The sequence below is a fragment of the Paenirhizobium daejeonense genome, from assembly GCF_014280875.1.
In the GTDB taxonomy this organism is placed as follows: domain Bacteria; phylum Pseudomonadota; class Alphaproteobacteria; order Rhizobiales; family Rhizobiaceae; genus Allorhizobium; species Allorhizobium daejeonense.
This window is the reverse complement of the sequence record NZ_JACLAL010000015.1, coordinates 1-57,378: the sequence shown is the minus strand read 5'-3', so window position 1 is coordinate 57,378 and position 57,378 is coordinate 1. Positions and strand designations below refer to the sequence as shown.

Genomic DNA, 57,378 nt, shown 5'->3' with positions numbered 1-57,378 from the left:
TGGTCTTACCGGAGCCGCCCTTGAAATTGGTGACCGCGATTGTCTGTAGATGGTCGCCATCCCGGCGGCCGGGAAGATAAGACGGCTTCGTGCGGCCGAGCACCTGGCGGATCGCATTGACTTCTTCGAGCGAGAACGTCCGGCGGCCACCCGGAGATTTTTCCGAGGTGACGGTCTCATCCTGCGTCGCGATGTGGCGGACATAACTGTCTGTCACTCCGAGAAGTTTTGCAGTCTCGCTGCTGCTGAACCGGCGCAACGATTTTTTCGACGTGGGCGAAAAAAGTCGTTCGAACAGCACCTGCAGCTGGGTGCTCAGCATTGCTGAATCAGAGGCAATCGTCTCTTCTATGGAAACGCGCTCGATTTTGCTCTTTTTTTCCGAAATCGCGGCCTTACTCGCCATTCACGCAAAATCCATATAATTGTTGATTTATGCGCGAATGATCGTCTAACCCCGCGTTTCGTCAAGGGTTTTTTGCTTAACGAGTTATTAACGCGATATCGGGTCAAAGATATGCAGCGATATCAATATCTTGGGATAATTGTCAGCTGACAACTTTTAGCGTTGACTCCCTCAACGACTCGCATTCGATCAAACCAACAAGAGAATCGCGCCCGAACCATGGCCCTGCGCCTCACTCTCAAGGAAGAGCTCGAGTCGCATTGCGCTGCCCAATCCCGCGGCAAACTTGCACGATGCACGGCTCCCTTCCTCGTAAACCAAAGCGGCTATCCGGCAATCGTGGCGCGCCAATCGGTCATCCCGTCTGCTGCAAATCGCAAGAGTGCCGGACCGTTTGGCAAGATCCTCCGCCAACCGAGAAGGATGTGATGGCTTCGGTAGCTGCCGCTGGTCCATGACCGCTACATGAATTGCCGGAACCGCCGTGCGAAACGAGGCACCTGCCGTGATGAGTATCGATTTCCCGGAGAGAGGCGCGTGCCGGGAAACCGGCTGCGCAAGATCCTTTCACAGTGGGGATCAAGAGAAGGCCGGGAATCGGAAGGGGCGGGGTCTTACTGGAACCTTTTTTGAGCGACGATACGCCGGTGAGCATGCCATAGGGACTGATAGTTTCTCAGGGAGCCGTGCAGAATGGTGGGCCATACCTTGTCTGCAAACGCTTGCCGCAACAGGTCCACCTCTCCTCTTGATCAAGAAAGGCGAGTGCGCGCGCCCAGACCAACCACATCTTATTCCCAACCCAGACCTCTGCGGCACTCCTCCCCGCCGACTAACCGGCACCGACTTCGCCGGCAGAGAAGAGCGACTGAAACAATGGTCGACGGGAAATGACCCTTGTGACGCCGTCACTACCGTCTTTTAGGACCCGCGCCCCATGATCGGGGATTTTTTCGCCTGTCCATCGGCTACGGCCAACCCTAGCCTAGCTTACACGCCCCCCCGGGCATTGCCGAACAGCGGAAGTCGCTGCGCCTGCGGAGCAGGTCAGCCCGGATGGACTTCTGCAGACTGCGAGAGGCCAATCCCGGTAGCCTGGATTTCATCGTGTTGCACAAGGTGTTCGCCCAGGTTCAGGCCGCTCATCCGCCCGATAAGGCCTGGCCCTAATGAGCGCCATCAGCATCGGTCCGAGCGAGAATTCGCCCCTTGTCGCCCTTCGGGACAGATAGCGCAGATATCCGCCGGCGGAATTGATACTCGTTGTCCTTTCCAGAATGCAGGCGATCACAGTCGCCGCGTTCTCCGCCCCCATGATCTCGCAGGCTTCCTGATAGGCCGAAGGACTGACGCCGAGCATCGATCGAACCAATACGGCAGCCGCTATCATTTCCCGCCAGTTCGAAATAAGTCCGCCTGGCCCATAATCCGCAAACTGGGGGCATGCCCTTAGGACCATCCGCAGGGGAAAGGTCGCGAGCGGTTCGGCCATCCGTTTCGGCGTAGTCTGCGGGATCACCTCCGGCTCCGGTTCGGGGCCAGGTTCAAGTTCATTGACGGATTCGGGATTTGAATTCTGTATGTGACGACCACTCTGGCCATCACTGCCGTCTGTTTTTCGTATCTTCGATTGAATTTCCAGCCGATTGACGATCTCCTCGCGCAGCATTTCCAGCTCTCCCAGCACTATCGCCATTTCATGGCGAGCCGGAGAGCGTCCGAGACGTGCCACCAAAGCGATATATTGTCCTTCGATCGCCTCCCAGTCGCCATCGGCCCCCTCTTCCACGGCCATCGAGATCAATTTCCTGACGTCGCGCCGGCAGATGGTGAGGCTTTCCTTTGTGAGCCTGAACAGCCTGCGCTCGTCCGCGACCTGCTGGGCCATGCGGGCGAATTCGGCCGCGTGCGCGATCAGTGGCTCAAGGCTGAAGCCGAACGCCTTCTCGATCGATCCGGTTTCGTCACGGTGGGCATAGCGCTTTCCGTTCGGGCTGTCCTGCCGGTGAACGATGCCCGCTTCAACGAGAGCCGCCAGATGACGGCGAAGCGTGGTTCCGGCAATGCCATGGGCACGCAGGGACAGCTGGGCATTGGAAGGAAAGACGACCAGGTTGCGCTCGCACGACAACTCAGGTTCCGGATAAAAGCTCAACAACGCGTCGAGCACGGCCAGAGTCCGATCGTGAAGCCGCAACGTCTCTCGCGCCTCGCAAATGTCGCGAAACACCCTCCACTTGCAGATCGGATGGCGGGCAGGGCAACCTTTCGTATCGAGCTGGCTTTTCACCAGGGCAAGTGACATTGGGCGCCGCCCGAAAGGCGTCGTTACGGTTTTCGTCTGCATCGTCCTTCATCCCTTTTCGGGCAAAAGGAGACCCACACCAGAAAGCCGGTGCTTTCTCAGTCACGAGATTCTTGACGATGATTCCGGGAAATGCGATGCTCCAGCTACCACACTGAGAGAAGGCTTCCGGAGTTCGTTTCGGGGCCTTTTTCTTTTGCCGGTTCAGTCTCCGTTTTTCCCTGCTGCTGCGTCCTGCGGGAAGGCCTTGAAAGGGGCCAGATTACCCGGCAGGTATTTTCCGAACGCGTTCACGTCCGTTGCCTTCACCGTCGGCACAAGGGTGAAGGATCTCCCCGCGATGGCACTCCGCATTCCTTCAGAAGGCGCCCGTCGACGAGCCTTTTAAGGACTGCCCCGTATCAATGCCTTCAACTTCTCCCGACCGGACCGATACGCGCACTCCCGCTGCTCGATGCCGGGGCAGGGGCAGGGGCAGGGGGCAACGAAATCGACTGCCCGACAGGAAATGCAGACCATCGCGTTGTCACATTCCTCCTGACTTGCGCGGCCGCACGGTTTTTCCCGTATCGAAACACCCGTGCCCGTCGAGAGACTGCCGGATTTCACTCATCTGTCGTGCGATGCCAGAAGGTTGTTTGCCGGAGGCGACAAAAGGCGCGCGACCTCTTGCCTCCCGATGGAGCCACTTGAGATTGTTCCACCCCGGCAAAGCACAGAGTTCAACTTCCGCCATGCACGGAGCGCGCAACAGTGCGGTCGCGTCGGGCATCATTATCTTCGTGCGCAGCCGATTGAACCTGCGGGATATCCCTGCGCCATATTGCAGGACCGTGTTAACAGACGCGCGCGATGTGAAGGCCTGCATACTGCCTGAATCCAGAGGGTGAGACGATAGCATCGAAAAGGCGGAGCCGAACTATGGTGCCAGTATGGGCGGCCGTCGATTTCTGGCAAGACGATTGACCCCTAACGAAAGGTTAACGGCATTTTCTGCAGCCTGGCCAGGCAACAGAGGCGTCCGGCTTTTCCCTTCCGTTTTCAATTCGTTGCACGTAACTCTGATCGCGCCAGCCCGGAAAGCCGACCCCACAGTTTTGCTAGTCGCCTCCCATCCGTCGGGGTCACAGGTGACGGCGAAATTACCTCGTTTCCAGCCGCTCGATTACTAGCACTTTTGCAACTGGATCCCATTTCCCAAACCGGCAAACCTGTCTGTGTTTCATTTCACAGGGGATTTGTCCGATGAACATCGTTGCAATCACCAGACCCGTCACGCCCGCCGAAACCGCCATCCTCAATGACATGTATCGTCTTCGCGCCAGGGTATTCCGGGGGCGTCTGTCCTGGGACGTTAGGTGCGTCGATGACATGGAGCGGGACCAGTTCGATGACCTTGACCCTACCTACATCCTGACACTCGGTGCTCGCGACGAGGTTCTCGGATGTGCACGCCTCCTGCCGGCAAGCGGCCGGACAATGCTGCAGGAGGTGTTTCCGCAGTTGATCCATGGCGGTCGCCTGAACGCCCATCACGGCATGATCGAAAGCTCGCGTTTCTGCGTTGACACAGCCCGGTGCGAAGGAAGGGGAGAGGGCTCGTTGCATTTCGGGACCATATCCCTGTTTGCCGGCATCGTAGAATGGTGCCTTGCCAACCGTTACCACGAGATCGCAACAGCCACCGATATTCGTTTCGAACGGATCCTGAAGCGCGCGGGCTGGCCGCTGAGCCGTCTCGGCCAGCCCGTTACAATCAACGAGACCGTCAGCGTCGCCGGTATCCTTCAGGCAGGCGAGGAGATCTTTCAACGGCTCCGTCCCTCGGGATACCGGGCAGACATCACTCGCTCGACCCTCCACGTCGCCTGAGTATGCGCGGATGGTTCATTCCCGATCTCACCCTCGATTGCTCAACAAGCTCCGGACCGCCCTTGGCGAGCGGCTCTGCCTGGCGCTCGACGAGCCCGCCGTTATCGAGATCATGCTGAACCCGGACGGCAGGCTCTTCATAGAGCGAACGGACCAAGGCACCACCTTGGCCGGTGAGATGGCGCCGTCCGACGCGGAAAGCGTAATCGGCGCTGTCGCGCACGCACTGCAGGCGACCGTCGATACTGAACAGCCTATCGTCTCCGGAGAATTGCCGATCGGCGGCCACCGCTTCGAGGGGCTCCTGCCCCCGATCGTGGCGTCTCCAACCTTCGCCATTCGCCGGCGCGCAACGCGGCTGTTTGCGCTCGACGAGTATGTGAAGGACAAGACCATGACCGCGGCCCAGGCCTCGGTCATTCGCCACGCCGTTGCCTCCCGCCTGAACATAGTGATCTGCGGCGGCACGGGTTCCGGCAAGACGACACTCGCCAATGCCGTGATCGCGGAGATTCTAAGTTCGGCTCCCGACGACCGCATCGTCATCCTGGAAGACACCGCCGAATTACGATGCACGGCCCAGAACGTCGTCGCCCTTCACACCAGCGAAACGATCGATATGGCGCGGCTCCTGAAAAGCACCATGCGTCTGCGTCCCGACAGGATCGTGGTGGGCGAGGTCCGCGACGGGGCGGCGTTAACGCTGCTGAAGAGCTGGAATACCGGCCACCCAGGCGGGATCTCCACCGTTCATTCGAACAGCGCCCTTTCGGCTCTCGCACGGCTCGAACAACTGACAGCGGAAGCGAGCCAGCAGCCGATGCAAGCCGTAATCGGCGAAGCGGTCGACCTGGTGGTTTTTGTCGAACGCGGGGCAGGGGGGAGGCGGGTGCGCGAGATCATTCGCGTCGAAGGCTTCAACGGCAACGGCTACCAGTTCACGCCCCAACCCCATGCAGATGAGGACAGCCATGAGGACTGACCGTTCCTTCCGTCCGGGATGGCAAGCTTTGCTGTTGCATCTTGCGCTCGCCACGCCGGCACTCGCCAGCTCGGGTGGCAGCCTTCCATGGGAGGGACCGCTCGAGCAGATCCAGCAATCGATCACCGGGCCGGTCGCGGGTTACATCGCCCTTGCGGCGGTTGCGATCGCCGGTGGCATGCTGATCTTCGGCGGAGAACTGACGGATTTCGCGCGGCGGCTGATCTATATCGTGCTCGTCGCCGGCATCCTGCTCGGTGCGACGTCGATTGTCGGGCTGTTCGGCTCGACCGGCGCGTCGATCGCCATGGCCGGCACATGCTCGACTGGGACCATCTGCCATGCCCCGAGTTTCGGGGGAGGGGAGTGGCCCCATGGCTGAAGCCCGTTCCTTCCTCCAGCGTAACCGCATTCATCGGGCGCTATCCCGTTCGAACCTCCTGCTGGGCGGCGATCGCGAACTCGTGCTTTTGACCGCGCTTGCCGCCGCCATCCTGATTTTCGTGGTATTGACCGTCTATTCGGCACTGCTCGGCATCTCGATCTGGATCGGCATCCTTGGCGCATTGCGCTGGATGGCCAAGGCCGACCCGCTGATGCGACAGGTCTACACGCGCCATATCAACTACCGACATCATTATGCGCCCACATCATCGCCCTGGCGGCGGCCTTGAGGAGACGCCGATGGTCCACCTCCGCAGCTTTCGAAAGAGCGGCCCATCCTTTGCCGATCTCGTTCCCTATGCCGGACTGGTCGATAACGGCATCATCCTTCTGAAGGACGGCAGTTTGCTGGCTGGCTGGTATTTTGCCGGACCGGACAGCGAGAGTGCGACCGATCTCGAGCGCAACGACCTGTCGCGCCAGATCAATGCGATCCTGTCGCGTCTTGGCTCAGGCTGGATGATCCATGCCGAAGCGATCCGCCTGCCGACCACGGCATATCCTTCCCCCGATCGAGCGCATTTTCCAGATCCGGTCAGCCGCATGATCGACGACGAACGGCGAAGGCATTTCGAACATGAGGGGACGCATTTCGAAAGCCGGCACGCGCTCATCCTGACCTATCGCCCCCCGGAACGCCGCCGATCAAGTCTGGCTCGCTACATCTATTCCGACCAGCCAAGCCGCAAAGCCGGTTATGCCGATACGGTACTGGAAACCTTCCGGGGATCGATACGCGAGATCGAGCAGTATCTCGGGACCGTGCTTTCCCTTCAACGGATGCGGACACGAGAGACATCAGAAAGGGGAGGGGCCAGGATTGCGCGGTATGACGAACTCTTCCAGTTCATCCGTTTCTGCATCACAGGAGAGAACCATCCCGTGCGGCTCCCCGAAATCCCGATGTATCTCGACTGGCTGGCGACGGCGGAACTCGATCACGGGCTGACACCGACCGTCGAGAACCGCTTCCTCGGCGTCGTCGCCATCGACGGCCTCCCGGCTGAAAGCTGGCCCGGAATCCTCAACGGCCTGGACCAGATGGCGATCACCTACCGCTGGTCTTCCCGCTTCATCTTCCTCGATGCGGAGGAGGCGAAGCTGAAATTGGAGCGGACACGTCGCAGGTGGCAGCAGAAAACCCGCCCCTTCCTTGACCAGTTGTTCCAGACCCGGTCCCGCTCGCTCGACCAGGACGCGATGAGCATGGTCGTCGAAACGGAAGACGCCATTGCCGAGGCGTCCTCCCAGTTGGTCGCCTATGGCTACTATACACCCGTGGTCATCCTGTTCGACGAGAGGAGCGAGAGCCTCCGGGACAAGGCGGAGGCCGTGCGACGGCTCATTCAGGCGGAGGGGTTTGGCGCAAGGATCGAGACGCTCAACGCGACGGACGCTTTCCTCGGCAGCCTGCCGGGCAACTGGTTCTGCAATATCCGCGAACCGCTGATCAACACCCGCAATCTCGCCGATCTCATTCCGCTCAATTCCATCTGGTCGGGTAGGCCGACCGCACCTTGCCCTTTCTATCCGCCACAGGCCCCCCCACTGTTGCAGGTGGCATCGGGCTCCACGCCTTTCCGCCTGAACCTGCATGTCGACGATGTCGGCCACACGCTGATCCTTGGTCCGACCGGCACCGGGAAATCGGCCCTGCTGGCGCTCATCGCGGCACAGTTCCGTCGTTATAAGGACGCGCAGGTCTTCGCGTTCGACAAGGGCAATTCGATGATGCCGCTGACGCTCGGCGTCGGGGGCGATCACTACGAGATCGGTGGTGGGGCAGGGGAGTGCTCCCGTCTCGCATTCTGCCCGCTCTCGGACCTCGTCACGGATGCGGACCGCGCCTGGGCTTGCGAGTGGATCGAAGCACTGGCGTCACTGCAGGGCCTCGCGATTACCCCTGAACACCGCAACGCCATCTCCCATCAGGTCGCCCTGATGGCAGAGGCGCCGGGGCGGTCGATCTCCGACTTTGTAAGTGGCGTGCAAATGCGCGACATAAAGGATGCGCTCCATCATTACACTATCGACGGTCCGATGGGGCAGCTTCTCGACGCGGAGGAAGACGGCCTGACACTTGGTCGCTTCCAATGCTTCGAAATCGAGGAACTGATGAACATGGGGGAGCGCAATCTCGTTCCCGTGCTCACCTATCTCTTCAGGCGGATAGAAAAACGCCTCGATGGCTCGCCAAGCCTCATCATTCTCGACGAAGCATGGCTGATGCTTGGACATCCGGTATTCCGTGAGAAGATCAGGACCTGGTTGAAGGTTCTGCGCAAGGCCAATTGCGCGGTTGTCCTGGCTACCCAGTCGATCTCGGATGCCGAACGCTCCGGCATCATCGACGTCCTGACCGAATCCTGCCTGACAAAGATCTGCCTGCCGAACAGTTCCGGACGGGAGTTCTATGAGCGCCTCGGCTTCAACGAACGACAGATCGAAATCATCGCAAATGCTATCCCGAAACGCGAGTATTACGTTACCTCCCCCGATGGCAGGCGCTTGTTCGAGATGGCACTCGGGCCGGTTACGCTCGCCTTTGTCGGAGCCTCGGGCAAGGCGGACCTTTCCCGCATCCGTGCGCTCGTTTCCCTCCACGGCAAGGATTGGCCACGTCAATGGCTGATCGAAAGAGGCGGCGATACCGATGCGTGAGCCGGTTCCATTTCGGTGGGGAAGGCGAGTGATCGCGGGCAGCACCGCCGTCCTGTACGTCACGGCCTCTCTACCATCCTTCGCGGGTGCCGCCACCGGCAACGCGACCGAATGGACGCAGCTCCTCAACAACAGCGAGCTGATTTCGCTGGTGGGCAAATCCGCCGAACAGATCGACAACCAGATCACCCAGATCACACTGCTTGCCGAGCAGATCCAGAACCAGCTGAACATCTACCGCAACATGCTGCAGAACACCGCGCGGTTGCCGAGCCACATCTGGGGCCAGGTGGAGAGCGACCTCAACCGGCTGCGCGATCTCGTCGACCAGGGCGAGGGCATTGCCTTCTCGATGAGCAATGCCGACGATCTGCTGAAGCAACGGTTCAAGTCCTATGCCGATCTTCAGTCAGCTGTCACAACCGGAAGCGATCTCGCGGCCAGCTATGCGAACTGGTCGGATACCAATCGCGGTACCATCGCGGGCACGCTGCGGGCAGCAAGCCTCACCGCCGAGCAGTTCGACACGGAAGAGGACACGATGGGCGAACTTCGTGCGATGTCGCAATCGGCCGACGGTCAGATGCAGGCTCTGCAGGTCGGTCACCAGATAGCGGCACAACAGGTCGCGCAGATGCAAAAGCTACGTGCGCTCGTCGCGCAGCAGATGACCATGACGGGGACATGGTTCCAGAGCGCACAGGCCGACAAGGATCTCGCCCAGGCGCGCAGGCAGCAGTTCTTTTCCTCAAACGCTCCCGCCACTTCGGGTGGCAAGAAGATGGAGATCGAATGGTGAGGCTGAAACACCTTCGCGCGAACCTTGTTGACGTCTTCATCGTCATCCTTGTCATGACACCGGCGGGACATGCCGCCGCTCAGGAAGGATCCGTGCTCACTGCGCTGCAGACACAGGTCAGCGACGCAGCCAAAGGCTGGGAAGCCACGGTGATGGACGCCGCCCGTTCGCTATTCTGGATCCTCGCAACCATAGAGATCGGCATTGCCGCGGCGTGGCTCGCCCTGCAGGCGGCTTCGCTTGACGGCTGGTTTGCCGAGATCGTTCGCCGCATCCTCTTTATCGGTTTCTTCGCCTTCGTACTCGAACAGGGACCTTCCTTCGCAAAGGCTATTGTCGACAGCCTGTTCTCGCTTGGAGCAAGCGGTGGTACGGCGTCACCGGCCGATGTCTTCAACGCCGGGCTGCTGGTTGCGTCGAAAATGTCCGAAAAGGTGCAGTTCGGCCTGTTCGAGGACAATGCGCTGGCGATCTCGGCCACCTTCGCCGTGGTCGTCACGGTCATCGCCTTCAGCCTGGTGGCGGCAATTTTCGTGTCGGTGATGGTGGAAATGTATGTCGGGCTGCTGGCCGGAATGATCATGCTCGGCCTTGGCGGCTCTTCATTCACCAAGGACTTCTCAGTGCGCTATCTCGTCTATGCCTTTTCGGTCGGCATGAAACTCATGGCGCTGGTGATGATTTCGAGGATCGGTTCCGAAGTGCTGATCGGACTGGCGGACGATACGGCAGTCGGCGACCAGTTCCAGACGGTCCTGGCCATTGCCGGTATCGCGGTGGTCGTGTTCGTCGTCGCGATCTACGTACCCAACATCATCCAGGGCGTCGTTCAAGGCACATCCGTGTCCGGCGGCATGGAGGCGATCCGCCATGGTGGCCAGGCCGCCTCGTTTGCAACCGGAGCCGGCTTTCTTGCGGCCGGGGCGACAGCAGCGGGTTACAGCGGAGCGCAGGTCGCCAGAGCCGGCGGGTCGTCCCTGGCCGGTGCGGCGCTGCGCGGTCTCGGTTCGGGAATTGGCCTCGCGGCAAGGGCAGCCGGGTCTGCCGTCAGGGAAAAGGCAATCGGCTCTCCCGGTGCCTATGCCGGTTCAACGCTCGGGCTTGCCAATGCCAAGCTCGATCAGGCCCGCGGCAAGGGATCGCCTGCCAACCCACCGCCTGAGCAGCGACATGGATCATGAGACATGGACGGGATCATCTAATGCCAGCACAACACGCCCCGGACAACCCTTACATTGCCGCCCGCCAGGAGTGGTCGGAGCGATACGGCTCCTATGTGAAGGCAGCCTCAGCCTGGCGGATGGTCGCAATCCTGAGCCTCGTGCTCGCGATCATCGGTTTCGGCTACGCGCTCTTCTTAAGCACGCGGGTCAAACTCGTTCCCTACCTCGTGGAGGTCGACAAGCTAGGAAATGCGGTCAGCGGCGGTTTCCCGCAACAGATCGAATATGCCGATCCCCGCGTCATTCGCGCCACGCTTGGAAGCTTCATAACAGCCTTCCGTTCGATCACCCCCGACGCCGTCGTCCAGAAACAATATCTCGATCGAACCTATGCGCTCTTGAGGGCGAACGATCCCTCGACACAGAAGATCAACGCCTGGTTCCGCGGCAATTCTCCCTTCGAGAAGGCGGTGAGTGCGACGGTGGCGATCGAGGTCAACAGCATCGTGGCGCTCTCGAGCCTGTCTTACCAGATCGACTGGACAGAATTCGAGCGCGACCGGAAGGGCAAAGAGATCGCCAGCCGCCGTTTTCGCGGTATCGCGACGCTGACGATCACCACGCCACAGGACGAAGCGACGATCAGGCTCAACCCGATCGGTATCTATCTCCTGGATTTTGACTGGACCGCACAGCTTTGAACATGGGGGTTTCCATGAGGATTGACATCAACCGCGCGGCCCGGGCCGGCGTGATCGTAATCGCTTCTTGCACTGCGGCGGCGGAGCTTGCCCGTGCACAGAGCCTGACGAGCAATGAGGCACGAGGGACCGGGCTTTCGGGCAAATGGCGCGGCGAAAGCGGACTGGTGACGCGGGGTGCCGACGGGAAAATTCTCTTCCTGTTCGGGGAAACCCAGCCTTCCGTGGTGTGTTCGCCGCTTCAGGTCTGCGATATCGAGCTTCAGGGCGGCGAGATCGTACGCGATGTCCTGGTGGGCGACACCGTACGCTGGAAGGTCGAACCGGCGACATCGGGCGCGGCCACCGACCAGGCCATCCATCTGGTCGTCAAACCATCAGAAGCCGGACTGGTCACCTCCATGGTGGTGACGACCTCGCGCCGGACCTATCACGTCCAGCTCAAGTCCCATGCGAACCAGTACATGGCGCGGGTCGGTTTCGAATATCCGGAGGATGCGGCAACCAAGCTCTCGGATATCAACGCCCGCATCCAGGCGATCGCGGGTGCGGGCGGTGGTGTGCCGCCGGAACAGCTTGCCTTCTCCTATTCGTTGGGCGGCAGTGCGCCGTGGAAACCGAAACGTGTCTATTCCGATGGTCGCAAGACCTACATCCAGTTCCCCAGGACGTTCTCAGGCCAGGATGCACCGGTTCTGTTCGTCACTTCTGGTGGCGAAAATCGCATCGTCAATTACCGGATACGAAACGACATGATGATCGTCGACTACAACATCGACAGGGCAGTACTGGTTTCCGGCGTCGGCTGGCGCCAGAAAAAGATCACCATCCGGCGCGGAGGCTGAACGATGCCCCTGCGCTACCATCCTTTCCCGCTGGTCTGCCTGCTCTTTGCCGGATGCCAGGCCAGTCCCGACAAGGCCATCAGAAGCGATCCTACCCAACCTGTCGCCGGCCTTGCCGCAAGCGCCATCGCCGCAGATATGGCCAGCCGCTTTGCCGAGCAGGCCGGGCTGGCCACCGCACCGATCAGCCTCGCCAGAGATAAGTCGGAATATTCGATCGCACTCAGGGGCGCTCTGAACGGGTGGGGCTACAAGGTGATCGACGATGGCCGCGTCAGCCACGGCAAAGACGCCGCGAAACCGGTCCACCTCGTCTTTTCGCTGATGAACATCAACGGACAGGTGCTGGCACGGCTTTCGACCGACACCCTTGTCCTTGGCCGCGCCTATAGCGTCAAGCCCGATGGCGCGACGCCGGCAAGCCCCTTGACGCTGATGACGCGCAATTGAGGAGAAGGGCATGCCCCAATCGCTGCAGCTCGGCAACCCGAACCGCTCCGCAGAAGACTATGGCATGAAGCGTCTCAACCGACTGCCGCTGTTCCTCGTCATCGGCATTGTCGTTGTCTTCCTCGTCGTACTGTTCTATGGCCTTTCGTCCCGTGGCCTGCGCCCCGGGGAACGGAGCTCTGGTCTGTCGGGATCGAATTTGCCGGCGGCCAGTTTCGCCGAGCAGATGAAGCGGGGCGTCAAGGACGGCATCATCGGTGAACGCGACCAGGAGCCTCGCTTCCAGCCAACACCCGTTCCACGCACCCGAAACGAGGAACGGCAAGTCGAGGAAGCGCGCAAGAGACAGCCACTAGACCAGCACGAGCAGGAAGTGGATGCTGACGAGGAATGGCGCACACGGCTCCAGCGCGAGCAACAGGAGCAGATGATCCGCGAACAGCAGCGCCAGCGCATGGCAAGCCTTCAGGCGCAAGGTGCGGCGCATGACGCACCCTTGAAGATCGATGTTGGCGAAGTCGATGCGAATGCCACCCAACCGGCATCCGCAGCGCGGCCTTCGAGCGCGTCATCGGCCAGCGGGCCAGATCTTTACGCTGCAGCGCTCGGGGGCGGGATCAATGGCCTGGAAACCGACCAGAATGGCCAGAGGTCGAAGGAGGGGTTCCTGAACGCCGATATCAGGGAGGCGGGCTATCTTCCGAACAGGGTGATCGGACAGCAGTCGCGTTTCGAGCTCAAGCGCGGCTCTGTCGTGCCGGCAACCATGCTGACCGGCATAAATTCCGATCTGCCGGGCAGCATCACCGCCCAGGTCAGCCAGAACGTCTATGACAGCGCGACGGGACACTATTTGCTGATCCCCCAGGGCACCAGATTGTTCGGCCGCTATGACAGCAAGGTTTCCTTCGGCCAGAACCGCGTCCTCGTCTTATGGACGGACTTGATCTTCCCGAACGGATCGACGCTGCAAATCGGCGGCATGGCCGGAACGGACCAGGAAGGATATGGCGGCTTCGCCGACAAGGTGGACAGGCACACCCTGCGCATCTTCGGCTCGGCAGCGCTTGTCGCCCTGATCGGCACCGGGATAGACATGGCCCTGCCGGAGAGCTCGACGCTTGCCACCCAGGATACGGCGTCAGACGCGGCACGGCGAAATTTCGCGGAGGTGTTTGGCCGGGTTGCCGAGCAGACGATTTCGAAGAACCTCAACGTGCAGCCGACCATCCGCATCCGGCCGGGATACCGATTCAACCTGCTGGTCGAGCAGGACATCGTATTTCCTGATCAATATGGCGGATAATCACCACCGAGCGAGGTATCGGGCCAAACATAACCTCCGTATCGCAGGTTTGCTCCAGCCTGGTTTCTGGATCGAGCTTGAGTAGTTGCTGGTTGAGTGATGTCAGGTTAACGAAGCGGAACTTCTCCGCAATCCCTTCCTTAGACATCGGTCGCGCGGGATCTCCGAGCGGGTCGACAAGACCTGTTTCGAAGCGCGAGCCATCGACCATGACGACCGCCACCCCTACTGGCGATCAACGGAAAGAAACACTGGCTGTGGCGTGCCGTCGATGCCAACGGCTACGTCCTTGATGCGCTGGTGCAAAGCCGAAGAAACAAGGGAGCAGCTCTGCGGCTGATGCGCAAGTTGCTCAGGGGCCAAGGGACCGCTCAGCACGTTCGGGTGACCGACAAGCTGCAGTCCTATTCGACCGTAAAGGCCGAACTGATGCCTGATGTCGAGCATCGCTCGCATAAAGGCCTGAACAAGCTGGCGGAAAATTCGCATTCCCGTGCGACGACGGGAACGACGCATGATGCGCTTCAAGTCAGCGCGACAATGTCAGCGTTTCGTCTCAACACATGGCCAGATCACCAATCTTGTTCTTCTTCACCGGAAATACCTGACCGCCGCAGATCATCGCCAGCTTCGCGCTCACGCCATCTCGACCTGTCGAGAAATCTCTTTGTCGAATGACGGGTGAAATTCAGGCCAAAGCTACTATCGCCTCTCGCACGCGGTTAAGGCGATGCCACCGCGTTGTCTCTATCAGCGCCCGTCAAGCCAGCACCAAGAGAAATCCTGAAACGGCAATCCGCCACGTTTTCCCCGCCTAGGTTTTGGCTAACCAGTTATCAGGAATTTCATATTTTATATTCCCCGGTGCGGGGCCTCTTATTCTCCCAACAGCAAGTCGCAAACTTCAATGTTGAGCATCGGCAGGCCTTTGCCGGAGCCGGGACGAAGTTTGTTCAGAACGACCAAGAGGAGAACCATGACGGCACCCGACGAGACGCACATCCGCATCGATCTGGCAGCCTGCTTCCGTATCGTTGCAAAGCTCGGCATGCACGAAGCCGTCGCGAACCATTTCGGCGCCGCCGTTTCTCCAGATGGCCGCAAGTTCCTGCTGAACCCGAAGTGGAAACACTTCTCGACCATTCGCGCGAGCGATCTCATCCTGCTCGATGCGGATGACGAGCACGCCAAGAGCCGACCGGACATCGATCCGACGGCGTGGTCCATCCATGGGCAACTCCATAAGCTTGCGCCGCACATTCGCGTCGCGCTCCACCTTCATCCGATTTATTCGACCACGATCGCCACGCTAAAGGACCCGACTGTCAAGCCGATCGACCAGAACACGGCGCGTTACCTCAATCGCATCGCCGTTGATACGCTCTATGGCGGCATGGCCGACACAGAGGCCGAGGGCGCTCCTCTAGCATGCCTGCTGGGCAACAAATCGCGGCTGATGATGGGCAATCACGGCGTCATGGTGACTTCCGGCACGATCGGCGAGGCGCTCGACGACATCTACACCCTTGAGCGCGCCTGCCAGATCCTGGTCAATGCTTATGCCACGGGCCAGCCGCTCAATGTGCTCGATGACGATGTCGCCGAGAAAACCGCTCAGGATTGCGAAGGTATTACCGAATTCTCCATCGCTCACTTCGAAGAAATGAAGCGGACGCTGGACAGGGAAGATCCCTCGTATGCCAGCTGATACGGAGTTCGGCTTCGTATTGTTCGAAGCATAAGCCCGGAAATTTCCATTTTTCAGCCAGAACGAAGCCGCCAATAATCGGCGCAGCAATCGAAATAGCAGATCGAGACACTTGAAGGGTCCGAAATGATCAGAACGGGTTCAGAATACAAGGATTCCATCCGCGGCACGCGCGAGGTTTACGTAAACGGTGAGCGTGTGAAAGATGTGACCGCACATCCGATGTTCAAACCGCTCGTGGATATCCGCGCCCGCATCTATGACATGCAGCACGATCCGGCGACGCGCCATATCATGGCCTACAAGGAAGATGGCGAGTGGAACGGGGTCAACAACAAGCTGCCTCACACCCAGGCCGACTGGTGGGACAAGCGCCGGGCGACGGATACCGTTCTCGAAGATGTCGGCGGGATCGTCACCCGCGTCGGCGACGAGACCGTCGGCGAGATGTGGTCACTGTTCGACGGCCAGTACGTTCTGAACGAGGTCGATCCCCAGTTTTCTGAGAACATCCGCAACTGAACCGCGCCGGATTTACCGGAGACCGTTTGGTTTAAGTTATGCGGCCATGGCCGGCTCGTCCAACATGGCGTAATATCGTTCTTCGGCCTCGGCTGGCGGAGTGTTCCCTATGGACTCCAGAACGCGGCGATTGTTGAACCAGTCGACCCATTCCAGCGTAGCGAACTCCACGGCTTCGAAGTTTCGCCACGGTCCTCGCCGATGGATGACCTCGGCCTTATAAAGACCGTTGATCGTTTCGGCGAGAGCGTTGTCGTAGCTGTCGCCAACGCTTCCGACAGACGGCTCGATGCCTGCCTCCGCCAGCCGTTCAGAATAGCGAATGGACACGTATTGCGAACCGCGGTCGGAATGATGAACCAACCCACCGCGATGAGCGGGTCGCCGATCATGAAGTGCCTGGTCGAGGGCATCGAGGACAAAGCCCGCTTGCGCCGTCCTGCTTGCTCTCCATCCGACGATGCGGCGGGCAAATGCATCAATGACAAAGGCCAGGTAGACGAAGCCCTGCCAGGTGGCCACATAGGTGAAATCGGAGAGCCAAAGCATGTTTGGTGCGGGAGCACGGAACTGCCGGTTCACGCGGTCGAGCGGGCATGGAGCGGCCTTGTCCGACACGGTGGTTTTGACGGGCTTGCCGCGAATGATACCTTGAAGCCCCATCATTCTCATGAGCCGAGCGACGGTGCAGCGGGCGCGTCGTGACCCTCTCGCTGCAACTGTCGCCAGACTTTCCGCACGCCATAGACCTGGAAGTTCTCGTTGAACACCCGGCGTATCTCGACCTTCATGGCGATATCATTCCGCTCGCGGGCCGATAAGCGGCCCACGTCCCTGCGCTTGGCAATGACCTCATAGTAGGTGGACGGGGCAATCGGCAGCAGCCTGCAGATCGGCTCGACCCCGAGCACCGAGCGGTGTTCGTCGATGAAGGAAATCATCGCTTCAGTGGGCGGTCGAGCTCCGCTTGGGCAAAATACGCGGATGCCTTGCGCAGCATCTCATTCGCCTGACGAAGCTCTCGGTTCTCCCGCTCCAGAGCCTTCATCTTCTCGGCCATATCGCTCGGCAGGCCAGCCCGCTTGCCGCTATCGACATCGACCTTCTTTACCCATTCGTTGAGTGTGTGTGCAGAGCAACCGATCTTGGCGGCGATCGCGCAAACCGCTGCCCAACGGGAGGGATGCTCGGCTTCATGCTCCGCAACCATTCGAACGGCGCGGGCGCGGACTTCAGGAGAGAACTTATTCGTCGTTCTGCTTGTCATAGACCCTACTTCTCACGAGTTGGGTCTCCGGTAAATCCGGCGCGGTTCACTTTTCGATGACGGGCGGATAGGCGAGGACCCACCTATTGATGGTGCTGTGGTCGACCTCGAAGCCGCGCTCGCGGAACATCTCTTCGAGATCTCTATAGCTGAGCGGGTAACGCAGATACCAGGTCACCGCCTGCACGATCAGCCATGCCTCGAAATGTCGCCCCTTGAAATCATCCTTCGACTGGCGCTTCAACTTCTCGGCAATGGCATTCAGAATCATGGCTACGCTCCGCTATATCGGAAGCGAAATTTCCACCGTCATGGTCAACAGCACGTTAACCACAAAAAGTTGCGACAGGCCCGGAAGGCCTCTTCACAGCCAATCGAAATGTTTGCAACAGAGCCGGGCTCGGCGCCGTTACGGAAGTTTTAGCAATCCTCGCCCAGAACCTTGACGCAAAAGCTGCGTGACCGAGGCGTAGAAAGCCCGACTTGCGACCAATCAGAGTTCTTGCAACAGAGCCCTCAATCGCTTGCTGGCATGTGCGCGCCAGAAATCCCTCCAGTGCATGACCGCTACCGCATAAACATAGCATCAAAGATTGAAATTCGTCCTTTCAACGACCCACTCACCAAAGCCGCTTTTCATGACTTTACCAGCTTGGGCGTATTGGGCTGCTGGCCCCATTCGTGCCAGGAGCCGTCATACATGCGCCAGTCGTCCTTGCCGAGCCGCTCGATCATGAAGCCGAGGATGCAGGCGGTGACGCCGGAGCCGCAGGTGGTGATGACATTGCCGGAGAGATCCGCCCCGGCTTCTGCGAAGATGGCCTTGGCGCGTTCCGTCGAGACGAATTCGAAGTTGCGGCTCGCATCGAAGAACAGGGCCCAGGGCGTGTTGATCGCGCCGGGCATGTAGCCCGAGGCGACGCCCGGATAGCCGGAGCCTTCCAGCCCGTCGAAACGCGCCGCGGTTCTGGCATCCACGATGGTGGTGTCCTGCCGTGCGACGGCTCCGCGCACGTCGTCGATGGTGGCGACACGCCCTGCCACGGTCTCGGCATGGAAGGTTCTTGCGGCCGGCGTCGCGGCCTCGCCGGTTTCGACCGGCCGGTCCTCGGCCTTCCACTTGCGGAACCCGCCGTTCAGGATGCGCACGCGGTCATGGCCGAAGGTGCGGAACATCCACCAGAGGCGGCAGGAGACATAGCCGGTATCGTAGATCACCACGTCGGTGTCGTTGCCGATCCCGAGCCTGCCGACCACCGAGGCGAAGAGTTCGGCCTCCGGCAGCATGTTCACATAGGGGGATGCGGGATCGGATATTTCCGCAAGGTCGATGAACTGCGCATGCGGGATATGGCCCCGGACGAAATCGTCCTTCGCATGCTTGCCCGCCTCGGGCAGATACCAGGAGCAGTCGAGGACGACGGTCCCGGCGGTTTCGGGATTGTCGATGAGAGCGGCGAGTTCCCCGGTCTCGATAAGCCAGTCGGTCAAGATGTTTCTCCTTCTCGGAGCGATGCTGCGATGTTCGGTATTGGTGTTCGTAAAAACTCGTGCTCAGGGATAGACGGAGGCCTTGCCTTCCTTCTGTACCCAGCTGTCGCCGGAGAGCACGCCGCCATCGACCACCACGTTGCGGCCGGTGATGTAGCGCGAGGCCGGTGCGACGAGGCTGAGCGAGGTGGTGATGAGATCTTCCGGAACCGCCAGATGGCCGGCCGGGATGTAATCGGCAAACCACTGGCTGCGGTACTCGTCATCCCAGAGCGGACGGGTGAATTCGGTCTGCACAAAGCCCGGCTCGATGGCGTTCACCTGAATGTTGTCGCCGGCCCATTCATGCGCCATGGACTTGGTGAGCGAGGTGACCGCCGCCTTCGTCGCCGCGTAGACGGAGATAGTATCGAAGGAGATATTGGCGGAGAGCGAGCTGAAGTGGAGGATCTTGCCGCCGCCCTGCGCCTTCATCACCGGCTGGACGGCCTTGGAGAGGAAATAGACGCTGCGGAAATTGACCGAGGTGATGGCGTCGAAATCCTCCTGCGAGACGTCGGTGATCGGTTTGCGGCGGTTGGCGCCCTGGAGATTGACGAGGATGTCGATCCGGCCGGTGACGTCGAGCGCCCGGCGCACCAGTTCGGCGCAGGCGGCTTCGGAGCTGAGGTCGGCCTGCAGTCCGTGGAAGGCGAGCTTCTCCGTTTCGAAACGTTTTTCGATGAGGCCGAGCCGCTCGGCGGAGAGGTCGTGCACGATCACCCGGGCGCCTGCCTTCGCGAAGGCTTCCGATATGGCGGAGCCGATTGCGCCCGCACCTCCCGCGATGAGCGCCGTTTTTCCTTCAAGGGAAAAGAGTGACGACAGATAGTCCGACATGGGATTCCTTTCCGGGCTTAACGCCCGCTTTCTGATCTGCTGGGAATGAAGGGTTTCCGGGTCGCCGATGGCTTGATTTCAGGGCGTTTCGGCCTCTGGTCGGCGGATGAATGGGGCGGGACGGGTCGTCCTTTTAAGTTCGTAACATATTGATGCGAATTGATAATTCACATATTTTCCGTGATTATAAATTATGTCTATAAATTGAATAGATAAAATATTCTAAGCATCGTCGGGAACGGCGTATTTAAATTCCGGCATCCCCTCAAAATTTGGAGGTTTCGCCTTTGGCCGACGAAGGCCCCGGCGCTAGGTTTCCGGCATCGAAATCAAGGGAAACCCGATATCATGATCCGCAAGACCATTCTTTCCGTCGCCTCCAGCCTCGTGCTGCTCGCCTCCGGCGTGGCGCCTCTTCATGCCGAGCCGAAGGGCAAGGATGCAGAGGTCAAGGTGTTCGTTTCGCCGCTCACCTTCGCCTTCACCCACTTCGTGTTCCTGACGGATCAGCTGGAAGATGAAGCCAAGCAGCTCGGCGGCGTCACCGTGCTGAAGGCCGACGGCCAGCTCTCCGCTCCCAAGCAGATCGCCGATATCGAGGCTGCCATCGTGCAGGGCGTCGACGGCATCATTCTCGCTCCGGCCGATGCCGACGCTCTCGCGCCGGTGGTCAAGGAAGCCATTGCCGCCGGCATCACCGTCGTCACGGTCGACCGCCCGGTCAACGGCGTGCCGGAAGTTCTGGCCAATGTCTCCGCCGACAACTTCAAGGGCGCGGAAGCGCAGGGCGAAGCTGTCGTCAAGGATTTCCCGAACGGCGCAAAGATCGTCAACCTGCAGGGCATTCCTGGCGACAAGACCGCCAACGACCGCAATGGCGGCGCGCACAAGGTGCTCGACGCAGCCGGCGACAAGTACAAGTTCGTATCCGAACAGGCCGCCAACTTCTCGCGTGACAAGGGTCTCGCCGTTGCCGAAAACATCCTGACCGGCCTTTCCGAGGTTCCGGACGTCATCATCGCCGCCAATGACGACATGGCTCTCGGCGCCGCACAGGCCGTCGATGCCCGTGGCCTGAAGGGCAAGATCAAGATCTACGGCTATGACGGTTCGGAAGATGCGCTGAAGGGCGTCAAGGATGGCGATCTGGCCGGTACGGTCGACCAGTTCCCGGGCCAGCAGGGCCGCATCGCCGTGCGCACGCTGGTGGAGTTCATCCGCGAAGGCAAGAAGCCCGCTTCGAGCGACGTGCTCGTTGCCCCGATAGCCATTACCCCGGAAAACCTCCAGCAGGCCGAGCGCGTGGGGCTCGTCAACTGATGAGCACGGCTGTACGTCCCGATCCTGCGGACGTTGCGGAAACGGGGCGCCCTCGGCGCCCCGAACCTTTTGTGACGGCAACGCAACTGGTGAAGCGGTTCTTCGGGGTCACGGTTCTCGACGGTATCTCGCTGTCGCTGGCTCCGGGCGAGATCCGCGCCCTGCTCGGTGAAAACGGCGCGGGCAAGTCGACCGTCATCAATCTCCTGTCCGGTGTCCACCAGGCCGACGAGGGCGAGATCGCCATCGACGGACAGGCAGTTCATTTCGACGCGCCGCTCAACGCCAACCGGGCGGGCATCAGCGTCATCCGTCAGGAACTTTCCCTGTTTCCCGAGCTTTCCGTCGCGGAAGCCATTTTCGCCGGCCATCAGCCGGTCGGTCCCTTCGGCACCGTCGACTGGAAGGGCATGCGCAGGGACGCGCGCGCAGCGCTGGCCCAGCTCGGCATGACCTCCCTCGACGTCAACCGTCCCGTCTCGAGCCTCTCGATCGCCCAGCAGCAGATGGTGGAGATCGCCCGCGCGCTGACGCGCCGCTCCCGGCTGGTCATCATGGACGAGCCGACCGCGTCGCTGTCGCCGGAAGAGGTCGGCCATCTCGGCGATATCGTGGCGCGCCTTGCACGCGAGGGCGTCGCCATCCTCTATGTCAGCCACCGGCTCGACGAGATCCGCAATTTCTGCCACACCTATACCGTCCTGCGTGATGGCCGAATGGTCGCCGAGGGCGAGGTCTCCTCCGTCTCCAATGCGGGGCTGATCCGGGCCATGGCGGGGCGCGATGTCGAGATCGGCCGGAAGACGCAAGGTGCCGAGCCGGGCCAAGTGGTGCTCGATGTCAGCCATCTCGCCGCTCCCTATTCGCGCCGCTCGCCTGCCCGCGTGCGCGATGTCAGCTTCCATGTCCGCGCCGGCGAGATCGTCGGCCTTGCCGGCATCGTCGGCTCCGGGCGGACGGAAACCGCCAACATGATCTTCGGGATCGATCCCATCGGTTCGGGCGAGATCCGGCTGCAGGGACGAAGCATCGCGCCGTCCTCGGTTTCCGAGGCGATTGCCGAGGGCATCGGTCTCGTCCCCGAGGACCGCAAGGGTCTGGCGATCCTGCCGGAACGCTCGGTTGCCGAAAACTTCGCGCTTGCCGGCGCTGTCCGCCCCAAGGGTCTGTTCCTCAACGACCGCGCGAGCGAGCGCACGGCCCTGCAGGCCTTCGTGGAACGTCTCGGCATCCGCCTGAGCTCGGTCGATGCGCCCATTACCACCCTTTCCGGCGGCAACCAGCAGAAGGTGATCCTGTCGCGCTGGATTGCCCGCGAACCGAAGATCCTGATCGTCGACGAGCCCACGCGCGGCATCGATATCGGCGCCAAGGAGGATGTCCATTCGCTCATCAGGGACATCGCCGCCCGCGGTGTCGCCGTTCTCGTCATTTCTTCCGACCTGCCGGAGGTCCTTTCGCTTGCCGACAGGATCGTGGTCTTCCGCGAGGGCCGTTCCGTATTCGAGATCGCCGGATCGGAGGCCACCGCCGAAACGCTGATGGCGCACATGACCCGGCACCACGGCTGATCGAAACTTCAAGGAATCCCCTGCCATGTCATCCAGTACGACATCGACCATCTCATCCGGACCGTCATCCGGTGCCGGTCCCGCAATCGCGCCGTCGCGTGCCCGCGTCATCGCCATTCTGGGACGGATCGCGCCGCTCATCTTCCTGTTTGGGCTGGTCTTGCTCTTTTCCGTGCTGCAGCCGCGCTTCCTGATGCCGCTCAACCTGTTCAACATCCTGCGGCAGGTGTCGATCTACGGCATCATCGCCGTCGGCATGACCTTCGTCATTCTGGCGCGCGGCATCGATCTGTCGGTGGGCTCGCTGGTCGCGATGACGGGTCTTGTGGCCGCCGTGGTCGCCAAGGGCGGCATCGAGGGGCGCTTCGCACTGTCTCCCGATGGCACCGGCTATGGCTGGCCGCTCGCCGCTATCGCCGCCATCATCGCCGGAACCATAGCAGGCTATCTACAGGGCGTTGCGGTCTCCCGCCTCGCGGTTCCGGCCTTCGTCGTCACGCTCGGCGGCATGACGGTGTTTCGCGGGATTGCCCTGACCATCGGCAATGGTGGTCCGGTCTCGGGCTTCGACGAGGCTTTCGGCTGGTGGGGCCGTGGCATGATCGGCCCGGTGCCTGTTCCCGTCATCGTCTTTGCGGTAGTGGCGCTGATTGCCCATTTCATCCTCACCCAGACCCGCTTCGGCCGCTCCGTCTATGCGGTCGGCTCCAACCCGGATGCGGCCCGGCTTTCAGGCATCAACACGGCGCGGGTGACGACGCTGGTCTATGCCGTGATCGGCTTCTGCTCGGGTCTCGGCGGCTTCGTGCTGTCGGCCCGGCTGAACTCGGCCGAGGCGGTGGCCGGCACCGGATACGAACTGACCGCCATCGCGGCGGTGGTGATCGGCGGCACCAGCCTGCATGGCGGCACCGGCTCGATCATCGGCACGATCATCGGCGCCCTGCTGACCGGAGTGCTGCTGAACGGCCTCGTCATCCTCAACGTCTCCCCTTACGTGCAGCAGATCCTGGTGGGTCTCATCATCGTCGCCGCTGTTGCATTCGACAGCTTTGTGAAGAGGCAATCCCGATGAAGACTTCCGTCGCCCTGACCGGCACCGAAACCGGCGAAGCGAAGACGCGCGTCCTGAAGGCAGGCCTGCTGGAGGCCACTTTCGATGCAGGCGCCCTGCGCTGGATCCGCTGGGATGGCGTAGAGATCCTGCGCGCAATCATGTTTCTGGTGCGGACCCCCGGCTGGGGAACGCCGGCGCCTGTCATCGGCAAGCTTGTGGTGGAGGAGCAGGCTTCCAGCTTTGATATCCGTTACGACGCCTATTACGGCGAGACCAATGCCGGGGTTCTGGTGCGGATCCGCCTCAAGGGCCGCGCCGACGGTCATCTGAAGGCGACCGCCGAGATCCGCTCCGACGTGCCCTTCGACACCAACCGGACCGGCTTCGTCATCCTGCATCCGCTGGCCGGTTTCGCGGGTACGGAAGTCGAGGTCGAGCATGCCTCGGGTCCGTCGCGCAATCCGGTGATCCCGCTGGCGATCAGCCCGGGACAGCCGATGATGGACATTCGCGCCATCACCCACAGCCCGCGCGAGGGACTTCGTGTCTCCACCCGTCTCGATGGCGACGTGTTCGAGATGGAGGACCATCGCAACTGGTCGGACGCCTCGTTCAAGACCTATAGCCGGCCGATTGGCCTGCCCTATCCCTATGTGCTCCACCCGGCAGAGCCGGTCACCCAGTCGGTGACGGTGACGGTATCGGACAACGGCAACCGTGCGGCGGTCGCCGATCCCGTCACTGTTCCCCCGCTGGACAGGCAGGTGATCCCGGCTTACGCACTGCCGCTCGACCGGCCGGAGGATGTGGGCGAGGCCCTGCGTTTCGCATCCGCCCTTGCCGATATCAGGCCTGCCCGAATCCTTCTGCACTACGACCCCTCGCGCGGCGACACGACGGACGGTTTCGACAGGCTTGCCGAACTGCTGAAGCGGACCGGCGCTTCGCTTGAGGTACAGGCGCTACTTGCGGGAGACGATGCCGAGGTCGCCGATGCGGCGCTGGCCGAACTCTCCCAGGCATTGGCAAGGGCCGGTATCCGGATTTCGCACATCTCAGCCTTTGCCAAGATCGACGAGCAGTCGTTCCAGCCCGGGGAGGCGCGGCCACCGCATCTTTCCGAACAGCAGCTTGCGGCAGCACTTGCCCGCGCTTTCCCGGACAGCATACGCGGCGGCGGATCGCCGGCCTTCTTCACCGAGTTCAACCGCAAGCGCCCCGATCCGGCGCTTGCCGGCTTCCTCACCTTCGCGACGACGCCGGTGGTGCATGCCGCCGACGATGCGTCGGTTGCCGAAACGCTGCAGTCGCTTCCGCATATCCTGCATTCGGCGCAGGCGCTTTCCGGCGGCGTGCCGATCTCGATCGGACCCGTGGGCATCGGCGCGCGCCTCAACCCTTATGGCCCCGCGCCGAGCGACAACCGGCCGGAGGAGCGTGTCGGCATGGCGGCGCGCGATCCGCGCCAGCGCGGCCTTTTCGCCGCCGCCTGGCATGTCGGCTATCTCGCGCGCCTCGCGCCATGGGGCGTCGAACGCTTCGCCTTCGGTGCCGCGACCGGGCCGTTCGGCCTCGTTTCCTCGCGGCAGGCCTATGCCCGGACCAGCTGGGACGAATGGCCGGAAGGCGCGCTTTACCCTCTTTACCATGTGAGCAGGTGGATCTCGAACGCAGCCGGCGGCGGGCTCATCGCGGCATCGACGGACGGCAATATCGCCCGTGTCGAATGGGAGAAGGACGGAAAGCATGCCGCCCTCTTCGCCAATCTCGGCCCGGAGCCGGTGACGTTCGATCTCGAGGGCTATCCCGAGGCGAAAGGCCGGCTGCTCGACGAGGCAAATCTGGAGACGGCCGCTCTCAGGCCGGAAGCCTTTGCCGCCGTGCCTCTCGAAGGGCAGGTGCAGCTCGGCGCCTATGCGGTGCTCAATCTCGAATACGGAGTTTCCAAGTGACGAAGTCTGATGTGGCCCGCCCCCAGATCCGCCCTCTAAAGGGCCTTCTGGTCGGCTGCGGCTTCTTTGCCCGCAACCATCTGCATGCATGGTCTGAAACGAAGGGTGCGGAAATCGCCGCCGTCTGCGATCTCGATGTAGAGCGGGCCGGCCGCTATGCGGAGGAGTTTTCCATTCCGCAATGGCATGGCACGGCCGAGGTTCTGGCCTCGGGCGCCTTCGATTTCGTCGATATCTGCACCACCATGGAGACCCATGAGGCGCTGGTGGCGCTGGCGGTCAGGCATCGCGTGCCCGTCATCGTGCAGAAGCCCTTCGCCCCGGATATCGATACCTGCCGCCGCATCGTCGCTAATGCGAAGGCGGCCGGCGTGCCGGTAATGGTGCATGAAAACTTCCGCTTCCAGAAGATCTTCCGGCGCATCCGCGAGATCCTCGACAGCGGCGAGATCGGCGAACTCACCTTCGGTCGCCTCTCCTGGCGCAATGCGATCGACGTCTATTCCAACCAGCCCTACCTCCTGAAGACCGAACGCTTCATGATCATGGACGTGGGCATCCATATGCTCGATCTGGCGCGCTTCCTGTTCGGCGATGCCAATGCCGTCTCCTGCCTGCGCCAGTCAGTGAAGGAAGGCCTTGCCGGCGAAGATGCGGCGACGATCTTGCTGCGCCATGACAATGCCGCGACCTCCATCGTTGACGTGAGCTATGCGTCACATCGCTTCCCCAACCCGTTTCCCCAGACACTGGGGGAGATCGAGGGGCGGCTCGGCAGCATCCAGATCCTGGAAGGCGAGACGCTGCTGGTGCATTCCGAAGGCCGGCAGCGGCGCGAGACGATCGAAGCCGACGGGCGGAACTGGACCTCCGATCCGTGGACGCAGATCCAGGACAGCGTTCCCCGCACGCAACAGCATTTCATCGACACGCTTCTTTCAGGCGGAGCCTTCGAGACCTCCGCCGAAGACAGCCTCCAGACCTATGCGCTGGCGGAAGCGGCCTATCGCTCCGCCGAAAGCGGCCGCCTCGTCACAACGGCAGAACTCTAAGGAAAGACAATGGAACCGAACAGCACGAGACGCGTCGGCCGGACCGAACTCGAAATCCCCGTTCTCGGCCTCGGCACCTGCCCGCTCGGCGGGGTCTACGCCGCAATCGACGAGGCGACGGCGCGCGCCACTTTCGAGGCCGCGTGGAAGCTCGGCCTCCGACTTTACGACACGGCCCCGTGGTACGGCCTCGGACAGGCCGAACACCGCACCGGCCGGGCGCTTTATGAAGCAGATCGCGACGCCTATGTGCTGACCACCAAGGTGGGCCGCGTGCTGGGCGCGCCGAGGGACCGGGCGACTTTCCAGCCGCCGAACTGGGCGGGTGCGCTTCGTTTCGAGCATCATCATGTCTTCACCTATGACGCGATCATGCGGTCCTATGAGGACAGCCTGCAGCGCCTCGGCATCAATCGGGTCGATGCCCTTTATATCCACGATCTCGACACCGGCTATTTCCAGACGGAAGAGGAGCTGAATGCCCGTCTCGGCGAGCTGGAACAGGGCGGCTACCGCGCGCTGGAAGAGCTGAAGCGCAGCGGCGAGATCAAGGCCATCGGCGCCGGCGTCAACGAGCGCGGCATGATTGATCGCTTCCTCGACCGGTTCGATCTCGACGTGTTCCTCGTCGCCTCGCGCTACACGCTTCTGGAGCACGACATCTATTTCGACGAGATTGCCCGGGCGCGAGAGCGCGGTGCAAGCCTCGTGGTCGGCGGCGTGTTCAACTCCGGCATTCTCGCGACCGGCGCGGTCGATGGGGCGAAATACGAATATGGCGCGGCATCGAACGAGGTCGTGACACGGGTGCGCCGCCTCTCCGAAGTCGCGCGAGCCCACGGCGTTGCCCTGCCTGCGGCGGCGCTGCAATTCCCGCTCGCCGCCCGGGAAGTCTCCTCCATCGTTTTCGGTGCCGTGAAGCCCGCCGAGATCGAGGCGAATATCGGGCATTTCAAGGCGGCGATCCCCGCCGGCTTCTGGTCCGACCTGCGCGGCGAAGGGCTCGTCCATGCGGACGTGCCTCTGCCGTCCGCCGCGTGAGCCCGTTGACGGGCATCGGCGTGAGGACAATCGTCCACCGGGTCGCGGGGTTGGTCGTCATCCTCGCGGCCTGGGGCGTCGGTGATCACGCCGCGACAGCGCTGCACCTGCCGGTGCCGGGATCGATTGCCGGGCTGGCGGTGCTGTTTTTCGGCTTCGTCACCATTCCGCGCCTGCTGGCGGTGGTCACGCCCGCCGGCCAGACGCTGCTTCGTCATTTTCCGCTGTTCCTCTATCCGCTCGGCGCGGGCTTCCTGACGCTCAAAGGCCTCGGCCCGATGGTTCTTCTCAAGATGCTGGCCGCGATTGCGGTTTCGCTGGTTCTCTCACTGGTGCTCGGCGCTTATGTCTTCCGCTCTTTCAAGCGCGCTCGCGGCTGAACTTCCCGCCATCCTGTTGTGGCTCGCCGTCACGCTAGCGATCTGGCGGATCTGCCTGTGGCTGGCGCAACGGGTCCGGGTTTCCTCGCTGCGCAACCCGCTGGTATTCGGCATCATCATCCTTTGCGTGCTGTTGCCGTCAGCGGGTGTCCGGGCGGAGGACTATCTTCGGGCGGTCCGGCCCCTCACCTTCCCCGTGTCGCTGGCGACGGTGGCGCTTGCCCTGCCGCTGTGGCAGCAGAGGGCGCTGATCCGCGCCAATGCCGGGCCGATGCTCCTTTCCGCGCTTGCCTCGACGGTTGCGGGCATTGGGAGTGCGGTGGCGATCGGCTGGGCGCTGGGACTGGAACCGCCGCACCTTGCCAGCATGGCGCCCAGGATGACGACGCTCGCGGTGGCTCTGCCGCTTTCGGCCTCGACCGGCGGCTGGGCGAGCCTCACCATGCTCTGCGTCATGGCCAACGGCATCGGCGGGGCCTTCATTTCCAGTGCCGTGTGGAAATACCTTGCGCCGCAAAGCGGGCCGGAAGAGCGCGCCTTCGCGCTTGGCCTCACCTCCCACGCCATGGGGATCGCACGGACGCTGGCGCTTAACCCCGAATGCATCTCGCTGGCGAGCTGCGGCATGCTGCTCAGCGCGCTCGTCACCGTGGTTCTCTATGGGCTGGCGGATGTCGTTTTCGCGATGTTCTGAAGGCGATGCAATCTTGAGTCGCGTACTCCTGAAATTCCCACCTGTTCCCAATGTTTCGATGATCTGCGGTCCGGCGTAATAGAAAGTGGCTAGGACGCCCAACAGTCTTCTCCCGCACATAGAATACGCTAAATACGCCTGTGCACTCGACACTGGGCGGGGCCGGAGGGACGTTATGGCCAGCCATGCCGTGGATCGCGCCGGCCCGGATATCGAGATCGACGGCGTTCAGCGTCCGCGTTGGGCCATGGGATTTGGCGATAGAGCGTAGCTTCAAGGCTGGCGGAACTGCCGTCATGATCGGGGCACCCTTGCGGAAGGTGACGATGTTCAGAACCTAAGAAGCTTCCTTCATGACAATAGGAAGATATATTTTTATAGATTTTACTTGTTTTATTTGCTGTTTCTTGCCTGCCAGTCAGGGGAGAACGAAGGCATGTGATTTCTCGGCTGGCGGAATCCTCCAGAAGGCACGTGTATCTGGAGCACCTTCAACTGTGATCGCTTGCCCGCAGATAACGTTCCAGCCAAAGACTGTAACGCGAGGCGCTGTAGCTGATGGCGAAATAGATCGCGGCGGCGAGAATGTAGGCTTCCGTGTAGTATCCCAGCCATTGCGGATCGGTCGCGGATGCCTTGGCTGCATTCAGCAGGTCGTAAATGCCGATGACGGCCAGCAACGACGTGTTCAGCAGAATGCCGACCGAGAGATTGACGATGGCCGGGATGACGGCGCGCAAGGCCTGCGGGAGGATGACCAGTCGCGCGGTCTGCCAGTAGGTGAGGCCAAGCGCCAATGCCGCATCTGTCTGTCCGGCCGGCAGCGCCTGCAGCCCGGCGCGGATGATTTCGGCAAGGTAGGCGGAGGTGAAGAGCGTGATGCCGATCTGGGCGCGAAGCAGCTTGTCGACCAGCGCGCCGGCCGGCAGCGCCATGGGCACGATCAGCATGGCGACATAAAGCACAACGATCATCGGCACACCGCGCAGGATCTCGATATATCCGACTGCGAGACTACGGACGATGCGCATGCGAGACTGTCTCGCAAGGGCCATGGCGACTGCGATGGGGAAGGCAAAGCCGAGGCCTGCGATGGATACGAAAAGCGTGATCGGCAGGCCACCCCACTGGTTTGTGGAGATCGGCGGCCCAATGACGGTGCCGGAGATGAGCAGCCCGGCCGCAGCCAGTGTGGCGAGCCAAACGGCAACGAGATTCCGGCCCCAGAAGCGGGGCTGCGCAGTGACAATCAGCAGGATCAGCGTAGTGGCGACGGCGAGTGCCGGCCGCCATTGCAGGTCGGGTGGATAAAAGGCGAAGAGGATGAAGCGTAGCTTTACCGCTAAGAAGGCCCAGCAGGCCCCGGCGGTTTCCGCCGCGCAGTCATCCGCCGTTCCCCACCAGACGGCGTCGAGAAGCGCCCAGCGTAGGATGGGCAGGCCGAACCAGACAAGTAGCGCGACCAGCAGGAGAGTGATTGCCGTGTTTGCGGGATGCGCGGAGAGCAGTTTCCATCTCTTCGCCAGCATGGCGTTGGGCGGAGCCTGAAAGGAGAGCATCGTCATCGGGAAAGGGCTCCCTTGAGTGCGATCTTGCGGTTGTAGACGTTCATCAGCGCGGAGACCGCGAGATTGATCGAGAGATAGAGCAGCATGATCAACGTGATCGACTCGATCACCTGTCCGGTCGTGTTGGCGGTGGTGTTGGCGACGCTTACGATATCCGGGAAGCCGATCGCAACCGCGAGGCTCGAATTCTTCGTCAGGTCGAGATAGTTCGAGGTCATCAGCGGCGTGATCACGCGAAGGGCCTGGGGCAGTACGACGAGGCGCATGATCTGGCCGGGCTTCAGGCCGAGTGCGCGGGCCGCTTCCCATTGACCGCTTCGAACCGACTGGATGCCGCTGCGCACGATCTCCGAAATGATCGCGGAGGCGTTGATGGTCAGTCCAGTCAGGAGAGCTGCGAACTCAGGTGTTAGCGACCAGCCGCCACGGATGTTGAAACCGCCGCGCACCGGCGCTTCCACGACCGGTGGGTGACCGAACAGGGAGAGAATGGCAAGCGTCACTCCGACGGTCAGGACGACGAGTGCGGCGCTCTTGGTGACGTAGAAGCTTTTGTCCTTGAATGGCCTTCGTGCCGCAAAAATGGTTCCTGCAACGACCACGATCAGCAGCGGAAGCCAGATGGTGGAGGAAAAACCGCCAATGGTAAGCGACGGGACGAAGACCCCACGATTGCTGAGGAAGGCGAGGTCGAGAACCGTTATGGCGTTGCGGGGCGCGGGCAGGCTCTGGAAGACGCCTGTCCAGAGAAAGAGCTGCAAGAGCAGCGGCGTGCCGCGCAGGATTTCGACATAGCCGCGGATCAGCGCTGCCAGCAGCGGATTGCCTGCCAGCCGGGCGATGCCGAGGAAGACACCGAGAACGGTTGCCAGGATGCAGCCGAGAAGGGCGGCCCGGCCGGTATTGGCAAGTCCCGCCAGAAGGGCGCGGCCATAGCTGTCTCCGGCCTGATAGGCGACCACGCTCTCGCCGATCTCGAAATTGGCCTGCTGGAAGAGGAAGCCGAAGCCGGGCGCGAGGTTCACCCTTTGCATGTTCTGGAGCGTATTGGCGCTGAAGAACCAGAAGGCGAGCAGAACGCCGAGAAGGAGCGCCACCTGCCTGAAGGGCAGGGGTCCGATCCATGTCGAGAACTTGACGAGCAAACCGGGCCCTTTCGGACCCGGCAGTGTTTTCGTCGTCATGGGTGTCCCCGTTTCGATCAACGGAAGGGCGGAGAATAGAGGAGGCCGCCATTCGTCCAGAGGTTGTTGTAGCCGCGCTCGAGATTGAGCGTGGTGCCCTTGCCGATGTTGCGGTCGAAGATTTCGCCGTAATTGCCCAGCGTCTTGATGATGTTGTAGGCGAACTTCGGATCGAGGCCGATCGCCTCGCCGAGAGAGGGATCGACGCCGAGGAAGCGCTTGATCGCCGGGTCTTCGCTCTTCAGGAAGTCGTCGACATTGGCCTTGGTGATGCCGTACTCCTCGGCCTGGATCGTTGCATAGACGGTCCAGTTGACGATTTCGAGCCACTGGTCGTCACCGCCGCGGATGGCCGGAGCCAGCGGTTCCTTGGAGAGACGCTCGGGAAGCAGGACGTAGTCGTCGGGGTTCTTCAGCTGGGTGCGCTTGCCGGCAAGGTCGGTGGCATCCTGCGTGAGGGCGTCGACGCGGCCGGATTCCAGCGCCTTCACGAATTCGCCGGTTTCCTCGATCGTCACGGGAGTGAACTTCTTGCCGGTCTTGCGGAAGAAGTCGGCGATGTTGAGTTCGCCCGTCGTGCCGCTCTGTACGCCGATGGTGGCGCCATCGAGTTCCGTGCCCTTGGTTACGCCGAGATCCTTGCGAACCAGCAGGCCCTGGCCGTCATAGAAGATCACCGGGCCGAAGTGGAAACCGAGCTTGAAGGCGCGGGTGATGGTCTGGGTGACGCCCGAGAGCAGGACGTCGTATTCGCCCGACTGCAGGGCCGGCAGACGCTGCTGCGGCGAGGAGTTGGTGAATTCAACTTTTTCCGGATCGTTGAAAACGGTGATCGCGAGTGCGCGGCCGTAATCGATGAAGAAGCCGTTCCAGCGGCCGTTGCTGTCCGGGGAGAAGAAGCCCGGCGTGGTGCCGACGCCGACCTTGATGAGGCCGCGCTGCTTGATCTTGTCTAGGGTTTCACCGGCGTTGGCGAGGCCTGCGGAAAGTGATGTGGCTGCCATTAAGGCGATGGCGGCGATGCGGCCGGCGCGGCGATTGATTTTCGAAAAGTCCAGCATGAAATCTCCTGCTCGTTTATGAAATTCCCATCGCTTAATGCCGATGCGGAACTGTTTCGATCATAAATCTAGTAATTTTATGGAATAGATATTTTATTTTGCATTGCGCACAAAATTTGGACATATCGCACTAATTTTGGAGCTTTTCAGGGTTGGATTGTGTGTCGCCGAAAAGGCCGCCAATGCTTTCGGAAGCCCACGTCCCGTTCACGTTGAAGCCGTCAATCTCGCCGTTCTCAATCCATGCCTTGAGTTGATCGGCAATCGTCTCGCCGTTGCCGACAACGGCTGGGTAACTGCCATTATCGGCGGCTGCCGGGCCAATGTCCGGCAAGCCTTCACATGCTGGCACTCGTCGTCATGTGCTTCAATCCCGATCTCAAGGTAAAATACGATTAGCTGAAAACCGGCGGCAAAGCCCCAAAGCTTGCCACCACGGCAATCATGCGAAAACTCATCGTCCTCGCAAACGCGCTCTTCAGAAACGGCGGAAAATGTGTGCCAACCCCCACTTGACCAACACGGATACTCTAGCAAATCGAGTTGCCACGTCCGTACATTTGGCGCCCGATGAATTTTCCACGCGCTTGTGCAGGCCTTTGTGCGATGATTGTCGTGTGAATTACACGCTCGGAGCGCCAAGCTTAAGAAGCCGCCATTCTTCATGGGACCCGACCGCACCGGTTGCGCACGATGACACAAAAACCGGTGACGGCGTTGCCGTTACTCACTCCGGCTGTTTGTGGATCGGATCGACCCAGTAGACCGCCTCCGGAGTTTCGACCGGATCGATGTTGGTGATGTTGACTACCACCGCCTCGTTGTCGGAGCGAACCAGCACGCATTCCAGCACGTTTTCCGGATCGGCATTGATTTCCTGATGCGGCACATAGGGCGGGACGAAGATGAAATCGCCCGGGCCTGCTTCCGCCACATATTCCAGCCGGTCGCCCCAGCGCATGCGCGCCTTGCCGCGAATGACGTAGATCACGCTTTCCAGCGCGCCGTGGTGGTGGACGCCCGTCTTGGCATTGGGCTCGATCGCGACCGTGCCGGCCCAGATCTTCTGCGCGCCGACGCGGGCGTGGTTGATCGCGGCCTGACGGAACATGCCCGGTGTCTGGGCGGTGTTGGCATCCAGCTGGTCGCCCTTGATGACGCGGATGCCGTCATGTTTCCAGCGGTCGGTATGGTGATCATGATCATGCGGATGGTCATGATCGTGGTGGTGATGGCTATGATCGTGTTCGCTCAAGGGTTTGTTCCAGTCTGCTTTAACGAAAATCTCAGGCGGCTGCGTTCAGGTATATGTTGCGCACGGCGTCGACGATGACGTCCGGTTCCGTGCGGACAAGCCAGTCGGGGCTGACATCGGCGAAGCGCACGATGCCCTCGCGGTCGATGACCACAGCGGTTGGCATCGGAAGTTCCCAGGTACCGGTGCCCGTCACCTCGCCGATCGGGCTGCCACTTTTCAGCGATGAGCGACGGGATGCCTCATCGAAAGTATAGAGTATGCCGAAGCGCCGCGCGAGCGCGTTGCCTTCGTCCGTGGCGATGCTGAAACCGAGGGCGTGGCGCTCCTTGATGTCGCGCAGCTTTTCCGGAACCTGCGGGCTGACGCCAACGAGTGTTGCCCCCAGTGCCGCCAGCCTGTCCGCCAGATGGTCGCGATAATAGGGAAGTGCCACGTTGCAGGCCGGGCAACCGGCAAAACGGAAGAAGATCAGCACCACAGGGCCGTTTTCGAGGAGGGCAGGGAGCGTCAGTTTTCCCTCGTCGACTTCCGTCAGTTCAAAGGGCGGAACGACATCGCCGGGCTTCACGAAGCCGGCGCGATCGGCCGTCTCCACCAGAAGGCGACGCTGGTCGACATTGATCTTGAGTTTGTCGGCCGGCATCGTCAGTGCGCGCTTTGCCTGAAACTCTGCAAGCGTCTCGACGAGTGATTGGGTCATTCTGTCTCTCCTTGGCTTGACGGCCTTTCCGAACCGTCGGTGCCCTCACTCTAGGCGTCCTGGCCTCTCTGCCACGAGAGACAGCTTTCTTTATGCTGTTTGACAAAAGGCAATAATTTCCAGCCAGGCGGCAAAGAAGGCACAACCGTTTCTATAGTACACAAATTTTATGGATAATATCTTTAATTGCAGGGCGGTGCTGGAGAGCCATTCATCGCTTGTCAGATTTGCCGGCCGTCTCAAGCGGTGCTGGTGGGTCTGCATGCGCCTGAATGAGGTCCGGAACGGTGGCCTGAATGAGGGAAGCGCGCATTGCGCAGCCGCAGAATGACGCTTGCGAATACCCAGGAGGTTCAGCGTGACGACAGTAACCCAGCTCCGCAATCCGGCTTCGCGACCAGCGACCGAGGTCGCCCTCGATCTATCCAAGGCTTTCGCCAAGAAGGCCCATGAAGTCGATATCGGGGCGGGGTTTCCGCACGAGAACATCCGTCTGGTGCATGAGGCGGGGCTTTCGGCTCTCACGGCGCCGGTAGAGCTCAGTGGTCGGGGTGCGAAGCTCGCGGAGGCTGCGGATGTCATCCGCATCATCGCGCAGGGTGAGCCATCGACGGCGCTGATCCTCATCATGCAATACATCAATCTTGCGACGCTGCCGGCAAGCCGCTGGCCGACGCATCTGGTCAGCAAGGTCATCAGGGACGCCGTCGATAACGGCGCTTTGATTAATGCGCTTAGGGTCGAGCCGGAGCTGGGCACTCCGATACGGGGTGGCCTGCCTGCAGCCACCGCGCGACGCGTGGCAAACGGCTGGTCGATCTCTGGCCGCAAGATCTATTCCACCGGTGTTGAGGGCCTGACATGGGCGATTGTCTGGGCACGCACGGACGAGGAAGACGTGCGGTTTGGCGGTTTTCTGGTGCCGGTGAATGCCGAGGGCTTCACCATTGAGAAGACCTGGAACCCGCTCGGCATGCGCGCCACCGGCAGTCACGATGCGGTTCTTCAGGATGTCTTCGTGCCGCTGGATCATGCCGTCGATATCCGTCGTCCCTCGGAATGGGATGCGCGAGGCGAGGGACAGGCCGCCTGGTTCGGTATCCTGCCCGGCGCGCTTTACACCGGCGTGGCCGAGGCCGCGCGTGACTGGCTCGTTCGCTTCCTCAAGGAGCGCGTGCCGAGCAATCTCGGCCAGCCGCTCGCCACCGTGCCGCGCATTCAGCAGGCGCTTGGGGAGATCGAGGAGCTGTTGGCGGTCAATCGCCGCCTGATTGGCTCGGCGGCGCGTGACATCGACGAGGGCCGCAGCGTCAGCCAGTCGGAAGCCGGGCTGATCAAGGTCGTTACCACCGAAAACGCCATCCTTGCCGTCGAGAAGGCCCTCAAGCTTTCCGGCAATCACGGCATTTCCCGCAACAACCCGCTCGAGCGTCATCACCGTGATGTGTTGTGCGGCCGTATCCACAGCCCGCAGGAAGACACCGTGCGCATCGGCGCCGGTAAGCTTGCGCTTGGTATCTGATCATCGAAATCGAGGAGTGTTCCATGCCAGTCGAAATCATCGGTTACATCGGCAATCACAATGCCTCTGAAACGGTTCCCGCTTCGGGTCCGGTCATCAATCCCGAACACATCGCGGCGGCCGCTGCGATCCATGAGAATGGCGGTTTCGACCGGGTGCTGTTCGCGTTTCACTCGACGTCGCCGGAAAGCATCCTGATCGCCCAGCATGTGGCGGCGCGCACGACGAAGCTGAAGCTGATGATCGCGCATCGGCCGGGCTTCACCGCCCCGACGCTTGCGGCTCGCCAGCTTGCCACGCTCGACCAGCTCAGCAATGGCCGGGTGGCGGTCCATATCATCACCGGCGGCAATGATCAGGAGCTGGCGCAGGACGGTGATCACCTGACCAAGGACGAGCGCTACGCCCGCACCACCGAATACCTGGATGTCGTCAGGCAGGAATGGACGAGCGAAAAGCCGTTCGACTACGAGGGTAGCTACTACCGGGTGAAGTCTGGCTTCTCCCATGTGAAGCCGGCCAATCCGGCAGGCATTCCGGTCTATTTCGGTGGCTCGTCGGAAGCGGCGATCGATGTCGCCGGGCGTCATGCCGATATCTACGCGCTGTGGGGCGAAACGCTGGCGCAGGTTTCCGAAACCATTCATCGCGTCCGACAGGCCGCGGCTCCGCATGGCCGCAATCCGCGTTTCAGCCTGTCGCTGCGTCCCATCCTCGCAGATACGGAAGAGGCCGCCTGGGCCAAGGCGAACCGGCTTCTGGAGCAGGCAAGGGCATTGCGGGCGACGGCTTCCGGTGAGCGCCTGATCAATGTCGGCGGCACCGGCGGACAACAGCCGCCGAATGAAGGTTCCCGACGTCTGCTGGCAGCTGCCGCTCAGGGCGCGCGCGTCGACAAGCGGCTGTGGACCGAAATGGCCGCGCTGACGGGCGCCAGCGGCAATTCCACTTCGCTGGTCGGTACGCCGGATCAGGTGGCGGAAGCGCTGCTCGACTACTACGACCTCGGCGTCACGACCTTCCTCATTCGCGGTTTCGACCCGCTGGAGGACGCATTCCAGTACGGACGCGATCTCCTGCCGCGGTTCAGAGCCCTCGTCGCCAAGCGCGATAGCGAGGCCACGCGCGCAGCCGCTGCAGAATAACGATCCTCCCTCCAACCACGCCCGAGACGGCAGGAGACTTCCGATGAATGAACGTGTGAAAGACCTTGTTTCCGCAGGTGGTTTCGATCGCCGCACCTTCCTGAGGACGGCCGGTGCTCTGAGCCTTGCGGCTCCGCTAGGCGCCTTTTCGGCGAGCAATCTTTTCGCTCAGTCTGCGGCTCCTGCCGGTGAACTGAAGAAGATCAAGTTTGCCACGAATGCCTCGGCGATCTGCCTTGCGCCGGTTTTCGTTGCGCAGGAACACGGCATCTTCAAGAAATACGGCCTCGACGTCGAGCTGGTGAATTTCGGCGCATCGACCGAGACTCTGCTGGAAGCGATTGCGACCGGCAAGGCCGACGGCGGTGTCGGCATGGCGCTGCGCTGGCTGAAGGCACTCGAACAGGGCTTCGACGTGAAGATCACCGCCGGCACCCATGGCGGTTGCTCGCGCCTCGTCGCACTGAAGGATAGCGGCATCACCACACTGTCGCAGCTCAAGGGCAAGGTGATCGGCATCTCCGACCTCGCCAGCCCGGGCAAGAACTTCTTCTCCATCCTTCTGCACAAGGAAGGCATAGATCCGGTCGCGGATGTGGAATGGCGCCAGTATCCGGGCGAACTCCTGCAGCTTGCGGCCGACAAGGGTGAAGTCCACGCGATTGCCGATGGCGATCCCAAGGCCTATTTCTGGCTGCAGGATCCGAAATACGTGCAGATCGCTTCCAATCTGGACCATGGTTTCGAGAATCGCGTGTGCTGCATCGTCGGCCTGCGCGGCAGCCTTATCCGAGACGACCAGCCGACTGCCGCCGCTCTCACGCGCGCTCTGCTGGAAGCCCAGGACTGGACCGTGGCCAAGCCCGAGGATGCCGCTCGCGCCTTCCTGCCCAATGCGCCGAAGGGCAAGTCGGTCGAGGATCTTGTCGGCGTGCTGCAGGCGCAGACCCATAATCACAATCCGACCGGGGCCGATCTGCGTCAGGAAATCGCGCTCTATGCGCAGGAATTGCGCGACGTGCAGGTGTTCAAGAACTCCACCGATCCGGGCGCCTTCGCCGACAAGGTCTATGCCGACGTCCTCTCGGCCTGAGGAGTGCAAACATGACCTCGATAGATCCATCCGTACCTGACGAAGTGGTGCGCGAACGCGCGCATGTCTCCATCTGGTGGACCGGCCTTGTGGCCGGTGCCGCCTGGGCGGCGGTGGCGGCCCTCATCGAGCTTTGGCCCGAGATCATTCCGCAGCCCTACGGGCGGGAACTGGCCATCGTCTCGTTGCTGATCGCGCTTGTGCTTGTCGTCGTTGCGGCGACCGGCAAGCTCGGCGGCAAGGTTTCCGCCAGTATCCGCCATTACGGCCCATGGTTCGTGGCGGCCGCTCTGATTGTCGCCATCTGGGAAGTCGTCACGGCCAAGACCGGTCTCCTGCCGCTTCCCTTCTTCTCGTCGCCGCAGAGCATTCTCGAAGTCTTCCTCGATGACTGGCAGCGGCTCGGCATCAGCGTCTTCTATTCCGTGCTGCTGCTCGCCAAGGGTTATTTCTTCGGCGCGCTCGCCGGTTTCCTCACCGGGGTCACCATCGGCTGGTCACGTTCGGCGGCCTATTGGGTGCATCCGGTCCTGCGGCTGATCGGTCCGCTGCCGGCAACGGCATGGCTGCCGCTCGCCTTCTTCATCTTCCCGTCCAGCGGCTCGGCCAGCGTCTTTCTGATAGCGCTTGCGACGGCCTTCCCGGTGACCATTCTTACTTGGTCCGGTATCGCCAGCGTCAATCGCGATTATTACGACATCGCCCGAACGCTCGGCGCCAAACCGCTGTTTCTCATCCTGAAAGTGGCGATCCCGTCGGCTCTTCCGCATGTCTTCGTCGGTCTGTTCATGGGACTTGGTACCTCTTTCGCGGTTCTGGTCGTGGCCGAAATGCTGGGCGTCAAGGCCGGCCTCGGCTGGTATCTTCAGTGGGCGCAGGGCTGGGCGGCTTACGCCAACATGTATGCGGCGCTGCTGGTCATGGCGCTGATGTGCTCGACGCTGATCACCTTGCTCTTTCGTATCCGCGACTGGTCGCTCTCCTGGCAGAAAGGTCTCGTCCGATGGTAGCCCTTGCAACGCTTGAACCCGAAACGATTACAGGACAGCGGGTCGATATCCGCCACGTCTCCCACCAGTTCGAACTGGAAGGCCAACCGTTGCCGGTTCTCGAAGACGTGGATTTCTCCGTGGAGCCCGGCTCGTTCGTGGCGCTGCTCGGCCCTTCTGGCTGCGGAAAGTCGACGCTACTTCGCCTGCTGGCCGGTCTGGATCATCCGACGCGCGGTACGTTGAGCGTCGATGGTGAGACAATCGGCGATCCGGATCCCTCCCGCATCCTGGTGTTTCAGGATCCGACGCTGTTTCCCTGGCGCACCGTCTGGGACAATGTCGCGCTTGGCCTCGAGGCGCAGGGCATCCTGAAGAACTCCCGCCGCCGGGTGGACAACGCCATCGAGCTCGTCGGTCTGAAGGGGTTCGACAAGGCCTATCCGCACCAGCTTTCGGGTGGCATGTCCCAGCGTGTGGCGCTCGCCCGCGCGCTGGTCAACGAACCCCGGCTGCTGCTGCTGGACGAACCGCTCGGCAAGCTCGATTCGCTGACGCGGCTGACCATGCAGACGGAACTCGTCAGCCTCTGGCAGCGGGCGGGGCTGACCGCCTTCCTCGTCACCCATGACGTCGAAGAAGCACTGTTCCTGTCGCAGAGGGTGCTGGTGTTCGGGCCGCGGCCGGCCCGGGTGGTCGCCGATATTCGCGTCGATCTTCCCTATCCACGCCATCGCGGCGATCCGCGCCTTGCTGAACTAAGGCATCAGGCCCTCGGTCATCTCGGCCTCGCATCCACCTGGTAAAGAAAGCTTGCCCCAATGATCATCAAGAAAACGGCACCGTTCGGACTGATCGCGCTTCTGGCGTTGACAGGCGTCGCTCAGGCCCACGTCACGTTCGAAAACAAAGACGTGGCGCCTGGAACCACCGTCAAGTTCGTTCTCAGGCTGCCGCATGGCTGCTCCGGTGCGGCAACGACCGGGCTACGCATTTCCATTCCGGAAGAACTGACATCGGTGAAGCCGCAGCCGAAGCCCGGCTGGACGCTCGCAACCGCGATCGACGATGTGCACAAGGCTTCGGCCGAAGAGACCCATGCTCACGGGCAGGGCGCTCGCGTGAAGGAAATCTCGTGGACCGGCGGCAAGCTGGAAGACGCCCATTACGATGAGTTCGTATTCCGCGCGACCGTTAGCAAGACGGCTCAAACCCAGATCGTGGTGCCGGTCGTGCAGGAATGCGGAGCGGAGACCGATCGCTGGATCGAGCTTCCAGCAGCGGGTGTGTCGGCCGACGATCTGAAGCATCCGGCGCCGGTTGTTAAGGTCCGGCCCTGATCGTGCAAAACCTGATGAAATGGGCGGCGATGCTATGCGTCGCCGTCCTCATGGCGGTTTCGGTATCCTCTTCCGCTTTCGCGCATGCGAACCTGATCGCGTCCGATCCCGCCGACGGTTCCGTCCTCGCCGATGCCCCGGACAGGTTGAACCTGCGGTTTTCGGAACCCGTGCGCCCGCTGGTGGTACGTTTGACCCATCCCGACGGTCGCACCGAAGTGCTTCATGATATCGGCGACAAGGGCGACGCCATTTCGATTGCATTGCCAGCCGGATTGGAACGCGGAACCCATGTCCTTTCGTGGCGGGTAACCTCTTCCGATGGTCATCCGATTGGCGGCGGGCTGGTCTTTTCCGTGGGTGCGCCGAGTGCGGTCAGCGCTGCGGCGAGCGAAACCGATCTTTCCGTAAAAATCGGCCTGTGGGCCTCGCGAACCGCCTGGCTGTTGAGCCTCATCCTCGGTGTTGGCGGTGCGGTCTTCTCCGCGTCTGTCGTTCGCGCTTCTGACGCAAAGAGCCGGCTGCTCGATAGCGTTCTCATTTCCGCCGGACTGCTGGCAACGCCCTTGTTCATCGGCTTTCAGGGTCTCGATGCGCTGGGTGAGCCGGTATCGGCGCTGCTACGGACTGATGTCTGGGAGGCGGGGCTCTTCGCGACCAGCTTCGGGCGGGCCACCCTGATCGGCGCGACCGCGCTTGCCCTTGCCTGGGCATCCATGCAGTCGCCGACACCTAGTCGGATCGCTGGCCTGCTGGCATGGGCAGCCCTTGCCAGCGTCGGATTGGCGGCTGCTAGTGCCGGCCACGCCGCGACGGCCTCGCCCGTTGCGCTGACCCGACCGACCGTCTTCCTGCATGCGGTGGCGGCGACCTTGTGGATCGGCGCGCTCGTACCGTTGTGGAAGGCACTGAGAAATGAAGGCACGGCGGGGGGAGAGGTGCTTGCACGCTTTTCCCGTGCCATTCCCGTCGTCGTCGGCCTGCTGGTGCTTTCGGGCCTTATCTTGGGCGTCGTGCAGCTGCGCAGCGTCGGGGCTCTCTGGACGACGAATTACGGTCTGGTGTTCCTTGCCAAGCTGGCGCTTGTCCTGCTCCTTCTTCTGATTGCCGCGTTCAACCGCTACCGTCTCACGGGCAGTGTTCTTGCAGGCGACCTTTTCGCCACGGCAAGTCTGCGCCGGATCATCGTCGCGGAGATCGTGTTGGGCTGCCTCGTGATCGGTGTCATCGGCCTCTGGCGTTTCACGCCACCTCCGCGTGCCCTTCTTGCCGTGTCCGGTCCCGAGCAGACCATCGATCTTGCCAGGGACGGGCTGAGCGCGCGTCTCACTGTCCGCCCGGCCACTGTGGGTCCCGTGCTCATCGACATCGAAGACGTCAGGCTGAATGGCGAACCGCTCGATCCGCTCTCGATCGAAGTCGAGCTTGCAAAGCCTGCCTATGGTCTCGGGCCGTTCGAGCACCCGGCTGCCAAGACGCCGGAGGGGCGTTATCAGGCATCAGGTTTCGTGTTGCCGCTCGATGGCTTCTGGGTGGTGCGCGTGACGGTGCTTGTTTCGGATTTCGTCTCCATCACCCTCGTCGATGTCCTCGATATCGCGAGGCCTGCCGGTTAGGCGTCGTGGCTTCACGGGCCTTCGGATTAGGAATTCCTTTCTCTTCGAAACTGACAAATGGCAATATAATACCTATTCGGTAGATTTAGTATAAAATAGCATCACGACATATCCGGTGCATTGGGCACGTGGCCTCAGGAGGGCGATATGTCGACCAAACGTCAATTGAAGCTGGGTTTCATGCTGCATGGTGTCGGCATGGGTTGGGGGGACTGGCGTCACCCGGATGCAGACCCGACGGCCAGCACCAATTTTTCCTATTATCGGAAGCAGGCGCAACTTGCCGAAGCGGCCAAGTTCGATTTCCTCTTTGTCGCCGACAGCGTGTTCATCACGGAGAAATCGAGCCCGCATTATCTCAATCGCTTCGAGCCGCTGACGGTATTGTCGGCGTTGGCAGGTGCCACATCGCATATCGGCCTCGTGGCAACGCTGACCACCAGCTACAGCGAGCCTTTCAATGTTGCGCGCCAGTTTGCCTCACTCGACCACATCAGTGGCGGCCGCGCCGGCTGGAACGTCGTGACGTCATGGCTCGAGGGCAGCGCCGAAAATTACAGCAAGTCCAAACATCTGGCGCACGACACGCGTTACCGTCAGGCAGGCGAATATCTCGATGTCGTTCAGGGCCTGTGGGATTCCTGGGAAGACGACGCGCTGGTGCATGACAAGCAGAGCGGCCAGTTCTTCGATCCCGCCAAGCTGCATGCGCTCAATCACAAGGGTGAATTCTTCCAGGTAAAGGGGCCGCTCAATATCGCGCGCTCCCGTCAGGGGCAGCCGGTGATCTTCCAGGCCGGCGCATCGGAAGACGGCAAGAACTTCGCGGCCAGACGCTCCGACGCCATCTTCGTGCATCACGAAAACCTCGACGAGGCCAAGGCTTATTACAAGGACATCAAGGGCCGCGCCGCCGGTTTCGGGCGTAATCCCGATCACCTGTTCGTTCTGCCGGGCGTCCGTCCGGTCATCGGCTCCACCGAGGAGGAGGTCGAGCGCAAATACGCCGAATTCGCCAATCTCACCTCCATCGAAAACGCGCTGTCGATGCTCGGCAGACCGTTCAACGATTACGATTTCCTCCAGCACGATCTCGATGCGCCGTTCCCGGACGTTGCCGCCCACGGCGCCAACAGCAACCAGAGCACATCGGGCAAGATCATTGCTGCGGCCCGTGCCGAAAACCTGACATTGCGCCAGACGGCGCTGCGCTTTGCGACCCCGCGCACGGATTTCGTCGGCACGCCCGAAAAGGTCGCCGATGCCTTCCAGCGCTGGCTGGAAGAGCGCGGCTCGGATGGCTTCGTCGTCAATGTTTCCCTGCCGCGCGAGCTGGAAGTCTTCGCCGAGTCCGTCGTGCCGATCCTGCAGCAGCGCGGCATTTATCGCACCGAATACGAAGGCGAGACTTTCCGCTCCAATCTCGGAATTCCGGTTCCGCAGAACCGCCATGCGGTGGCTACCGCCGTCGAGGCCGCCGAATAACGGCCGTACCTCATTCCTTCCCATTCAGAGAGAGTCGAAACACCATGACCCTGATTTCCCGACGTCTGTTTTCATCGCTCCTTGGCGGCCTTGCCGTGCTTGGTATCACTGGTATCGCCGCTGCCCATGCGGCCGAAGACCTGAGCAAGGTCACGCTGCGCGTCGGCGACCAGACCGGCGCGACCCGCGCGAAACTGGAGGCTGCCGGCCTTTTGAATGACGTGCCCTACAAGATCGAATGGTCGGTCTTCCCGGCGGCAGTCAACCTGCACGAAGCGCTGAAGGCGGATGCGGTGGATATCGGCCAGGCTGCGGATTCTCCGACCGTCAGCGCCATCGCCGGCGGTTCCAAGATCAAGGTCGTCGCCAACTTCTCCAATGGCGGGCTCGGCAGCAGCATTCTCGTTCCGGCCGGCAGCCCGATCAAGAGCCTCGCCGATCTGAAGGGCAAGACGATCTCCCCGACCACCCGCGGCAGCGTGGCGCATTACCTGACGCTCGGTGCGCTGAAGAAGGCCGGTCTGACGGCCAATGACGTCAAGCTCGCCTTCCTGACGCCGGCCGATGCCAGCGCCGCCTTCCAGGCCGGCAGCATCGATGCATGGGGAACATGGGGCGTCTACAAGGCGCGCACCATCGGCACGCTGAACGCCACCGAACTGGTCGATGGGCAGGGCATCAACACCGGTAATTTCGTGGTGAGCGCCACCAACAACGCGCTGGCCGATAGCGGCAAGGTGGCGGCAATCGCCGATTTCGTTTCCCGCATCGATCGGGGCTATGATTGGTCGCGCAACAACAAGGATGCATACATTGCCTTCTATGCGGGCTTCGCCAAGCAGGACAAGGAGACGATCGAGAAGATCTACCCGGATGAAGCGGCCTACAAGCGCAAGCCGATCGACGATATCTTCGTCGCCTCGCTGCAAACCGTGTTTGAGACCTGGAAGGAAGCCGGCGTCCTGACTGGATCCCTCAATCTCGGTGACTACGTCTATCGCGACATTCCGATCAACTGATCCCGAGCGGAGTGTAGACCATGGCTTTCGCAACGATTGACCTGTCGCGCACGGAAAAGCTCCGGCAACAGGAACCGCAACCGGCCGCGAAAGCGGATGGCGCCGGTGTCGCATTGCAGAGGATCGAGCCGGTCTCGGCAGCCGGGCGGGGGATACCCCGCTGGCTGCGGCGGACCTCGGGGCCGGTGGCGCTGATCCTGCTGTGGCACATCGCATCGGTGACCGGCGTGCTGCCGGGCGAGGTTCTGGCCGGGCCGTCCACGGTGCTGTCCAGCGCGTCGCGGCTGATCGAGACCGGTGAGTTGCCGCAAGCCATGTGGGTTTCGCTCAGCCGGGCGCTGATCGGTCTTGCCATCGGCGGCACGGTGGGTGTTTCGCTCGCGGTGCTGTCCGGCCTGTTCCGCCTTGGCGAAGACCTGATCGACGCCACGATGCAGATGCTGCGCACCGTGCCGAACGTGGCGCTCATCCCGCTGCTGATCATCTGGTTCGGCATCGGCGAGGCGCCGAAGATCGCGCTGATTGCGCTCGGCACGGCCTTTCCGCTCTACCTCAATGTCTATGCCGGCATTCGCAATGTCGACCAGTCGCTGATCGAGGTCGGGCGGACGATCGGCCTTTCCCGCGCCCAGATGATCCTCAACGTCGTGCTGCCCGGAGCCCTGCCCAACGCTCTGGTGGGCCTGCGCTATTCGCTCGGCATTGCCTGGCTGGCGCTGGTGTTTGGCGAGCAGATCAATGCCACCGCCGGCATCGGCTATCTCATGGCCAATGCCCGCGAGTTCTTCCAGACCGATGTCATCGTCGTCTGCCTCGTCGTCTATGCGCTGCTGGGGCTCGCCGTCGATTTCACCGTCCGTACTCTTGAGAAGGTATTCCTGTCATGGCGACCGGCATTCAACGGGGCGTGAGCCCGGGGCATGTCCCATCCGCTGCCCGTTCGGCGGTTTCCGTCCGCAGCCTTTCCCGCCGCTTCGGCGCGCGCGATGTGCTGCAGGAACTCGATCTCGATATCGCGCCGGGAGAATTCGTGGCGCTGCTCGGGGCGAGTGGCTGCGGCAAGAGCACACTCCTGCGCATCCTCGCCGATCTAGACCGGGAGTTCACCGGCGATGTCGAGGTTCCCTTCCGCCGCGCCGTGGCCTTTCAGGCACCCCGCCTGCTGCCGTGGAAGAAGGTCTGGCGCAATGTGGTGCTCGGTCTGCCCGGCGGAGACCGCAAGAGGGCGGTCGATGCGCTCGAAGAGGTGGGTATCGGCCATCGCGCCGAGCAATGGCCGAAGGTGCTCTCCGGCGGTGAGGCGCAGCGGGCGTCGCTGGCCCGGGCGCTGGTGCGCGAACCGGATCTGCTGCTGCTTGACGAGCCCTTCGCGGCGCTCGATGCGCTGACCCGCATCAAGGCCCAGGAACTCGTCGGCGAACTCTGGCAACGCCATGGCTGCGCTGTCCTGCTTGTCACCCATGATGTCGAGGAGGCCGTGCTGCTTTCCGACCGCGTGCTGGTGATGAAGGACGGCATCATCGCCCATGACGAGGTGATCGATCTGCCACGCCCTCGCGATGTGGCAGATCCGGCATTCGCCAGAATTCGCGGACAGTTGCTCGACTGGCTGGGCGTCAGGCACGGCGCAGAGAGGACGATCTGAAATGAGCAGGAATACGAGCGAACACAGCATTCAGCTCGGTGCTGACGTGCTGATCATCGGCGGCGGTCTTGCCGGCACCTGGGCGGCAGTCGCGGCGCGTCGTGCCGGCGCGACCGTCATTCTGGCCGACAAGGGCTATTGCGGAACGAGCGGCGTGACGGCAACCGCCGGGCCGGGACATTGGTGGATCCCGCCGGATCCGCCGGAGGCGCGTGAGACTGCGATCCGCAAGCGCCAGATCGCCGGTTTCGGCCTCAACGATCCCCGGTGGATGGCGCGGGTTCTGGAAAAGACCTGGGAGACGCTGCCGACCCTGCATGGCTTCTATGATTTCTCCCGTGACGAGACCGGGGCGACGCGTTACCGCGAACTGCGCGGACCGGAATACATGCGCGCCCTGCGCAAGCTCATCGACAGTCTCGGTGTTACCGTGCTCGATCACTGTCCAGCGCTCGAACTGTTGCAGAGACCGGACGGATCCGTCTCCGGCGCCCGCGGCATCCGCCGGCAGCATGGTGGTGACTGGCAGGTCAATGCCGGGGCCGTAGTGCTGGCGACGGGGGGAACGTCCTTCCTCTCCGGCCTTCTCGGTTCGCACACCAATACCGGTGACGGCTATCTGATGGCCGCTGAGGCGGGCGCCGAGCTTTCCGGCATGGAGTTTACCAATTACTACACTGTGGCGCTTGCCGGCACGAACATGACGCGCTCCATGTCCTATGCCTTCGCTACCTACTATGACGAGGACGGCAATGTCATTCCGCTGCCGCCGGGGCCGGATACCAGCCGCCCGCTTGCTGCTGCGATGCTGAAGGGCAAGGTGTTCTGCGATCTTAGCCGCACGCCGGCCGATATCATCGCCAAGGTGCCGATCATCTCGCCCAATTTCCTCCTGCCATTCCATCGCCGGGGCATCGATCCGTATTGCCAGAAATTCGAGGTGACCATGCATGGCGAAGGCACAGTGCGCGGCATCGGCGGGCTTCGCGTCGTCACGCCGGATTGCGGCACATCGGTGCCGGGCCTTTATGCCGCCGGTGACGCTGCGACGCGCGAACTGGTGGCCGGCGCAATTTCCGGTGGCGGCAACATCAATTCGGCCTGGGCGCTTTCCTCCGGTCAGTGGGCCGGGGCCGGAGCGGCACAGTTTGCGGCCCGCCACAGCGCCCGGGATTCCGGTCGCCCGATCGGGCAGGTGGGTCTTCGTCCGCCTTCGACGCATGGCGTGGATCTTAAGGGCGCGCTCGGCCTGATACAGGACCAGACGCTTTCCTTCGACAGGAACATCTTCCGGACCGGGGATAAGCTGAAACGTTCGGCCGATGTGCTGGAGGATGTGTGGAAGGTGTTCCGCTCACATGCTGCAGGCGAAGATGGCAATGTGCTCAGGACCCGCGAGACCGCGGCCATGCTGGCGACGGCCCGGTGGTCGGTGCTGTCAGCGCTGGTGCGGGACGAAAGCCGCGGCATGCACCAGCGCGACGACAGGCCGGACAGCGATGCCCGCTTCAATCGACGCATTGTCGTCGGTGGTCTCGATACCCTTTACACCGCCACTGACGGCGATCAGCCGCTGGAGCTTGCATCATGATCGAGTTTATCGTCGAGGAACGTTGCGTCGCCTGCAACAAATGCGTCGAGATCTGTCCGACCAACGTGTTCGAACTGGTGGAGGGCGAGGCACCGCGCATCGCGCGGCAGGAGGATTGCGAGACCTGCTACATGTGCGAGCTCTATTGCACACATGACGCCATCTATGTCGGCCCGAACTGGGAGCAGCCGGAGCCGGTGGACCGGCAGGCGATCATCGCCTCCGGTCTTCTCGGCGAGTTCCGTCGTCATCACGGATGGGATGAATGGGCCGGCGATCCGCGATACACCAATGAGCACTGGCAAATGGAAAGCGTCTTCCTCCGCGCCCGCGCCGCGGCCGACCATCCGCGGCCTTGAGAGCGCTCACATCAATCTCGGCCTGATCTGCTCTGTTGAGAACCTAAAGTTTCCGGTGATCACGAGATCACCGGAAATGCTTTATCTTTTTGCTTTTGCCGCATTGTCCGACGGTGAAGCGCTCGCGCTTCGGCTGGAAACTCCAGGAGCGCTACGTGGCGCAAAAAAAGTAACCGGAACGGGGTTCAGACCTCAGCAAGCTCTCAAGGCGTCACGGATCCGAGTGCGAGTTTGCAGGCGTCCGCTTGAGGGACTTACCAGTCCCCAGCGAGCAGTTCGCCGATCGGATGAACAGTTCCTTTTGCGCCAAACGTCCATGCGGCATCCAGCAGCGTCTGCGCCCGCGCATCGCCGAGAACCGGGACGGTGAGGCTAAGGTATTTTTCCGACAGGCCGACGTCACTGACCGGGTTTTCCGGGTGCCCAAGGATGACGTTGGTGTCAGCGCGCAACGTCGCGCCATTCCTCAGATGCACGATCACGTGGGCTGATGCGGGCGATTGTCCGTCGACGGGCTGGAGACGAACCTTGCCGTTCAGTTCGGCGACGTGCGCGTCTGCGAATACAGCATCGGAGAAATCGGTCCACACCAGCCGATAGCCGCTCAACGCCATCGCTACACAGAAGGAGACGCTGAACTTGGCTTCGAGCGGGCTACGTGGGGAGAGCTTGCCAGCCGTGACCAGCGCGCCTGGATGCACTTGCGCCTCGATGGTTTCGACCTCGGCAAGATCGAACTGCCCGGCGAGTTGGTGGGCCGCCTGGGCCGAAGCGTGGGTAGCACGGCAACTGGCGAGGAGTTTGTAGCCGTTGCGCAGCAGTTCGAAGCGTTCCTCGAAGTCAAGCGGCGGCACCTCGACGTTTTTGTCCTGGATAAAGGCGTCGAGCCAGCCGTTCTCCAATTCGAAGAGATGGGATGCGCCGATATGGCCGGCCGCGGCCAGATCGGCGGCCAGAATACCGTCCATTGCGGCCTTGCCGGCGTGAAACGGCTTGCCGTGGGTGCCGAAGGAGCCGACGAGCCCGCCGGCCGTCGTTGCGGCGTTGCCGAGCGCGTTGGTGATTTTTCCGGCGTCCAAGTGATAGAGCGCGCAGGCGACGGCCGCAGCCCCCATGCGTCCAACGACCGAGGTGGGGTGAAAACCCTTGCGTTGCAGCTTCCGTCCGACGCCGGGAACGCCACCACCGCCCAGGCGGGCCATCACCTCGAAACCCGTAATGAACGCACCGAGTGTGAGCTGATCGTCAGCACCATTTTCCTGCGCCACGGCAAACGCCGTCGACCAGCAGGGACCGCCGGGATGGCCGGCGCCGAGATAGTGCACGTCGTCAAAGTCCATAGCATGCGTTGCGGTCGCGTTGATCAGCGCTGCTATGGCCGGCGTCGTCGTGCCGCCGAGAACGATACGCGCCCGACCGGATGCCTGCCAGCGATCCGCGAGATAGCGCACCGGCTTCACGGTCTCATCGAAGGCGGCGGCCACGGTGACGCCGAGATAATCCACCAGCGCCCGCCGGGCTTCGTGGACGACTTCAGCGGGATAATCCCGTCCCGCCGCTTCGGCGATATAGTCTGCAAGGGCGCGGCCACGTTCGTTGCGGGCGATTTCGGTCACGGGGCATTCCTTTCCAAGGGACGGCATCACGGATAGAGGGCATTCCAGATGATCTGGGCACTGAGCAGCGTCATGACGATGCGGAAGCTGAAGCGGAAGGTGCTTTCCGGCAGCTGGTCGAGCAGCCGGGAGCCCACCCATGTTCCGAAGACGCCGCTTGCGATCATGGCCGCCAGAAGGGGTGCCCATTGGGCATAGGCGAAACCGAGCAGACCGAAAGCGAGGATCTTCAAACCGTGCTGAAGCACCATGCAGGTTGCGTGTGTGGCGATAAGCGGCTGTTTCGTCAGGCCGCGGGCAGAAAGCAGTGCAGCGACCAGTGGCCCCGTTGCACCGACGATCATCGTGCCGATGGAGGTGATGATGCCGCCGCCGACGAGATAGGCTATGCCTGTTCCCGCAGGTTTCGGCTTGCGCCCATGCACCGACCACAGGATGAAGAAAGCGAGTGCAATCTTGGCGGCGGTATCGGGCAGGGCTGTGGCGACCGGCCCGCCGATCGCGATACCGACCAGGCTGCCGGCGAAGAACCAGCCCGTCAGTTCCCAGTGAACGAACCTGTGCTGGATGACCGTGCGCCCGAAATTGGAACCGAGCTGCACGATGCCATGCACCGGCAGCAGGCTTGTCACCGGCAGGCCTGTACCCATGATCGCAAGCATTGCAACGCCACCTCCCAGCCCCAGCGCCGCGGTCAGCGCCGAGGTGAAAAAGCTTGCAAGCACGAGCACGGTGGCGAAGAGCGGTGTTGTCTCGGAGGGAAGCCAGTCGAACATGGTCATAGACTGTCATGCCCGCTGCTTATCGGATGCAAAGACGCGATCATGTGAAGTCGTCGGCCTCTAGTCGCGCGAGCAGAGCACGAACTTCATCAGGAGAAAGGGCGCGTGTCGCACAATCGAGGAACTTTTCCCGGATCGCTGCATCGGGGAGCGGATGATCGTAGGTAGAGCCCAGGGCGGCCTCGATGAAGGTCTCCAGCCGGCGGCCATCAACTGTCTCGATGAGAACAGATGCGCCGCTCGGATTGTCGCTGTCATATCGAGAAAGCGTGACACGGGGCATCAGCGCACGTGTTGCCGGGTCCTCGAAGCGGCTGACGCTTTCGAAATCCTCCATTGTCACAGCGCCGGATACCAGTGCCCGGGCAAGCGTGTAGTTCGTCGAGAACTTGGCGGCGAGCGGTGTTTCCGGTTCGGGAACATTGATATGCGGAAAGCGGATGGGATGGACCCCGATGGTCACGCTTGCGATGTCCTGCGCTTCAAGACGGTGTTCAGCGCGGAGCGCCAGTACGCCATCGAGCGGCGGTGCGAGCGCGTAGCAGCAAGGGAAACGCTTCTGCTTGATGCCCTTCGCCCGGTCGAGAATCCGCAGCTCGCCATCCCACGGTTCAGTCAGGAATTCCGGAGCATAGGTTTGCGGATCGCCGTTGAAGACAGCGAAAAAACCATGGTGATGTTCGAAGGCTTTCGCACCGGCGGTGAAGCCGTTTCTTGCGAGCGCGACCGCGGTCAGCGCGTTGCGATTGGCGTGGCCGACAATGAGTGGCTTCGTCATGCTGCCGAAATTCGACTTGATGCCCGAAGAAAACGAGGTTGCGATGGAAAGCGCCGTCGCGGTTTGCTCCTCGTCAAGCGAAAGGAGGACGGAGGCGGCGGCCACCGCGCCGAAGATGCCGACGGTGGTCGTCGGATGCCATCCATGCGTATATTGCTGTCGGCTTACCGTGTTGCCGAGGCGCGCCGCGGCCTCGAAGCCGGTGACAAAGGCCTTCAAGACTGGCTCGCCGTTGATCCCGTGCTCGTCCGCTACTGCCAGGATCGTCGGAAGAATGGCGACGGAAACGTGACCGTGCAGGTGAGAGTTGGAGTCGTCATAGTCAAGCATATGCGCCGCCGTGCCGTTGAGCAGCGCGGCATCTGCACTATTCAGTCGCAGGTCCGTACCAAAGACGCGTGCTGAACCGGAAGCAGCAGTCGGCAACACCACGGAGCGAAGTATCTCGCTGGCTTCATGACGGCTGCCGGCCAGGGTCACGCCCAGCGTATCGATGATCGCGAGACGCGCGCGATCACGGGCTTCGTCGGGCATGTCACGCTGGAAGCTGTTCAGGATGTTGCGGGCGAAGGCCCGGGAAACGGTGTCGGTCGGCATGGGGTATCCTGCGGAATTGCCTGTGGGGGCAAGAGGCGATAATGCCCCTTGCGGGAAATCGGAGACATGGGCTGACCGGCGCGAGACGGAGGGCGCCGGGATCACGATTGAAGCGTGAGAACGTGGAGCGCCTTTTGATCCAACCGGATCAAAATGGCGCTGCCGAAGCCAGTAAGGCAGCGCTTATTGGCTGATCGAGCCGAGCAGTTCGCGGTAACGCTTGTCCTCGCTGTCCAGATAGGCGGCGGTTTCGGTACTGGTCAGCGTATGGGCGACAAGCAGTTCCTTGTCCAGCATTGCCTTCCACTGAGGGGTGGCGGTGATGGCGGCGATTGCCTTGTCCCAGTAGGCGATCTCTTCCCGTTTGAGGTTCGGCGGCGCAACGACCATGCGCCATGCCGATACGACGATATCATGGCCGAGTTCGCGCCAAGTCGGCACCTCTGCCAGCAGACCGCCGGAACGCTCGGCGCTGGCGGCTGCGATGTAACGCAACTCACCGGATTCGACGAACGGGTTAAGGGCGAAGGGTGTGGTGACGACCACGTCGATGTGGCCGCCAATGGTGGCCGTGACGCCTTCGGTCGACGAGTTGAAGCTGACGGCCTTGACCTTCTTGATGTCGAGGCCAAGCTGCTTTGCCAGCAGAAGTACGCTGATATGGTTGGTGGTGCCGATACCGGTGGAGATCGAGAAAGAAACGGAGGCTGGGTCCTTCTTGAGGCGCTCGACGAGGTCTTCAGCATTCTTGATGTCCGACTTCGCGCCGACCGCGAACACCATCTGCTCGTCAAAGAGCGTACCGATCGGGGTGAACTGCTTGTAGGAGATTGGGCTGCGGCCGAGGATGTTGTTGGAGAGCATCACCCCGCCGACGACCTGCAGGATATTTGCCTCGCCGGCATGTTCCAGAGTGTAGGCAAGCGCTACGGCATGACCACCGCCGGGCTTGTTGGAAACGAAGCTGCCTGCCGGCAGGAAGCCACCATCCTTGAGGAAACGCTCGACGTCTCGGGCGGTGCGGTCGTTCGCCCCGCCGGGGCCGACGCCGACCACAACTTCCACCGGCTTTTCCGGCTTCCAGGTGGACTGTGCCGAGAGCATGCGGGGCATGGCGGCGGTGCCGGCGGCGGCAATCGCGGCCATCAGCGAGGTCCGGCGCGTCATCATCATGCGTTTTTCGATCATCGGCATTTACTCCCTTTGTTTTCAATAAGATACGGGGTTGTGTCTGCCGCTACGCAGGCGAGCTGCGAGGGCGGCAATGTGCTGTCGCCTGCTCCACGCCAGAGGCAGGAAGAACATGGCGAGTGCGAGCGTGATGAAGGTCACAGAAAGTGGGCTCGAAAGAAAAATTGCCGGATCGCCCCCCGAAATAGTCATCGACTGACGGAAGGACTGTTCGAGGCTCTTGCCCAGCACCACCGCCAGCACCATCGGTGCGAGCGGCACGCCGAGCTTGCGGAAGATGTAGCCGACGACACCGAAGCCGAGTGCAAGAGCAAGATCGAGCGTGCTTCCGTCGATCGAGAAGATGCCGATCGTTGCGATCGTCAGGATCAGCGGCAGAAGGATGCCAGTCGGAATGTAGAGAAGCCGCACGAAGATGAAGATCAGAGGCAGGTTGAGGATAAACAGCATCACGTTGCCGAGATACATGCTGTCGATCAGCCCCCAGACCACGTCGGGATTACGGGTCATCATCAGCGGTCCGGGTTGCAGGCCGTACATGACGAAAGCGCCAAGCAGTACCGCGGTGGTGCCGCCGCTGGGCAGGCCGAGGGTCAGCAGCGGCACCATGGCGCCGCCGGCCGCGGCATTGTTGGCTGCTTCAGGCCCTGCCACGCCTTCGATCATGCCGGTTCCGAACTTGTCCTTTTCCTTGTGGAGCGCGCGTTCAAGACCATAGGAGAGAATGGTTGAAATGGTCGCGCCGGGACCGGGCAGGACTCCCTTGGCAAAGCCGATCAGCGTGCCTCGAATGATGGGCAGGATCGAGCGGCGCCATTCCTCGCGCGTCAGCCATAATCGCCCGCGAATGCGCAGGACCGGTGCTGCGCCACGCACATGATCCTCGAATGTGCTCAGCACTTCGGAGACCGCGAACATGCCGACTGCGATCACAAGAAAGCTGACGCCGTCCTGTAGCTGCGCAATGCCGCCGGTAAAGCGCGGCGAACCGCTTTGCAGGTCTATCCCGACAGTTGCGATCATCAGCCCGAGGACCATGGAGAACAGGCCGCGTGTCACCGACTTCCCGGTCAGGCTGGAGACGGCTGCCATCGAAAACAGCATGAGGCTGAAATATTCGATCGGGCCAAAGCGCAATCCGAAGCGGGCAAGGGGGACCGCGAGCAGGCTGAGGGCGAGAACGCTGAAGGTGCCGGCAACGAAGGAGCCGATCGCGGAGACCGCCAGCGCTGCGCCGGCGCGACCGTTACGCGCCATCTGGTAGCCGTCCAGCGTCGTCATCACGGAAGAGGATTCGCCCGGCGTGTTGATGAGGATCGAGGTTGTCGAGCCGCCATACATCGCACCGTAATACATCGCCGAAATCATGATCAGGGCGCCGGTCGGCTCCATGCCGAAGGTGATGGGCAGGAGCAGCGCGATACCGGCCGATGGGCCAAGACCCGGCAGAACGCCGACAATCGTGCCCAGAATGCTGCCTGCGAGGATGAAGAGCAGGTTTTGCAGCTCGAATGCCGTCGCGAAGCCGGCCAGCATGTGTTCGAAATTGGTCATGGGGCGTCCGATCAGAAAAACAGGATGCCGCTTGGGAGCGGTACGCCGAACAGCCCGGCAAAGAGGAAGTAGCTTCCGGCAGCAAACGCGACAGAGGCGGTCGCGCCGGCAATGCGGCTGCCGCGATGGAAGGCAAGGATCAGCCCCAGCAGGAATATCGCGGTCGCGATGAGATATCCGACGGTGATGAAGACCGCGAAGTAGAGCGCGGTCCAGGAGACAACGATGACGGTGACGCGAAAATCGCGATCTCGGAAATAGTCGGCGAGTCGCGCCATCTCGGCTCGAAAGCCGCGTTGTTTCAGGCCCTCGATTACGAGTGCGATTCCGACCAGTACCATGGCGCCGGCGAGAAGGCCCGGAAGAAGGCGCGGGCCGAGCGGATCGCCGAAACCGAGGATCGGTATCTGCAGGATGCCAATGGTGTAGAGGCCGGCAATCACGAAGGCGGACAGGCCCAGCGACAGATTGATCATCGTGCATCTCCGCCGGTGGGAAGAGCCTGGACGGCATGCCCGACCAGCATGTCCGCGACTTGCCGGGCGGTTTCCGCCGGTCTTGCGTCAGGTCTCAGTACGGATGCGGCGAGCGCGCCCTCGTAGAGCAGCAGCAGTTGCTCCGCGAGTTGGTCACGTTCGTGGAAGCCGTCGAGGATCTCGCGAAACAGCTTTTCGAGGAACAGCTTGTGTGCCCGGCCCGTGGCCCGAATGGGGTCCGATCCTGGGTTTTCCGCCACGGCGACAAGAAAGGAGCAGCCCCGGAAGACGTTGCTGCCGGTCTTGGTGACGAGGTTGGAGAATATTGCGGATACGGCATCGCGCGGGGTCTTGCCCGTGGTCAACAGCGACAGATCCCGCTGCACCGTTGTGTTCCGGTGTTCGAGATAGGCGACGACCAACGCCTCCTTGCCCTCGAAATGACGATAGAGGGTGGCGCGCGTGACCTTCAGTTCGCGAACGATGTCGTCAACGCCCAAACGATACGTGCCATGCCGGTAAAACAGATCGGCTACGGCGTGGATAAGGCGTTCACGCATGGAAAGCGGCGTTTCTGCATTCGTTGCGGCGGTCATGGGACACCAGAGAGAAAGAATGATCTTTCTCTCTATTCTGCATATTTCCTACCTATTAAATAGAAAATATGTTCTTTTGATTGGTCGCCGCTGAGAACGTTTTTTTATGACAGCGCTGCCTTGGTGGTACGACCAGGTTGTAGATGGAGAAAATCGACGCGGGAGCGAAGACAGTAGGATGGTGAAGGATCATCCGGTCATGGATTATTTTGTGATGGCAGCCCCGCGATTGCGGCAGGCGGAAATGGTCGTCCACATTGCGCAGATGGCGCGTATCTTTCGCCCAGCCGATGAAGCGTCGATAGCTGCCGAACAGACCCGCCTGCCGGATGCTGTCAACCGTGTGGCCGGCACTGGAGGCCGGGTCGCTCGACGTAAAGCGCGTCCACCGGGCAATAGAGCTCGCACATGAAACAGGTTTGACTGGCCTGCTGCCGGTTTTTCGGACACCGAGTTAGGCTAATCCGACCTTGTTTTCACATTCCATCGGGCTGAGGTAGCCCGGTGTCGAATGCCGACGCTTCGGATTGTAGAAGCGCTGGATGTAGTCGAACACGTCCGCCTTTGCATCGTCCCTGGTCAGGTAGCCTTTGCGAGCTGTCCTTTCCGTTTTGAGTGATGAGAAGAAGCTTTCCATCGCAGCATTGTCCCAGACGTTGCCTGACCGGCTCATCGAGCAGGTGATGCCGTGATCGGTCATGAGACGCTGGAACTGCTCGCTGGTGTATTGGCTCCCCTGATCCGAATGGTGGAGAAGCGCATCCGGCTTGCCTCTGCGCCAGATCGCCATGATCAGCGCATCTGTAACGAGCTGGGCCGTCATGTTGGCATTCATCGACCAGCCGACGACACGGCGCGAGAACAGGTCGATTACGGCAGCCACATAGAGCCAACCCTCAGCCGTCCATAGATAGGTAAAATCGGCCACCCACTTCTGGTTCGGCCTTCCCGCCGAGAACTGACGGTCCAGAACATTCGGCATGATGACCGGGCGCTCACCGTCGTCTTTCGGCAAACCCCGCCTTCTCGGTCTTGCTCTCAATGCGTTGTCGCGCATGAGACGCTCGACGCGATGCAGCCCACAGGAAAAGCCTTCTGCGAGAAGATCATGCCAGACACGCCGCGCGCCGTAGGTGCGGTCGCTGTCCTTAAAGCTGTCCTTGATCTTGTCGAGCAGAGCCTCGTCATACCGGGCATGCTGGCTCGGTGACCGATGTAACCAGGCATGAAAGCCGGAACGCGATACACCCAGCGCTTCACAGAGCCATGCCACCCTCTGCCCGGCAGTCGTTGCAAAGCAACGACGAAAGGGGCCAGATCGAGCGGTGCTTTGCAATAAACGCGA

The 57,378-nt window shown here is 61.7% G+C and carries 51 protein-coding genes, 4 pseudogenes and 1 other annotated feature (1 of these 56 only partly in view); of the genes and pseudogenes, 35 read left to right on the top strand and 20 right to left on the bottom strand.

The genetic code is table 11. The annotated features are described in order from the left end of the window. Both repA and repC read right to left on the bottom strand, forming a co-directional pair. A protein-coding gene (gene repA, locus H4I99_RS23775) for a plasmid partitioning protein RepA (protein ID WP_163897314.1) crosses the window boundary here: on the bottom strand, window positions 1-406 show its 5' portion. 812 nt of this gene lie to the left of the window's left edge; only the first 406 of its 1,218 coding nucleotides appear in the window; its start codon is at window positions 404-406; its stop codon lies off the left edge, out of view. A gap of 1,102 nt (window positions 407-1,508) precedes the next feature. After that, window positions 1,509-2,753 carry a plasmid replication protein RepC gene (gene repC, locus H4I99_RS23770; protein ID WP_163897316.1) on the bottom strand — a complete coding sequence of 415 codons (1,245 nt, stop codon included), beginning with the start codon at window positions 2,751-2,753 and terminating at the stop codon, window positions 1,509-1,511. Between the two features lie 1,203 nt (window positions 2,754-3,956). Between repC and traI the strand changes: the two genes are divergently transcribed. From traI to H4I99_RS23700, 14 genes and pseudogenes are all read left to right on the top strand, one after another. Next, window positions 3,957-4,583: an acyl-homoserine-lactone synthase gene (traI, locus tag H4I99_RS23765; protein ID WP_163897318.1), complete on the top strand. Its 627-nt coding sequence runs from the start codon at window positions 3,957-3,959 to the stop codon at window positions 4,581-4,583. Window positions 4,584-4,593: 10 nt separating this feature from the next. Beyond that, window positions 4,594-5,565 carry a P-type conjugative transfer ATPase TrbB gene (gene trbB / locus H4I99_RS23760; protein ID WP_163897320.1) on the top strand — a complete coding sequence of 324 codons (972 nt, stop codon included), beginning with the start codon at window positions 4,594-4,596 and terminating at the stop codon, window positions 5,563-5,565. After that, window positions 5,555-5,947, top strand: a complete 393-nt coding sequence (locus tag H4I99_RS23755) for a TrbC/VirB2 family protein (protein WP_244625278.1) — start codon at window positions 5,555-5,557, stop codon at window positions 5,945-5,947. Before trbB ends, H4I99_RS23755 begins: the two co-directional genes overlap by 11 nt. After that, on the top strand, window positions 5,940-6,239 hold the full coding sequence (locus H4I99_RS23750) for a conjugal transfer protein TrbD (protein ID WP_163897322.1): 300 nt from the start codon (window positions 5,940-5,942) through the stop codon (window positions 6,237-6,239). The genes H4I99_RS23755 and H4I99_RS23750 overlap by 8 nt, the downstream gene beginning before the upstream one ends. A gap of 10 nt (window positions 6,240-6,249) precedes the next feature. Continuing rightward, entirely contained in the window at window positions 6,250-8,670 is a 2,421-nt protein-coding gene (locus H4I99_RS23745) for a conjugal transfer protein TrbE (protein WP_163897324.1), read from the top strand. Beyond that, a complete protein-coding gene (gene trbJ / locus H4I99_RS23740) occupies window positions 8,663-9,469 on the top strand; it encodes a P-type conjugative transfer protein TrbJ (RefSeq protein ID WP_163897326.1) in 807 nt (268 codons plus the stop codon). The genes H4I99_RS23745 and trbJ overlap by 8 nt, the downstream gene beginning before the upstream one ends. After that, window positions 9,463-10,650 (top strand): P-type conjugative transfer protein TrbL, encoded by a 1,188-nt coding sequence (gene trbL, locus H4I99_RS23735; RefSeq protein ID WP_163897328.1) that lies wholly within the window; start codon window positions 9,463-9,465, stop codon window positions 10,648-10,650. Before trbJ ends, trbL begins: the two co-directional genes overlap by 7 nt. A gap of 20 nt (window positions 10,651-10,670) precedes the next feature. Continuing rightward, window positions 10,671-11,333: a conjugal transfer protein TrbF gene (gene trbF / locus H4I99_RS23730; protein ID WP_163897330.1), complete on the top strand. Its 663-nt coding sequence runs from the start codon at window positions 10,671-10,673 to the stop codon at window positions 11,331-11,333. Window positions 11,334-11,347: 14 nt separating this feature from the next. After that, window positions 11,348-12,178: a P-type conjugative transfer protein TrbG gene (gene trbG / locus H4I99_RS23725; RefSeq protein WP_163897332.1), complete on the top strand. Its 831-nt coding sequence runs from the start codon at window positions 11,348-11,350 to the stop codon at window positions 12,176-12,178. Window positions 12,179-12,181: 3 nt separating this feature from the next. Next, a complete protein-coding gene (locus H4I99_RS23720) occupies window positions 12,182-12,628 on the top strand; it encodes a conjugal transfer lipoprotein TrbH (RefSeq protein ID WP_163897334.1) in 447 nt (148 codons plus the stop codon). A 10-nt stretch (window positions 12,629-12,638) separates the two neighbouring features. Then, complete coding sequence (gene trbI, locus H4I99_RS23715) at window positions 12,639-13,934, top strand: IncP-type conjugal transfer protein TrbI (protein ID WP_163897336.1); 1,296 nt, start codon at window positions 12,639-12,641, stop codon at window positions 13,932-13,934. A gap of 225 nt (window positions 13,935-14,159) precedes the next feature. Beyond that, window positions 14,160-14,619 (top strand): annotated as a pseudogene (locus H4I99_RS23710) (IS6 family transposase); the annotation flags it as partial. A gap of 291 nt (window positions 14,620-14,910) precedes the next feature. Next, on the top strand, window positions 14,911-15,642 hold the full coding sequence (locus tag H4I99_RS23705; protein ID WP_163897338.1) for a class II aldolase and adducin N-terminal domain-containing protein: 732 nt from the start codon (window positions 14,911-14,913) through the stop codon (window positions 15,640-15,642). A 126-nt stretch (window positions 15,643-15,768) separates the two neighbouring features. Then, window positions 15,769-16,164: a 4-hydroxyphenylacetate 3-hydroxylase N-terminal domain-containing protein gene (locus H4I99_RS23700; protein ID WP_163897340.1), complete on the top strand. Its 396-nt coding sequence runs from the start codon at window positions 15,769-15,771 to the stop codon at window positions 16,162-16,164. A 36-nt stretch (window positions 16,165-16,200) separates the two neighbouring features. Here the strand turns inward: H4I99_RS23700 and H4I99_RS23695 are convergent. From H4I99_RS23695 to H4I99_RS23680, 4 genes and pseudogenes are all read right to left on the bottom strand, one after another. Then, a pseudogene (locus tag H4I99_RS23695) lies at window positions 16,201-17,431 on the bottom strand (IS3 family transposase). Continuing rightward, window positions 17,031-17,147 (bottom strand) — a sequence feature (AL1L pseudoknot). Its footprint overlaps the pseudogene before it by 117 nt. Window positions 17,432-17,480: 49 nt before the next feature. Continuing rightward, a pseudogene (locus H4I99_RS23690) lies at window positions 17,481-17,702 on the bottom strand (IS6 family transposase); the annotation flags it as partial. 365 nt (window positions 17,703-18,067) lie between these two features. Further along, window positions 18,068-18,922: a sulfurtransferase gene (locus tag H4I99_RS23685; protein ID WP_163897342.1), complete on the bottom strand. Its 855-nt coding sequence runs from the start codon at window positions 18,920-18,922 to the stop codon at window positions 18,068-18,070. 63 nt (window positions 18,923-18,985) lie between these two features. Next, window positions 18,986-19,801, bottom strand: a complete 816-nt coding sequence (locus H4I99_RS23680; protein ID WP_163897344.1) for an SDR family NAD(P)-dependent oxidoreductase — start codon at window positions 19,799-19,801, stop codon at window positions 18,986-18,988. A gap of 348 nt (window positions 19,802-20,149) precedes the next feature. On the opposite strand from H4I99_RS23680, the gene H4I99_RS23675 reads away from it, so the two are divergent. The 8 genes from H4I99_RS23675 to H4I99_RS23645 are packed head-to-tail and all read left to right on the top strand — an operon-like array spanning window position 20,150 to window position 28,868. Continuing rightward, complete coding sequence (locus H4I99_RS23675; protein ID WP_163897346.1) at window positions 20,150-21,121, top strand: substrate-binding domain-containing protein; 972 nt, start codon at window positions 20,150-20,152, stop codon at window positions 21,119-21,121. Then, window positions 21,121-22,692: a sugar ABC transporter ATP-binding protein gene (locus tag H4I99_RS23670; RefSeq protein WP_163897348.1), complete on the top strand. Its 1,572-nt coding sequence runs from the start codon at window positions 21,121-21,123 to the stop codon at window positions 22,690-22,692. Before H4I99_RS23675 ends, H4I99_RS23670 begins: the two co-directional genes overlap by 1 nt. A 25-nt stretch (window positions 22,693-22,717) precedes the next feature. Continuing rightward, window positions 22,718-23,767, top strand: a complete 1,050-nt coding sequence (locus H4I99_RS23665) for an ABC transporter permease (protein WP_163897350.1) — start codon at window positions 22,718-22,720, stop codon at window positions 23,765-23,767. Next, window positions 23,764-25,701, top strand: coding sequence for a D-apionate lactonase family protein (locus H4I99_RS24385; RefSeq protein ID WP_206110920.1), 1,938 nt, complete (start codon window positions 23,764-23,766; stop codon window positions 25,699-25,701). The genes H4I99_RS23665 and H4I99_RS24385 overlap by 4 nt, the downstream gene beginning before the upstream one ends. After that, window positions 25,698-26,753 carry a Gfo/Idh/MocA family protein gene (locus H4I99_RS23660; RefSeq protein WP_206110919.1) on the top strand — a complete coding sequence of 352 codons (1,056 nt, stop codon included), beginning with the start codon at window positions 25,698-25,700 and terminating at the stop codon, window positions 26,751-26,753. Before H4I99_RS24385 ends, H4I99_RS23660 begins: the two co-directional genes overlap by 4 nt. Window positions 26,754-26,762: 9 nt before the next feature. Then, on the top strand, window positions 26,763-27,794 hold the full coding sequence (locus H4I99_RS23655) for an aldo/keto reductase (RefSeq protein ID WP_163897354.1): 1,032 nt from the start codon (window positions 26,763-26,765) through the stop codon (window positions 27,792-27,794). Window positions 27,795-27,814: 20 nt separating this feature from the next. Then, the gene (locus H4I99_RS23650; protein WP_163897356.1) at window positions 27,815-28,174 is read left to right on the top strand and encodes a CidA/LrgA family protein; all 360 of its coding nucleotides are present in this window, start codon (window positions 27,815-27,817) and stop codon (window positions 28,172-28,174) included. After that, on the top strand, window positions 28,140-28,868 hold the full coding sequence (locus H4I99_RS23645) for an LrgB family protein (RefSeq protein WP_163897358.1): 729 nt from the start codon (window positions 28,140-28,142) through the stop codon (window positions 28,866-28,868). The genes H4I99_RS23650 and H4I99_RS23645 overlap by 35 nt, the downstream gene beginning before the upstream one ends. Window positions 28,869-29,359: 491 nt before the next feature. Here the strand turns inward: H4I99_RS23645 and H4I99_RS23640 are convergent, their stop codons facing one another. The 6 genes from H4I99_RS23640 to H4I99_RS23615 form a co-directional block, all read right to left on the bottom strand. After that, a complete protein-coding gene (locus tag H4I99_RS23640; RefSeq protein ID WP_163897359.1) occupies window positions 29,360-30,433 on the bottom strand; it encodes an amino acid ABC transporter permease in 1,074 nt (357 codons plus the stop codon). Further along, a complete protein-coding gene (locus tag H4I99_RS23635) occupies window positions 30,430-31,620 on the bottom strand; it encodes an amino acid ABC transporter permease (RefSeq protein WP_163897361.1) in 1,191 nt (396 codons plus the stop codon). The genes H4I99_RS23640 and H4I99_RS23635 overlap by 4 nt, the downstream gene beginning before the upstream one ends. Before the next feature lie 17 nt (window positions 31,621-31,637). Further along, entirely contained in the window at window positions 31,638-32,681 is a 1,044-nt protein-coding gene (locus H4I99_RS23630; RefSeq protein ID WP_163897363.1) for an amino acid ABC transporter substrate-binding protein, read from the bottom strand. A gap of 130 nt (window positions 32,682-32,811) precedes the next feature. After that, the gene (locus H4I99_RS23625) at window positions 32,812-33,015 is read right to left on the bottom strand and encodes a hypothetical protein (RefSeq protein WP_163897365.1); all 204 of its coding nucleotides are present in this window, start codon (window positions 33,013-33,015) and stop codon (window positions 32,812-32,814) included. A 393-nt stretch (window positions 33,016-33,408) separates the two neighbouring features. Then, window positions 33,409-33,936: a cupin domain-containing protein gene (locus H4I99_RS23620; RefSeq protein ID WP_163897367.1), complete on the bottom strand. Its 528-nt coding sequence runs from the start codon at window positions 33,934-33,936 to the stop codon at window positions 33,409-33,411. Between the two features lie 31 nt (window positions 33,937-33,967). Next, entirely contained in the window at window positions 33,968-34,639 is a 672-nt protein-coding gene (locus tag H4I99_RS23615; protein WP_163897369.1) for a peroxiredoxin-like family protein, read from the bottom strand. 358 nt (window positions 34,640-34,997) lie between these two features. Between H4I99_RS23615 and H4I99_RS23610 the strand changes: the two genes are divergently transcribed. The 13 genes from H4I99_RS23610 to H4I99_RS23550 all read left to right on the top strand — a co-directional run bounded on the left by H4I99_RS23610 (window position 34,998) and on the right by H4I99_RS23550 (window position 48,443). Beyond that, entirely contained in the window at window positions 34,998-36,161 is a 1,164-nt protein-coding gene (locus tag H4I99_RS23610; RefSeq protein WP_163897371.1) for an acyl-CoA dehydrogenase family protein, read from the top strand. 23 nt (window positions 36,162-36,184) lie between these two features. Then, window positions 36,185-37,306, top strand: a complete 1,122-nt coding sequence (locus tag H4I99_RS23605) for an LLM class flavin-dependent oxidoreductase (RefSeq protein ID WP_163897373.1) — start codon at window positions 36,185-36,187, stop codon at window positions 37,304-37,306. A gap of 43 nt (window positions 37,307-37,349) precedes the next feature. Next, entirely contained in the window at window positions 37,350-38,399 is a 1,050-nt protein-coding gene (locus tag H4I99_RS23600) for an ABC transporter substrate-binding protein (protein WP_163897375.1), read from the top strand. Window positions 38,400-38,410: 11 nt separating this feature from the next. Further along, window positions 38,411-39,409, top strand: coding sequence for an ABC transporter permease (locus H4I99_RS23595; RefSeq protein ID WP_163897377.1), 999 nt, complete (start codon window positions 38,411-38,413; stop codon window positions 39,407-39,409). Further along, window positions 39,403-40,194 (top strand): ABC transporter ATP-binding protein, encoded by a 792-nt coding sequence (locus tag H4I99_RS23590; RefSeq protein ID WP_163897378.1) that lies wholly within the window; start codon window positions 39,403-39,405, stop codon window positions 40,192-40,194. Before H4I99_RS23595 ends, H4I99_RS23590 begins: the two co-directional genes overlap by 7 nt. A 15-nt stretch (window positions 40,195-40,209) precedes the next feature. Next, window positions 40,210-40,728 carry a YcnI family copper-binding membrane protein gene (locus H4I99_RS23585; RefSeq protein WP_163897379.1) on the top strand — a complete coding sequence of 173 codons (519 nt, stop codon included), beginning with the start codon at window positions 40,210-40,212 and terminating at the stop codon, window positions 40,726-40,728. Window positions 40,729-40,742: 14 nt separating this feature from the next. Then, window positions 40,743-42,344: a copper resistance protein CopC gene (locus tag H4I99_RS23580; protein ID WP_163897380.1), complete on the top strand. Its 1,602-nt coding sequence runs from the start codon at window positions 40,743-40,745 to the stop codon at window positions 42,342-42,344. Window positions 42,345-42,491: 147 nt separating this feature from the next. Then, window positions 42,492-43,829, top strand: a complete 1,338-nt coding sequence (locus H4I99_RS23575; protein ID WP_163897381.1) for an LLM class flavin-dependent oxidoreductase — start codon at window positions 42,492-42,494, stop codon at window positions 43,827-43,829. A 44-nt stretch (window positions 43,830-43,873) separates the two neighbouring features. Continuing rightward, on the top strand, window positions 43,874-44,848 hold the full coding sequence (locus H4I99_RS23570) for an ABC transporter substrate-binding protein (protein WP_163897382.1): 975 nt from the start codon (window positions 43,874-43,876) through the stop codon (window positions 44,846-44,848). Between the two features lie 20 nt (window positions 44,849-44,868). Next, window positions 44,869-45,759, top strand: coding sequence for an ABC transporter permease subunit (locus H4I99_RS23565; protein ID WP_163897384.1), 891 nt, complete (start codon window positions 44,869-44,871; stop codon window positions 45,757-45,759). Beyond that, a complete protein-coding gene (locus H4I99_RS23560) occupies window positions 45,732-46,493 on the top strand; it encodes an ABC transporter ATP-binding protein (protein ID WP_163897385.1) in 762 nt (253 codons plus the stop codon). Before H4I99_RS23565 ends, H4I99_RS23560 begins: the two co-directional genes overlap by 28 nt. A 1-nt stretch (window position 46,494) precedes the next feature. Continuing rightward, window positions 46,495-48,084, top strand: coding sequence for an FAD-binding protein (locus H4I99_RS23555; protein WP_163897387.1), 1,590 nt, complete (start codon window positions 46,495-46,497; stop codon window positions 48,082-48,084). Further along, complete coding sequence (locus H4I99_RS23550; protein ID WP_163897389.1) at window positions 48,081-48,443, top strand: 4Fe-4S binding protein; 363 nt, start codon at window positions 48,081-48,083, stop codon at window positions 48,441-48,443. The genes H4I99_RS23555 and H4I99_RS23550 overlap by 4 nt, the downstream gene beginning before the upstream one ends. Window positions 48,444-48,697: 254 nt before the next feature. Here the strand turns inward: H4I99_RS23550 and H4I99_RS23545 are convergent, their stop codons facing one another. The 8 genes and pseudogenes from H4I99_RS23545 to H4I99_RS23510 all read right to left on the bottom strand — a co-directional run. Next, window positions 48,698-50,059 (bottom strand): MmgE/PrpD family protein, encoded by a 1,362-nt coding sequence (locus H4I99_RS23545; protein WP_206110918.1) that lies wholly within the window; start codon window positions 50,057-50,059, stop codon window positions 48,698-48,700. Window positions 50,060-50,085: 26 nt separating this feature from the next. Next, complete coding sequence (locus H4I99_RS23540) at window positions 50,086-50,841, bottom strand: sulfite exporter TauE/SafE family protein (RefSeq protein WP_163897391.1); 756 nt, start codon at window positions 50,839-50,841, stop codon at window positions 50,086-50,088. Window positions 50,842-50,881: 40 nt separating this feature from the next. After that, window positions 50,882-52,216, bottom strand: coding sequence for an MmgE/PrpD family protein (locus tag H4I99_RS23535; RefSeq protein WP_163897393.1), 1,335 nt, complete (start codon window positions 52,214-52,216; stop codon window positions 50,882-50,884). Window positions 52,217-52,399: 183 nt separating this feature from the next. Continuing rightward, the gene (locus H4I99_RS23530; protein WP_163897395.1) at window positions 52,400-53,404 is read right to left on the bottom strand and encodes a tripartite tricarboxylate transporter substrate binding protein; all 1,005 of its coding nucleotides are present in this window, start codon (window positions 53,402-53,404) and stop codon (window positions 52,400-52,402) included. A gap of 21 nt (window positions 53,405-53,425) precedes the next feature. After that, the gene (locus tag H4I99_RS23525; RefSeq protein ID WP_163897397.1) at window positions 53,426-54,961 is read right to left on the bottom strand and encodes a tripartite tricarboxylate transporter permease; all 1,536 of its coding nucleotides are present in this window, start codon (window positions 54,959-54,961) and stop codon (window positions 53,426-53,428) included. Between the two features lie 11 nt (window positions 54,962-54,972). After that, entirely contained in the window at window positions 54,973-55,437 is a 465-nt protein-coding gene (locus H4I99_RS23520; RefSeq protein WP_163897400.1) for a tripartite tricarboxylate transporter TctB family protein, read from the bottom strand. After that, window positions 55,434-55,997, bottom strand: coding sequence for a TetR/AcrR family transcriptional regulator (locus tag H4I99_RS23515; protein WP_244625277.1), 564 nt, complete (start codon window positions 55,995-55,997; stop codon window positions 55,434-55,436). The genes H4I99_RS23520 and H4I99_RS23515 overlap by 4 nt, the downstream gene beginning before the upstream one ends. Window positions 55,998-56,487: 490 nt before the next feature. Next, a pseudogene (locus H4I99_RS23510) lies at window positions 56,488-57,378 on the bottom strand (IS3 family transposase); the annotation flags it as partial.

Bases quoted from the DNA above. Each gene is read 5' to 3' on its own strand.
- repC (WP_163897316.1), bottom strand. From the start codon at position 2,753: ATGCAGACGAAAACCGTAACGACGCCTTTCGGGCGGCGCCCAATGTCA.
- traI (WP_163897318.1), top strand. From the start codon at position 3,957: ATGAACATCGTTGCAATCACCAGACCCGTCACGCCCGCCGAAACCGCC.
- trbB (WP_163897320.1), top strand. From the start codon at position 4,594: ATGGTTCATTCCCGATCTCACCCTCGATTGCTCAACAAGCTCCGGACC.
- H4I99_RS23755 (WP_244625278.1), top strand. From the start codon at position 5,555: ATGAGGACTGACCGTTCCTTCCGTCCGGGATGGCAAGCTTTGCTGTTG.
- H4I99_RS23750 (WP_163897322.1), top strand. From the start codon at position 5,940: ATGGCTGAAGCCCGTTCCTTCCTCCAGCGTAACCGCATTCATCGGGCG.
- H4I99_RS23745 (WP_163897324.1), top strand. From the start codon at position 6,250: ATGGTCCACCTCCGCAGCTTTCGAAAGAGCGGCCCATCCTTTGCCGAT.
- trbJ (WP_163897326.1), top strand. From the start codon at position 8,663: ATGCGTGAGCCGGTTCCATTTCGGTGGGGAAGGCGAGTGATCGCGGGC.
- trbL (WP_163897328.1), top strand. From the start codon at position 9,463: ATGGTGAGGCTGAAACACCTTCGCGCGAACCTTGTTGACGTCTTCATC.
- trbF (WP_163897330.1), top strand. From the start codon at position 10,671: ATGCCAGCACAACACGCCCCGGACAACCCTTACATTGCCGCCCGCCAG.
- trbG (WP_163897332.1), top strand. From the start codon at position 11,348: ATGAGGATTGACATCAACCGCGCGGCCCGGGCCGGCGTGATCGTAATC.
- H4I99_RS23720 (WP_163897334.1), top strand. From the start codon at position 12,182: ATGCCCCTGCGCTACCATCCTTTCCCGCTGGTCTGCCTGCTCTTTGCC.
- trbI (WP_163897336.1), top strand. From the start codon at position 12,639: ATGCCCCAATCGCTGCAGCTCGGCAACCCGAACCGCTCCGCAGAAGAC.
- H4I99_RS23705 (WP_163897338.1), top strand. From the start codon at position 14,911: ATGACGGCACCCGACGAGACGCACATCCGCATCGATCTGGCAGCCTGC.
- H4I99_RS23700 (WP_163897340.1), top strand. From the start codon at position 15,769: ATGATCAGAACGGGTTCAGAATACAAGGATTCCATCCGCGGCACGCGC.
- H4I99_RS23680 (WP_163897344.1), bottom strand. From the start codon at position 19,801: ATGTCGGACTATCTGTCGTCACTCTTTTCCCTTGAAGGAAAAACGGCG.
- H4I99_RS23675 (WP_163897346.1), top strand. From the start codon at position 20,150: ATGATCCGCAAGACCATTCTTTCCGTCGCCTCCAGCCTCGTGCTGCTC.
- H4I99_RS23670 (WP_163897348.1), top strand. From the start codon at position 21,121: ATGAGCACGGCTGTACGTCCCGATCCTGCGGACGTTGCGGAAACGGGG.
- H4I99_RS23665 (WP_163897350.1), top strand. From the start codon at position 22,718: ATGTCATCCAGTACGACATCGACCATCTCATCCGGACCGTCATCCGGT.
- H4I99_RS24385 (WP_206110920.1), top strand. From the start codon at position 23,764: ATGAAGACTTCCGTCGCCCTGACCGGCACCGAAACCGGCGAAGCGAAG.
- H4I99_RS23655 (WP_163897354.1), top strand. From the start codon at position 26,763: ATGGAACCGAACAGCACGAGACGCGTCGGCCGGACCGAACTCGAAATC.
- H4I99_RS23645 (WP_163897358.1), top strand. From the start codon at position 28,140: ATGTCTTCCGCTCTTTCAAGCGCGCTCGCGGCTGAACTTCCCGCCATC.
- H4I99_RS23640 (WP_163897359.1), bottom strand. From the start codon at position 30,433: ATGACGATGCTCTCCTTTCAGGCTCCGCCCAACGCCATGCTGGCGAAG.
- H4I99_RS23635 (WP_163897361.1), bottom strand. From the start codon at position 31,620: ATGACGACGAAAACACTGCCGGGTCCGAAAGGGCCCGGTTTGCTCGTC.
- H4I99_RS23630 (WP_163897363.1), bottom strand. From the start codon at position 32,681: ATGCTGGACTTTTCGAAAATCAATCGCCGCGCCGGCCGCATCGCCGCC.
- H4I99_RS23615 (WP_163897369.1), bottom strand. From the start codon at position 34,639: ATGACCCAATCACTCGTCGAGACGCTTGCAGAGTTTCAGGCAAAGCGC.
- H4I99_RS23605 (WP_163897373.1), top strand. From the start codon at position 36,185: ATGCCAGTCGAAATCATCGGTTACATCGGCAATCACAATGCCTCTGAA.
- H4I99_RS23600 (WP_163897375.1), top strand. From the start codon at position 37,350: ATGAATGAACGTGTGAAAGACCTTGTTTCCGCAGGTGGTTTCGATCGC.
- H4I99_RS23595 (WP_163897377.1), top strand. From the start codon at position 38,411: ATGACCTCGATAGATCCATCCGTACCTGACGAAGTGGTGCGCGAACGC.
- H4I99_RS23590 (WP_163897378.1), top strand. From the start codon at position 39,403: ATGGTAGCCCTTGCAACGCTTGAACCCGAAACGATTACAGGACAGCGG.
- H4I99_RS23585 (WP_163897379.1), top strand. From the start codon at position 40,210: ATGATCATCAAGAAAACGGCACCGTTCGGACTGATCGCGCTTCTGGCG.
- H4I99_RS23580 (WP_163897380.1), top strand. From the start codon at position 40,743: ATGAAATGGGCGGCGATGCTATGCGTCGCCGTCCTCATGGCGGTTTCG.
- H4I99_RS23575 (WP_163897381.1), top strand. From the start codon at position 42,492: ATGTCGACCAAACGTCAATTGAAGCTGGGTTTCATGCTGCATGGTGTC.
- H4I99_RS23570 (WP_163897382.1), top strand. From the start codon at position 43,874: ATGACCCTGATTTCCCGACGTCTGTTTTCATCGCTCCTTGGCGGCCTT.
- H4I99_RS23565 (WP_163897384.1), top strand. From the start codon at position 44,869: ATGGCTTTCGCAACGATTGACCTGTCGCGCACGGAAAAGCTCCGGCAA.
- H4I99_RS23560 (WP_163897385.1), top strand. From the start codon at position 45,732: ATGGCGACCGGCATTCAACGGGGCGTGAGCCCGGGGCATGTCCCATCC.
- H4I99_RS23555 (WP_163897387.1), top strand. From the start codon at position 46,495: ATGAGCAGGAATACGAGCGAACACAGCATTCAGCTCGGTGCTGACGTG.
- H4I99_RS23550 (WP_163897389.1), top strand. From the start codon at position 48,081: ATGATCGAGTTTATCGTCGAGGAACGTTGCGTCGCCTGCAACAAATGC.
- H4I99_RS23540 (WP_163897391.1), bottom strand. From the start codon at position 50,841: ATGACCATGTTCGACTGGCTTCCCTCCGAGACAACACCGCTCTTCGCC.
- H4I99_RS23535 (WP_163897393.1), bottom strand. From the start codon at position 52,216: ATGCCGACCGACACCGTTTCCCGGGCCTTCGCCCGCAACATCCTGAAC.
- H4I99_RS23530 (WP_163897395.1), bottom strand. From the start codon at position 53,404: ATGATCGAAAAACGCATGATGATGACGCGCCGGACCTCGCTGATGGCC.
- H4I99_RS23525 (WP_163897397.1), bottom strand. From the start codon at position 54,961: ATGACCAATTTCGAACACATGCTGGCCGGCTTCGCGACGGCATTCGAG.
- H4I99_RS23520 (WP_163897400.1), bottom strand. From the start codon at position 55,437: ATGATCAATCTGTCGCTGGGCCTGTCCGCCTTCGTGATTGCCGGCCTC.
- H4I99_RS23515 (WP_244625277.1), bottom strand. From the start codon at position 55,997: ATGCGTGAACGCCTTATCCACGCCGTAGCCGATCTGTTTTACCGGCAT.